General features: G+C 74.1%; 50 protein-coding genes. 25 read left to right on the forward strand and 25 right to left on the reverse strand.

Features of this window, described 5'->3' with window-relative positions; all coding sequences use genetic code 11:
- Together KME75_RS12630 and KME75_RS12635 are read right to left on the reverse strand one after the other, a co-directional pair.
- On the reverse strand, positions 1–938 hold a 938-nt coding region (locus KME75_RS12630; protein ID WP_308282728.1), incomplete at its 3' end, for a histidine kinase dimerization/phospho-acceptor domain-containing protein.
- The gene (locus tag KME75_RS12635; RefSeq protein ID WP_219414807.1) at positions 935–1,618 is read right to left on the reverse strand and encodes a response regulator transcription factor; all 684 of its coding nucleotides are present in this window, start codon (positions 1,616–1,618) and stop codon (positions 935–937) included. The genes KME75_RS12630 and KME75_RS12635, both read right to left, overlap by 4 nt.
- Positions 1,619–1,729: 111 nt before the next feature.
- Here KME75_RS12635 and KME75_RS12640 point away from each other — a divergent pair, with 111 nt between their 5' ends.
- The 4 genes from KME75_RS12640 to KME75_RS12655 all read left to right on the forward strand — a co-directional run bounded on the left by KME75_RS12640 (position 1,730) and on the right by KME75_RS12655 (position 5,164).
- Complete coding sequence (locus KME75_RS12640; protein WP_308282729.1) at positions 1,730–2,779, forward strand: LolA family protein; 1,050 nt, start codon at positions 1,730–1,732, stop codon at positions 2,777–2,779.
- Complete coding sequence (locus tag KME75_RS12645; RefSeq protein ID WP_219414809.1) at positions 2,776–3,765, forward strand: ABC transporter ATP-binding protein; 990 nt, start codon at positions 2,776–2,778, stop codon at positions 3,763–3,765. Before KME75_RS12640 ends, KME75_RS12645 begins: the two co-directional genes overlap by 4 nt.
- Positions 3,762–4,619: an ABC transporter permease subunit gene (locus KME75_RS12650; protein ID WP_219414810.1), complete on the forward strand. Its 858-nt coding sequence runs from the start codon at positions 3,762–3,764 to the stop codon at positions 4,617–4,619. The genes KME75_RS12645 and KME75_RS12650 overlap by 4 nt, the downstream gene beginning before the upstream one ends.
- Positions 4,620–4,873: 254 nt before the next feature.
- A complete protein-coding gene (locus tag KME75_RS12655; RefSeq protein WP_219414811.1) occupies positions 4,874–5,164 on the forward strand; it encodes a 4a-hydroxytetrahydrobiopterin dehydratase in 291 nt (96 codons plus the stop codon).
- A gap of 5 nt (positions 5,165–5,169) precedes the next feature.
- Here the strand turns inward: KME75_RS12655 and KME75_RS12660 are convergent, their stop codons facing one another.
- The gene (locus KME75_RS12660; RefSeq protein ID WP_219414812.1) at positions 5,170–5,958 is read right to left on the reverse strand and encodes a carbon-nitrogen hydrolase family protein; all 789 of its coding nucleotides are present in this window, start codon (positions 5,956–5,958) and stop codon (positions 5,170–5,172) included.
- Positions 5,959–6,185: 227 nt separating this feature from the next.
- Here KME75_RS12660 and KME75_RS12665 point away from each other — a divergent pair, with 227 nt between their 5' ends.
- Positions 6,186–7,244 carry a 3-deoxy-7-phosphoheptulonate synthase gene (locus tag KME75_RS12665; RefSeq protein ID WP_219414813.1) on the forward strand — a complete coding sequence of 353 codons (1,059 nt, stop codon included), beginning with the start codon at positions 6,186–6,188 and terminating at the stop codon, positions 7,242–7,244.
- 51 nt (positions 7,245–7,295) lie between these two features.
- Here KME75_RS12665 and KME75_RS12670 read toward each other — a convergent pair whose 3' ends face one another.
- The 5 genes from KME75_RS12670 to KME75_RS12690 form a co-directional block, all read right to left on the reverse strand.
- Complete coding sequence (locus KME75_RS12670) at positions 7,296–7,697, reverse strand: hypothetical protein (protein ID WP_219414814.1); 402 nt, start codon at positions 7,695–7,697, stop codon at positions 7,296–7,298.
- A 377-nt stretch (positions 7,698–8,074) separates the two neighbouring features.
- The gene (locus KME75_RS12675) at positions 8,075–9,187 is read right to left on the reverse strand and encodes an epoxide hydrolase family protein (protein ID WP_219414815.1); all 1,113 of its coding nucleotides are present in this window, start codon (positions 9,185–9,187) and stop codon (positions 8,075–8,077) included.
- Positions 9,184–10,434, reverse strand: coding sequence for an RNA polymerase sigma factor (locus KME75_RS12680; RefSeq protein WP_219414816.1), 1,251 nt, complete (start codon positions 10,432–10,434; stop codon positions 9,184–9,186). Before KME75_RS12680 ends, KME75_RS12675 begins: the two co-directional genes overlap by 4 nt.
- Positions 10,431–10,766, reverse strand: a complete 336-nt coding sequence (locus KME75_RS12685) for a YciI family protein (RefSeq protein WP_219414817.1) — start codon at positions 10,764–10,766, stop codon at positions 10,431–10,433. Before KME75_RS12685 ends, KME75_RS12680 begins: the two co-directional genes overlap by 4 nt.
- A 69-nt stretch (positions 10,767–10,835) precedes the next feature.
- Positions 10,836–11,330: an ATP-binding cassette domain-containing protein gene (locus tag KME75_RS12690; protein WP_372452591.1), complete on the reverse strand. Its 495-nt coding sequence runs from the start codon at positions 11,328–11,330 to the stop codon at positions 10,836–10,838.
- 74 nt (positions 11,331–11,404) lie between these two features.
- Between KME75_RS12690 and KME75_RS12695 the strand changes: the two genes are divergently transcribed.
- Positions 11,405–12,040 (forward strand): dihydrofolate reductase family protein, encoded by a 636-nt coding sequence (locus KME75_RS12695; protein ID WP_219414819.1) that lies wholly within the window; start codon positions 11,405–11,407, stop codon positions 12,038–12,040.
- Here the strand turns inward: KME75_RS12695 and KME75_RS12700 are convergent.
- From KME75_RS12700 to KME75_RS12715, 4 genes are all read right to left on the reverse strand, one after another.
- On the reverse strand, positions 12,016–12,516 hold the full coding sequence (locus KME75_RS12700) for a DUF1648 domain-containing protein (RefSeq protein ID WP_219414820.1): 501 nt from the start codon (positions 12,514–12,516) through the stop codon (positions 12,016–12,018). The two genes, KME75_RS12695 and KME75_RS12700, sit on opposite strands and share 25 nt — an antisense overlap.
- Positions 12,517–12,605: 89 nt before the next feature.
- Complete coding sequence (locus tag KME75_RS12705; protein ID WP_219414821.1) at positions 12,606–13,949, reverse strand: MFS transporter; 1,344 nt, start codon at positions 13,947–13,949, stop codon at positions 12,606–12,608.
- Positions 13,946–14,707 (reverse strand): BBE domain-containing protein, encoded by a 762-nt coding sequence (locus tag KME75_RS45815; protein WP_219414822.1) that lies wholly within the window; start codon positions 14,705–14,707, stop codon positions 13,946–13,948. Before KME75_RS45815 ends, KME75_RS12705 begins: the two co-directional genes overlap by 4 nt.
- A gap of 3 nt (positions 14,708–14,710) precedes the next feature.
- On the reverse strand, positions 14,711–15,046 hold the full coding sequence (locus tag KME75_RS12715; protein ID WP_219414823.1) for a hypothetical protein: 336 nt from the start codon (positions 15,044–15,046) through the stop codon (positions 14,711–14,713).
- An 85-nt stretch (positions 15,047–15,131) separates the two neighbouring features.
- Between KME75_RS12715 and KME75_RS12720 the strand changes: the two genes are divergently transcribed.
- Both KME75_RS12720 and KME75_RS12725 read left to right on the forward strand, forming a co-directional pair.
- Positions 15,132–16,034 carry a LysR family transcriptional regulator gene (locus KME75_RS12720; RefSeq protein ID WP_219414824.1) on the forward strand — a complete coding sequence of 301 codons (903 nt, stop codon included), beginning with the start codon at positions 15,132–15,134 and terminating at the stop codon, positions 16,032–16,034.
- 412 nt (positions 16,035–16,446) lie between these two features.
- Positions 16,447–16,632, forward strand: a complete 186-nt coding sequence (locus tag KME75_RS12725; protein ID WP_219414825.1) for a hypothetical protein — start codon at positions 16,447–16,449, stop codon at positions 16,630–16,632.
- Between the two features lie 133 nt (positions 16,633–16,765).
- Here KME75_RS12725 and KME75_RS12730 read toward each other — a convergent pair whose 3' ends face one another.
- Complete coding sequence (locus KME75_RS12730) at positions 16,766–17,029, reverse strand: hypothetical protein (protein WP_219414826.1); 264 nt, start codon at positions 17,027–17,029, stop codon at positions 16,766–16,768.
- A gap of 49 nt (positions 17,030–17,078) precedes the next feature.
- Between KME75_RS12730 and KME75_RS12735 the strand changes: the two genes are divergently transcribed.
- Positions 17,079–17,339 carry a hypothetical protein gene (locus tag KME75_RS12735; RefSeq protein WP_219414827.1) on the forward strand — a complete coding sequence of 87 codons (261 nt, stop codon included), beginning with the start codon at positions 17,079–17,081 and terminating at the stop codon, positions 17,337–17,339.
- 99 nt (positions 17,340–17,438) lie between these two features.
- Here the strand turns inward: KME75_RS12735 and ychF are convergent, their stop codons facing one another.
- Positions 17,439–18,512, reverse strand: a complete 1,074-nt coding sequence (ychF, locus tag KME75_RS12740; RefSeq protein ID WP_219414828.1) for a redox-regulated ATPase YchF — start codon at positions 18,510–18,512, stop codon at positions 17,439–17,441.
- A 1,179-nt stretch (positions 18,513–19,691) separates the two neighbouring features.
- On the opposite strand from ychF, the gene KME75_RS12745 reads away from it, so the two are divergent.
- A complete protein-coding gene (locus KME75_RS12745; RefSeq protein WP_219414829.1) occupies positions 19,692–20,006 on the forward strand; it encodes a hypothetical protein in 315 nt (104 codons plus the stop codon).
- Positions 20,007–20,230: 224 nt separating this feature from the next.
- On the opposite strand, the gene KME75_RS12750 is transcribed toward KME75_RS12745, so the two are convergent.
- From KME75_RS12750 to KME75_RS12765, 4 genes are all read right to left on the reverse strand, one after another.
- Positions 20,231–20,599 (reverse strand): hypothetical protein, encoded by a 369-nt coding sequence (locus KME75_RS12750; RefSeq protein WP_219414830.1) that lies wholly within the window; start codon positions 20,597–20,599, stop codon positions 20,231–20,233.
- A 671-nt stretch (positions 20,600–21,270) separates the two neighbouring features.
- Positions 21,271–21,936, reverse strand: a complete 666-nt coding sequence (locus KME75_RS12755; protein WP_219414832.1) for a response regulator transcription factor — start codon at positions 21,934–21,936, stop codon at positions 21,271–21,273.
- A 103-nt stretch (positions 21,937–22,039) separates the two neighbouring features.
- Complete coding sequence (locus tag KME75_RS12760; protein WP_219414833.1) at positions 22,040–23,512, reverse strand: sensor histidine kinase; 1,473 nt, start codon at positions 23,510–23,512, stop codon at positions 22,040–22,042.
- 99 nt (positions 23,513–23,611) lie between these two features.
- The gene (locus tag KME75_RS12765; RefSeq protein ID WP_219414834.1) at positions 23,612–23,992 is read right to left on the reverse strand and encodes a hypothetical protein; all 381 of its coding nucleotides are present in this window, start codon (positions 23,990–23,992) and stop codon (positions 23,612–23,614) included.
- Positions 23,993–24,112: 120 nt separating this feature from the next.
- Between KME75_RS12765 and KME75_RS12770 the strand changes: the two genes are divergently transcribed.
- The 4 genes from KME75_RS12770 to KME75_RS12785 all read left to right on the forward strand — a co-directional run bounded on the left by KME75_RS12770 (position 24,113) and on the right by KME75_RS12785 (position 28,859).
- Positions 24,113–25,600, forward strand: coding sequence for a DNA-3-methyladenine glycosylase 2 family protein (locus KME75_RS12770; protein ID WP_219414835.1), 1,488 nt, complete (start codon positions 24,113–24,115; stop codon positions 25,598–25,600).
- Positions 25,597–26,100, forward strand: coding sequence for a methylated-DNA--[protein]-cysteine S-methyltransferase (locus KME75_RS12775; RefSeq protein WP_219414836.1), 504 nt, complete (start codon positions 25,597–25,599; stop codon positions 26,098–26,100). The genes KME75_RS12770 and KME75_RS12775 overlap by 4 nt, the downstream gene beginning before the upstream one ends.
- 658 nt (positions 26,101–26,758) lie before the next feature.
- Positions 26,759–28,288, forward strand: coding sequence for a DNA recombination protein RmuC (locus tag KME75_RS12780; protein ID WP_219414837.1), 1,530 nt, complete (start codon positions 26,759–26,761; stop codon positions 28,286–28,288).
- Between the two features lie 16 nt (positions 28,289–28,304).
- A complete protein-coding gene (locus KME75_RS12785; RefSeq protein WP_219414838.1) occupies positions 28,305–28,859 on the forward strand; it encodes a DUF6542 domain-containing protein in 555 nt (184 codons plus the stop codon).
- Here KME75_RS12785 and KME75_RS12790 read toward each other — a convergent pair.
- Positions 28,771–29,748 (reverse strand): 4-hydroxy-3-methylbut-2-enyl diphosphate reductase, encoded by a 978-nt coding sequence (locus tag KME75_RS12790; protein ID WP_219414839.1) that lies wholly within the window; start codon positions 29,746–29,748, stop codon positions 28,771–28,773. The two genes, KME75_RS12785 and KME75_RS12790, sit on opposite strands and share 89 nt — an antisense overlap.
- A gap of 206 nt (positions 29,749–29,954) precedes the next feature.
- Here KME75_RS12790 and KME75_RS12795 point away from each other — a divergent pair, with 206 nt between their 5' ends.
- From KME75_RS12795 to KME75_RS12805, 3 genes are read left to right on the forward strand one after another with little or no spacing between them, the layout of a single operon-like run.
- Positions 29,955–30,620, forward strand: a complete 666-nt coding sequence (locus KME75_RS12795; RefSeq protein WP_219414840.1) for a lipid droplet-associated protein — start codon at positions 29,955–29,957, stop codon at positions 30,618–30,620.
- A complete protein-coding gene (xseA, locus tag KME75_RS12800; protein WP_219414842.1) occupies positions 30,617–31,903 on the forward strand; it encodes an exodeoxyribonuclease VII large subunit in 1,287 nt (428 codons plus the stop codon). The genes KME75_RS12795 and xseA overlap by 4 nt, the downstream gene beginning before the upstream one ends.
- Positions 31,900–32,118 (forward strand): exodeoxyribonuclease VII small subunit, encoded by a 219-nt coding sequence (locus tag KME75_RS12805; RefSeq protein WP_219414843.1) that lies wholly within the window; start codon positions 31,900–31,902, stop codon positions 32,116–32,118. The genes xseA and KME75_RS12805 overlap by 4 nt, the downstream gene beginning before the upstream one ends.
- A gap of 102 nt (positions 32,119–32,220) precedes the next feature.
- On the opposite strand, the gene KME75_RS12810 is transcribed toward KME75_RS12805, so the two are convergent.
- A complete protein-coding gene (locus KME75_RS12810; RefSeq protein ID WP_219414844.1) occupies positions 32,221–32,466 on the reverse strand; it encodes a hypothetical protein in 246 nt (81 codons plus the stop codon).
- A 165-nt stretch (positions 32,467–32,631) separates the two neighbouring features.
- Complete coding sequence (locus KME75_RS12815; RefSeq protein WP_219414845.1) at positions 32,632–33,240, reverse strand: DUF4245 domain-containing protein; 609 nt, start codon at positions 33,238–33,240, stop codon at positions 32,632–32,634.
- 114 nt (positions 33,241–33,354) lie between these two features.
- Here KME75_RS12815 and glpX point away from each other — a divergent pair, with 114 nt between their 5' ends.
- Positions 33,355–34,431 (forward strand): class II fructose-bisphosphatase, encoded by a 1,077-nt coding sequence (glpX, locus tag KME75_RS12820; RefSeq protein WP_219414846.1) that lies wholly within the window; start codon positions 33,355–33,357, stop codon positions 34,429–34,431.
- Between the two features lie 48 nt (positions 34,432–34,479).
- On the opposite strand, the gene KME75_RS12825 is transcribed toward glpX, so the two are convergent.
- Positions 34,480–35,280 (reverse strand): helix-turn-helix transcriptional regulator, encoded by an 801-nt coding sequence (locus KME75_RS12825; protein ID WP_219414847.1) that lies wholly within the window; start codon positions 35,278–35,280, stop codon positions 34,480–34,482.
- Between the two features lie 350 nt (positions 35,281–35,630).
- Here KME75_RS12825 and KME75_RS12830 point away from each other — a divergent pair, with 350 nt between their 5' ends.
- The 3 genes from KME75_RS12830 to KME75_RS12840 all read left to right on the forward strand — a co-directional run bounded on the left by KME75_RS12830 (position 35,631) and on the right by KME75_RS12840 (position 40,013).
- Positions 35,631–37,043: a class II fumarate hydratase gene (locus KME75_RS12830; protein ID WP_219414848.1), complete on the forward strand. Its 1,413-nt coding sequence runs from the start codon at positions 35,631–35,633 to the stop codon at positions 37,041–37,043.
- A 231-nt stretch (positions 37,044–37,274) separates the two neighbouring features.
- Complete coding sequence (locus KME75_RS12835; RefSeq protein ID WP_219414849.1) at positions 37,275–38,456, forward strand: EAL domain-containing protein; 1,182 nt, start codon at positions 37,275–37,277, stop codon at positions 38,454–38,456.
- A gap of 48 nt (positions 38,457–38,504) precedes the next feature.
- Positions 38,505–40,013 (forward strand): ATP-dependent DNA ligase, encoded by a 1,509-nt coding sequence (locus tag KME75_RS12840; protein ID WP_219414850.1) that lies wholly within the window; start codon positions 38,505–38,507, stop codon positions 40,011–40,013.
- 19 nt (positions 40,014–40,032) lie between these two features.
- Here the strand turns inward: KME75_RS12840 and KME75_RS12845 are convergent, their stop codons facing one another.
- Positions 40,033–40,680, reverse strand: coding sequence for a hypothetical protein (locus KME75_RS12845; protein WP_219414851.1), 648 nt, complete (start codon positions 40,678–40,680; stop codon positions 40,033–40,035).
- Between the two features lie 110 nt (positions 40,681–40,790).
- Here KME75_RS12845 and KME75_RS12850 point away from each other — a divergent pair, with 110 nt between their 5' ends.
- From KME75_RS12850 to KME75_RS12860, 3 genes are read left to right on the forward strand one after another with little or no spacing between them, the layout of a single operon-like run.
- Complete coding sequence (locus KME75_RS12850; protein WP_219414852.1) at positions 40,791–41,582, forward strand: hypothetical protein; 792 nt, start codon at positions 40,791–40,793, stop codon at positions 41,580–41,582.
- Positions 41,579–42,103 (forward strand): hypothetical protein, encoded by a 525-nt coding sequence (locus tag KME75_RS12855; RefSeq protein ID WP_219414853.1) that lies wholly within the window; start codon positions 41,579–41,581, stop codon positions 42,101–42,103. Before KME75_RS12850 ends, KME75_RS12855 begins: the two co-directional genes overlap by 4 nt.
- A gap of 32 nt (positions 42,104–42,135) precedes the next feature.
- Positions 42,136–43,575: a GuaB1 family IMP dehydrogenase-related protein gene (locus KME75_RS12860; RefSeq protein ID WP_219414854.1), complete on the forward strand. Its 1,440-nt coding sequence runs from the start codon at positions 42,136–42,138 to the stop codon at positions 43,573–43,575.
- 133 nt (positions 43,576–43,708) lie between these two features.
- On the opposite strand, the gene phoH2 is transcribed toward KME75_RS12860, so the two are convergent.
- Complete coding sequence (phoH2, locus tag KME75_RS12865; protein WP_219414855.1) at positions 43,709–45,046, reverse strand: RNA 5'-3' helicase PhoH2; 1,338 nt, start codon at positions 45,044–45,046, stop codon at positions 43,709–43,711.
- Between the two features lie 395 nt (positions 45,047–45,441).
- Positions 45,442–46,641, reverse strand: coding sequence for a DUF885 domain-containing protein (locus KME75_RS12870; protein WP_219414856.1), 1,200 nt, complete (start codon positions 46,639–46,641; stop codon positions 45,442–45,444).
- Between the two features lie 345 nt (positions 46,642–46,986).
- Here KME75_RS12870 and KME75_RS12875 point away from each other — a divergent pair, with 345 nt between their 5' ends.
- Positions 46,987–47,394, forward strand: a complete 408-nt coding sequence (locus tag KME75_RS12875) for a hypothetical protein (protein ID WP_219414857.1) — start codon at positions 46,987–46,989, stop codon at positions 47,392–47,394.
- The last annotated feature ends 227 nt before the right edge of the window (positions 47,395–47,621 follow it).

Genomic DNA, 47,621 nt, shown 5'->3' on the forward strand with positions numbered 1-47,621 from the left:
CCCCCCCCCCCCGGGGCGCCGCCCCCCGCCACCAGGTCGACCGGCTCGGCAGCGGGCCGCTTCCCGGCGTCGGCCCTGGCGAGCGCGAGCAGGTCCGACAGCAGCGTGGTGAGCCGGGCGGCCTCATCGGCCACCGCGCGCAACGTCTCCTCGGTCAGCTCGGGGTCGGGGTGCGCGACGGCGACCTCGGCCTGCGCCCGGATCGCGGCCACCGGCGAGCGGAGCTCGTGGGCGGCGTCGCCGGTGAAGCGCTCGAGCCGGGCGACGGCGTCGTCCCGTCGGGCCAGGAGCAGGTTGAACTCCTCGGCGAGCGCGCGCAGCTCGTCGCGCGGGACGGGCACCGGGAGCCGTTCGCCGGGCGGGAGCGCGGCCGCCGCGGTGCGCATCCGGTCGACGGGACGCAAGGCCGCCCGCGTGCCCACCCACGCCGCGGCGACGACGACGGCCGCCACCAGCAGCGCGCCCACGACGAACCCGACGGCGGCGCGGGCCAGCAGCGTCGCGCCGCCCACCACGTCGTCGCTGACGACGACCAGGCGCGTCGAACCGTCCGGCGCGACGACGGGCACGGCGAGCCAGCGCTGCGGCTCCTCGTGGCTGCCCGTGATGATCCCGTGCCCGGCCGCGAGCCGCTTGACCTCCCGCGGCCGCAGCGGCAGGTCGGCGCCGCCGTCGACGGGCTCGCCCGCGGTGTCGACGACGCGGATCCCGGGCCCGCGCACATCCGCGGGCGCCGTCCCACCCGCGATCCGGCCGGCCGCCGCGGTGGCCTCGTCGCGCAGTTCGGCGTCGACGGCGCCGACCATCGCCCCGTACAGCAGCTGGACCCCGAGCCTGCTCAGGGCGAGCAGCGCGGCAACGGCGACGACCCCCACGACGAGGGTGATCCGCAGCCGCAGCGGACGGCTGCCCCACCACCGGCGCAGGCGCGCGATCACGGCGATTCGACGATGTAGCCGTAGCCGCGCACGGTCTTCAGCACGTGCCCGGCACCGACGACGTCGAGCTTGCGCCGCACGTAGCCGACGTAGACCTCCACGACGTTGCGGCTCGCCGCCTGCTCGTCGCCCCACACCAGCCGCAGCAGCTCGTCCTTCGCGACGGCGGTGTCCGGCCGGCTCGCCAGCGCGTGCAGCAGCGCGAACTCCCGCGGCGAGAGCTCCACGGCGGCGCCCTCCCAGCTGACCGACCGCGCCACGGGGTCCACGACCAGCGAGCCGAGCCGGACGCGCTGCCCGGTGCGGCCCAGCGCGGCGTCCCGGCGGCGAAGCATCGCGCGCAGCTGCGCGACGAGCACGACGAACGCGAACGGTTTGACGAGGTAGCCGTCGGCCCCGAGGTCGAGCCCGTCGGCCTGGTCGAACTCGCCGTCCTTCGCCGACAGCAGCAGCACCGGCGTGTCCACCCCCGCCGCGCGGAGCTGCTCGAGCACCCGGTAGCCGGACAGGCCGGGCAGGATGATGTCGAGGACGACCGCGTCGAAGCTGCCGGTGAGCGCGGCGTCGAGCGCGGACGGGCCGTCGCCGAGGGCCACCACCTCCATGCCCTCGGCCGTGAGCCCGCGGGCCACCGCCGTGCGGATCCCGGGCTCGTCGTCGACCACCAGCACTCGTGCCATCGGGTGGGGACGCTACCGCTCGTTCCCCGCGCTGACCTCAGAACTCTCTCAGTACGGGTGGGTCATGCTGTGCTCATGGCTTCGGGGCGCAGGACGACGACAGGACGCACAGTGGCCGCGGGTGTCGCGGTGGCCGGTGCCGTGGGGCTGGGGCTGCTCGCGGTCCCGGCCGGGGCGGGCGCGCAGCCCACGCTGCCGCCGGTGACACCGGAGGAGCTGGTGGCCTCCGTCATCACCGCCGATCCCGGCGCGTTCGGGGGTGAGTTCGAGCTGGACAACGCACTCGGTCTGCCCGCGGTGCCAGGGATGCCGCAGGCGGCCGACGGCACGAGCACCGCACGGGTGTGGTCCGACGGCGAGGGGCGCGGCCGCGTCCAGCTGCCCACCGACTCCGGCGAGCGCACGATCGTCGCCGACGGCGACACCCTCTGGCTGTGGAACTCCGACGACAGCACGGTCACGCGGGCGCCCGAGCACCACGGCGATCACCCGGGCGGCCCGCCCGACGCCTCCACCGCCGACCCCGTTGCGGCGGCCACCGCAGCACTCGCCGCGCTGCAGCCCACGAGCGAGATCAGCGTGGACGGCACCGGTGAGGTCGCGGGCCGGCCGGCCTACGAGCTCGTGCTCGCCCCGGCGTCGTCCGAGCGCACGCTCCTGCGTGAGGTGCGCGTGGCGGTCGACGCCGAGCGCCGGGTCCCGCTCCAGCTGACCGTGCTCGCGAACGGCTCGTCGGAACCCGTGCTGGAGCTCGGGTTCACCGACATCGAGTTCGCCGAGCAGGACCCCTCGCTGTTCACGTTCACCCCGCCGCCCGGCGCCGAGGTCCAGGAGCCGGAGGAGTCGACGAGACCGGGCCACGACATGCGGCACGAGGGCGACGGCGCGGCGCCGACGATCGTGGGCGAGGGCTGGGACACCGTCGTGGTCGCGGACATGGGCGACCGGCCCGCGGAGGAGCCCGCCGACGCCGACGCGGAGCACGGCCGGTTCGGTGGCGAGGAGATGGACCTCTCCGCGCTCGGCACCCCGGTGAGCGGCCCGTGGGGCAGCGGCACGCTGATCACCACCGCGGTCGCCAGTGCGATCATCACCGACGACGGCCGGATCGCGGCCGGTGCCGTGCCCGAGCAGGTGCTCACCGAGGCCCTGTCCTCGTGACGAGCGGCATCAGCGTCGACGCGGCGCCGGCCCCGGCCGGCGCCGCGTCCGGCGTTCCGCTCGCGGCCCGCGCGATCGGGCTGCACAAGGTGTTCGGCCGCACGGTCGCCGTCGACGGGATCGACCTCGACGTCCCGGCCGGGTCGGTGCTCGGCATGCTCGGTCCGAACGGCTCGGGCAAGACCACCCTGATCCGCATGCTGCTCGGGCTCACCCGGCCCACCGCGGGCACGGCCGAGCTGCTCGGGCAGCCCGTGCCGGAGCGGGCCGCGGCGGCCCTCCCGCACGTCGGCGCGCTCGTCGAAGGCCCGGGGTTCCACCCGTTCCTGTCCGGCCGGGAGAACCTGCGGCGGGTCGCGGCCACGGAGCCGCTGCTCGCCACGCGGGAGATCCCGGGCGCCGTCGGCACCGCCCTGGAGCGGGTGGGCCTGGCGGGCGCCGCCGACCGCCGGTTCCGCGGCTACTCCCTGGGGATGAAGCAGCGCCTCGGCCTGGCCGCCGCGCTGCTGCTGCCGCGCAGGCTCGTGGTGCTCGACGAACCCACCAACGGCCTCGACCCCGCAGGCACCCGCGACGTCCGCCAGATCATCGCGGAGCTGCACGCCGGCGGCGCCACCGTGATCGTCTCCTCGCACCTGCTGGCCGAGGTGGAGGCCACCTGCACGCACGTGGCCGTCCTGCAGTCCGGCTCGCTCGTCGCGACGGGCGAGCTCGCCACGCTCCTGGAGGCGGGCGCGGGCGGCCTCGTCGTCGCGACGCCGGACGTCGACCTCGCCCTGCGGACGCTCCGGGACACCGGCGCCACCGCATACCGGGCCGAGCGGCGCGCCGGCGAGGAGCCTGCCGTGGTCGTCGGCGACGACGGCCCGCCCGCACCCGAGGTGATCGCGCTGCTGGTGCGCGCCGGGGTCGCGGTGCACGAGGCGCGCCGCAGTCGCACCAACCTCGAGGACCTGTTCGCCCGCCTGACCGAGGAGGCGTCGTGACGACCACGGTCGAGCCCGCCGACGCGCCCGTCGCCGCGCCCCGGCACGCCCCAATCCCCCGGTTGCTGGGCGCGGAGCTGCGGTGGGTGCTGCGGCGCCCCCGCACGCTCGTGATGCTCGGGGTGTTCGCGCTGGTGCCGGTGCTGATCTCGATCGGGGTCACGGTCGCCGACGACTCCGACGGCCCCGGCCTGATCGGCGCGGTCGCGGGCAACGGGCTCGTGCTGCCGGTCGCGGCGATCACCGTCGCGCTCGCCCTGCTGCTGCCGCTCGCGGTCGCGATGGCGGCCGCCGACGCCATCGCGGGCGAGACGGCCACCGGAACGCTGCGCGGGCTGATGCTCGCTCCGGTCGGGCGGCTGCGCCTGGTCGGGATGAAGGCCTTCGGCGTACTCGTGGTCGCCACGGCGGCCACGCTGGTGCTCGCGGTCGTCGGAGTGGTCGCCGGGCTGGTGGTCGTCGGCGGGGCCGACGGTCAGCTGGTCACGCTGTCGGGCACCACCGTCGGGCTCGGCGAGGCGATCGCCAGGGTCGCGCTCGTGGTCGTCTGGACGGTCGGGCAGCTCGCCGCGGTCGGCGCGGTCGCGCTGGCGATCTCGTCGGTCACCGAGCACCCGCTCGTCGTGCTGGCGTCGGTGCTCGGCGGGCTGATCGTGTTCGGCGTGCTCACCGCGATCCCGGCGTTGGACTGGCTGCAGCCCTACCTGCTCACCACGGGCTGGACCGCGGGCGCCGACGTCCTCCGCGACCCGCTGGCGTTCGACGGCATGATCGAGAGCTCCCTGCGGGCGCTCAGCTACGTGGCGATCGGGGGCGGCCTGACCGTGTACCGGATGCTGGTGCGCGACGCCTGACCCGCCCCACCCACACCCCGACTCGCACACACTCACACCCCGACTCGCGGGATGGCGTCTCGGACTCCCGCGAGTCGAGGCCTCCGTGCGCGCGAGTCGGGGCCTCCGTGCGCGCGAGTCGGGGCCTCCGTGCGCGCGAGTCGGGCGATTCGTGCGCGCGAGTCGGGCCTCCCTGCGCGCGAGTCGGGCGATTCGTGCCGTGCGGCTGCGGTGAATCCCGGCGCCGGCTCCGTGAACGCGGCAGGATGCGCGGCATGGCCCCACTGCTCGACGACGCCGCCATCGACACGGCTCTCGACGATCTGCCCGGCTGGGAACGTGACGGCGACACGCTGGTGCGCACCGCGAAGCTGTCGTCGTTCCCGGCGGCGATCGCTGTGGTGGACCGGGTGGCCGAGATCGCGGAGGACCGCGACCACCACCCGGACATCGACATCCGCTGGCGCACGCTGACGTTCCGCTGCTCCACGCACTCGGCGGGCGGCATCACGGAGAAGGACGTGGCGCTCGCGAGGTCGATCTCGGAGCAGATCGACGCGGGCTGACCGCCTCAGAACCGCCGGTTCGCCAGCACCGGCACGCTCTTGCGCGCGGACGTCACGTCGTCGAGGTCCAGGTCGACGACCAGCAGTCCGGGTTCGGCCCCGAGCTGGTCCACCACGGCGCCGAGCGGGCCGGCGACCAGGCTCGCCCCGATCCCGGTGGGCGCCTTGCCCGCCTCCCGGCCGACGGCGGTCGGGTCGGCCTGGTCGCAGGCGGCAACGAACGCGGTGCTGTCCAGCGCCCGCGCCCGGACCAGCAGGTCCCACTGCTCGCGTTTGCCCGGCCCGGCGCCCCACGACGCCGGCACCACCACGAGCTCGGCACCCTGCACGGCGAGCTCCTGGAACAGTCCGGGGAACCGCAGGTCGTAGCAGGTGGCGAGGCCGACGGACACGCCGTCGACCGCGATCCGCACCGGCGCCGTGCCCGGCGCGACCGTGCGCGACTCGGCGAACCCGAACGCGTCGAACAGGTGGATCTTGTCGTAGGACGCCTCGACGCCGCCGCCGGTGGCGATCAGCGTGTTGTGCACCCGGCCGTCGTCGGCGGGGGTGAACATGCCGGCCACGACTGTGACGCCCGCGGCGGCGGCGATCCCGCGCACCCGCTCTGCCCACGGCCCGTCGAGCGGCTCGGCCACGGGTCCGAGTGGGCGCCCGAAGCAGCACATGGTCGCTTCGGGGAAGACGACCAGGCGCGCGCCCTCCTCGGCAGCCCGGCGCACGGCGTCCTCGACGAGCCCGAGGTTCTCGCTCGCGTCGGGCGTCGACACGATCTGGGCGAGGGCGATCCGCACGAGGTACCTCCACAAGACGTCGGCCGTGACGCGGAGCGTACGTCGCGGCGCCCGGGCGGGCCCATGGGCTAGAGTCGTGGGCGTGCAGCGTCTGTACTGGTTTACGCGACCGGCCCGGGAGGGGTCGGCCGGCGGACCGTTGCGCTGACCACACCCCCGAGAGCCGGACGACGAGCCGGCTCGGCGGGAATCGACGGGCGGCTCGCCGGAGAGGAAGAGCCGCAGTCATGTCAGTCATCGCCGTCCCCGCGCTGGACGAGCATCGCACCACCCGGATCAGCCCGCTGCTGTCGCCCGCGCTGTTGCGGCACGAGCTCCCGATCGACGGTGCGGTCGCCGAGACCGTCACGCGGGCACGCGCCGAGGTCGTCGACATCCTCGACGGCCGCGACGACCGCCTGGTGGTCGTCGTCGGACCGTGCTCGATCCACGACCCGGAGGCCGCGCTCGACTACGCGCACCGGCTCGCCGCACACGCCGAGCAGGTCTCCGGCGAGCTGCGGATCGTCATGCGGACCTACTTCGAGAAGCCGCGTTCCACGGTCGGCTGGAAGGGCCTGATCAACGACCCCGGCCTCGACGGCACGTTCGACGTCAACACGGGCCTGCGTACGGCGCGCAAGCTGCTGCTGGACGTCTCCGTGCTGGGGCTCCCGGTCGGCTGCGAGTTCCTCGACCCGATCACCCCGCAGTTCCTCGCCGACGTCGTCACCTGGGGCGCGATCGGCGCCCGGACGGCGGCGAGCCAGGTGCACCGACAGCTGTGCAGCGCGCTGTCCATGCCGGTGGGCATCAAGAACCCGACCGACGGCGACGTCCAGGTCGCGGTCGACGGGGTCCGGGCGGCCGGGACGAGCCACGTCTTCATGGGCATCAACCCCGACGGACTCGCCGCGCTCATCACCACCTCGGGCAACCCCGACTGCCACGTGATCCTCCGCGGCGGCTCGACCGGCCCCAACCACGACGCCGGGTCCGTCGCGGCCACCCTGGACCGCCTGCACGCAACCGGGCTGCCCCAGCGCGTGATCATCGACGCGAGCCACGGCAACAGCGGCAAGGACCACGTGCGTCAGGCCGAGGTCACGCGGGAGATCGCGAAGCGGATCGCGGCGGGTGAGCGCGGCATCAGCGGCGTGATGCTGGAGAGCTTCCTCGTGGCGGGTCGGCAGGACCTCGGCCCGGACATGACCCGCGGGCAGAGCGTCACCGACGCCTGCATGGACTGGGACGCCACCGCTGACCTGCTGGACGAGCTCGCGGATGGGGTGGCGGCGCGGCGCTGACGGGCTGCGGGGGTGCGGACCGCGGCGTCACGGGGCGGGTGACGTCCGCGGTCAGCCCACGACCTCGGCCACGATCTCGGCCAGGTCGACCACTCCGGCCGTCCTGCCCACCGGCTGGGCCTGCGCGTTCACCAACGTGGTCCCGTCCCGCCGGGATGCGTACTGCTCCCCCGTGAACCGGACTCGGCGGTACGGGCCGCGCTCCCGGGAGAGCTCGGTGACGTTGCCCGTGCCGTGGGTGTCGACCAGCCGGTGGTACTCGCGGGCCGACGCGGCATCGGGCATCTCCACCCACGCCACGGCGACGAGCACGACGTTGCGCCGCGCGTCGCGCACCGTGAACAGCGCGCGGAACAGGGTGGCGCACGGTTGGGCCCGGAAGAACTCCTGCACCTGCCCGTAGGAGTGGGCGGCACAGTCGTCGTCCGCCTCGAACCGCGAGTCGACGCGCAACCCTCGGCGCTCCAGACGCCGCACCGTGCTGGTGACGTCCCGGGCCCGGGCCTGACTGCTGCCACCGCGCGCGCTTGCCGAGGTCGACGCGCTGGTCCCACCGGTTCCGGCCGCCGAGGAACCCACCACCCCCCGTACCACCGGTACCAATCACGACCGTCGCCGCGACGACCAGCGCCGCACCGCGGCCCTTCCCGCCCTTGATCGGATAGCGCGTACCGTCCGGCCTCGTCCTGATCGGGTCCCCCACCGCGCCGACCCTAGGAGTGCCGTCACCGATCGTGGGCAGAACCGGGCAGCAGTCACTCGGGCGGCCCACACCGGGCAGGGGCCGTCGACGGATAGTGCGCGCGAAACGAGATGTGGGGGCACCGCGGTCACGACAGCAGGGACGCGAAGAAGGCGCGGATGTCGGCGGTCAGCAGATCCGGTGCCTGGTGAGCAACGTAGTGGCCGCCGCGGTCGTACACGTTCCAGGACACGATGGTGGAGTGGGCGCACTCGGCGCACGCGCGGATCGCCGGCAGGTCGTTCGGGAACTGCGCGAGCCCCAGCGGCACGGTGGTGGGCCCGTCGGGTGCCGACTGCCGATCCTCCTCGGCGTAGATCCGCAGCGCCGAGCCGGCTGTGCCGGACAGCCAGTGGATCGAGACGTGCGTGAGCAGGACCTCGACGTCCAGCCCATCCATGACCTGGCTGTTCCACCCCAGCAGCCCGGCCGGTGAGTCGGACAGCGCGTGCGCGAGCGTCTGCGGCTGCTGGGCCTGCACGTGAGAGTAGGAGGACATGTTGTCCTCGACCCACCGCCACCCGTCCAGCGCGGCCCGGTCGGCGGGCGACAGCTGAGCGGGCTCGAGGCCCGCGTCCGGTGCCGAGAAGATCTGGGTCACGTGGACGCCCACCACTGCGTCCGGCGCCACCCGCCCCAGCTCCGGGGAGATGAAGGAGCCCCAGTCGTTGCCGACGGCGCCGTAGCGGGCGTAGCCGAGGCGGTGCATCAGCGTCGCCCACGCCCGCGCGATCCGGCGCGGCCCCCACCTGGTGTCGGGGGTCGGACCGGAGAAGCCGAAGTTGGGAAGCGAGGGGATCACCACGTCGAACGCGAGATCATCGCTGAGGCCGTGCCGACGGGGATCGGTCAGCGGGCCGATCACGTCGAGGAACTCCACCACGGAGCCCGGCCAGCCGTGGCTCAGTACCAGCGGGAACGCGTCGGGCTCGGGGGACCGGACGTGCAGGAAATGTACGTTCGTCCCGTCGATCGTGGTGGTGAACTGTGGGTGGCTGTTGATGCGCGCCTCCCAGGTCCGCCAGTCGTAGCGATCCCGCCAGTGCTCGACGAGCTCGCGGACGCGAGCGGTGGGCACGCCGTAGCCGGCGCCGTCCGGTTCAGGCGCCCAGCGCACCCGGGCCAGCCGGTCCCGCAGGGCCACCAGCTCGTCGTCCGGGACGTCGATCCGGAACGGCCGGACCTCGTCGTCTCTGCTCATCCGCGTCCTCCGTCTGATCGGTGCCCCGCGCTGACCGCGGCCAGCCTGTCGGCGAGGAAGCGCCGCTCGGCCTCCGTGCCCGCGAGCCGCAACGCCTCCCGGTACGCCGCCGCGGCGGCCGCATCCTGCCCGAGCCTGCGGAACAGATCGGCCCGGGTCGCCGCGAGCGGGGCGTAGCCCGGCAGCTGCCCGTCGAGCTGCTCGACCAGCTCCAGGCCGGCCGCTGGTCCGTCCGCCATCGCGACGGCCACGGCCCGGTTGAGCCGCACCACGGGCGAGGGCAGCAGCTCGACGAGCCGTCCGTACAGCGCCGCGATCTGTGTCCAGTCGGTCTCGGCGGCACATGCGGCCCGCGCATGGCAGGCCGCGATGGCCGCCTGCACCTGGTAGGGCCCGGCCGCACCCCGCCGCAGGGCCCGGTCCACCATGGCGAGCCCGTCGTCGATCCCGAAGCGGTCCCACTTCGCACGGTCCTGCTCGTCCAGCGGCACGACTCGACCGGCCGGGTCGAGCCGAGCGTCCCGCCGGGAGTGCTGCAGCAGCAGGAGCGCGAGCAGGCCGAGCACCTCGGGCTCGTCGGGCATCAGCTCGGCGAGAACGCGGGCCAGGCGGATCGCCTCGGCGCACAGCTCGTGGCGGATGAGGTCCTGCCCGGCCGATGCCGCGTACCCCTCGTTGAACAGCAGGTAGAGCACGCCGAGGACGCCCGTGATCCGGTCCGGCAGCAGGTGGTCCGGAGGCACCCGGTACGGGATGCCGGCGTTGCGGATCTTGCGCTTCGCCCGCACCAGGCGCTGGGCCATCGTCGCCTCGGCCACCAGGAACGCCTTGGCGATCTCCGCCGTGGTGAGCCCAGCAAGCGTGCGCAGGGTGAGCGCCACCCTGCCCTCGAGTGGCAGGGCGGGGTGGCAGCAGGTGAAGACCAGCCGCAGCCGGTCGTCCTGGAGGACGCTCTCGTCGTCGGAATCGTCTGGGACGGGCATGGCCGCGATCTCCCGCAGCTTCCTGGTCTCGAGGGCGCCGCGCTTGAGACGGTTGAGGGCCCCGTTGCGTGCCGCGGTGGTGAGCCATGCCCCGGGGTTGCGCGGGACCCCGTCGCGCGCCCAGCGGGCCAGCGCCTGCGCGACGGCGTCCTGCGCACACTCCTCGGCGAGGTCCCAGTCACCGGTGGTCCGGATGAGCGAGGCGACGATCCGGCCCCACTCCTCCCGGAACACCCGGGTGACGGCGGCTTCGACGGTCGTCATTCCTGCCAGACCGGCCGCACCTCGATCAGCCCGTACCGGGCCATCGGGTGCTTGGACGCCACCTCGATCGCCTCGTCGAGGTCCTTGCAGTCGATCAGGTCGTAGCCGCCCATCTGTTCCTTGGTCTCGGCGAACGGTCCGTCGGAGATCAGCACCTCACCGTCGCGGACGCGAACGGTCGTCGCGGCGGACGTGGGCTGCAGCCGGTCGCCCTGCAGCCGGACGCCCCTGCCGTCCATCTCCTCCACCCACGCCTCGGTGTCCTGGCCGATGGTGCCGGGGACCGCGGGTCCACCGGACTCCCTGCCGCAGATCAACAGCATGTACTGCATCGCGTACCTCCTCGGTCGGTCGGTTCGTCGGTACGACAATCGGCGCCGCCCGGATTCGACACCCACCGGTCAGGCCGTGGTGCCGGCCGCCGTCAGGTCCGCTTGCTCGGCCTCCGCCGCGATCCGCAGGGCCTCGACGAGGTCACGGTAGAGCGCGTCGGAGGCGACGAGCTCCTCGTGCGTGCCGATGGCCCGGACCCGCCCGTGCTCCATGACGACGATCGTGTCCGCGTCGAGCACGGTGGAGAGCCGATGGGCCACCGTGACGACGCTGCCGGCACTCGCCCGGGCACGGATGCAGCCGTGGATCGCGGCCTCGGTGAGCGCGTCGACCTGGGCGGTGGCCTCGTCGAGCAGCAGCACGTCAGGCGTGCGCAGCAGGGCCCGCGCGAGCGCGATGCGCTGCCGCTGGCCGCCCGACACCGACGACGAGGACAGCGGCGTGTCCAGCCCGTCCGGCAGGGAGTCGATCTCCTCGGCCAACCGCCCGCCGGGCTCGGCCTGGCAGCAGATCCGCACGGAGCAGGCGTCCCGGCACGAGACGATGGCGCACTGCCTGCACACGCTGCACCACCACAAGGCGCCGGCGCCGACGCGCTGACCCGGAACTGTCGGTGGTGCGCCGTACCGTCCCGGGCATGTCGACGAGGACACGCCCCCACGTGGTCGCGCACGTCGCGGTCACGCTCGACGGGGCCACCACCGGTTTCACCCCGCACGTCGGCCGGTTCTACGAGCTGGCGGGCACCTGGCGCGAGGACGTCACGCTGGCCGGCGCCGACACGATCCTCGCGCAGGAGCCTGCGTTGCGGGCCGCGCCGCGTGCGGGGCCACGGCCCGACGGCCCACTGCTGGCCGTCGTCGACGGCAGGGGCCGGGTCCGGGAGTGGGCGGCCCTGCGCGAGGCGGGGCACTGGTCCGACGTGGTCGCGCTGCGCGCGGGCGGCACCCCGCCGCGGCCCCCGCCCGACGTCGCCGAGATCGTCGTGGGGCCCGAGCGCGTCGACCTGACGGCCGCGCTGGCCGCGCTCGGCGAGCGCCGCGGCGCCGAGGTCGTCCGCGTCGACAGCGGGGGCACACTCATCGGGGCGCTGCTCGACGCGCACCTGCTCGACGAGGTGAGCCTCCTCGTGCACCCCTGCACGGCCGAGGGCCCGCAGCGTCGGTGGCACGGGAAGGCGCGCGTCCGGGACGGCACGTTGCGTCTCACCGGGTGCGACGCGCTGGACGACGGGCTGGTGTGGCTGCGCTACGAGGTGTCCGATGGTCGGTAGCGACGCCGGGCAAGCCAAGTACTCCAGCCGAGCACGACCACGAGGTAGAGCCCGAACACCGCCAAGAAGGCCGGAGGCAGCCGCGCCTGCCCGCCCGTGGCACTCACGGTCGCCACGATCACAGCGCCCAGCAGCGCCATCGTGGCGCTGCCGAGCACCGCCAGGTCGGTGGTGGCGACCATCCGGCGCAGCTGCGGCCGGCGTTCCTCCGCCGTCCAGTAGTCCTTGTGGGGCACGTTCACGAACCCGAGCGAGCCGCGCCGGACGGCGACCAGCAGCCCGGTGAACAGGGCGAACATCCCCAGCCCGAGCAGTCCGAACCCCCACAGCGCCGCGGCCCGCGATCCGAACCGGTCGGCTTCTCCGTCGATTCCGAAGTGCAGCGGAACCCCGTCCGACGGCAGAGCCACGGCGGCCCAGCCCAGCACCGCGGCATACAGCAGCCCGGTGATCACCAGTGGGATCCACGCCCGCATCCGGCCCCCTCCGCACGCTCACGTCAGATTGTGTCGACCCCGCGGCGCTCGGACCAGCTCGAGACCCCTCAATGGCGAGCACCTGCCGGTCATCCACGTGGAGGGTCGGTCCCTGCCGACCCGTTGGTCACGGCGACGACCGCGGCGGCCAGCGGCAACACGGCGGCCACGGCGAGTGCCGGCCCGACCCCGAACGCCCCGGTGAACCCACCGGCGGTCGCCGAACCCACCGCGCCGCCCACCATGAACGTCAGCGTCAGCAGGCCCATCCCGGCTCCGCGCTGTGGCGGCGCGACGGCGGCGGCCGCCTGGGCGGTCAGCACCACCTGCGCCGTCGAGAACGCGACGAACGCCAGTGACGCCGCGCCGACAACCAGTCCGGGTGCCGCGGTCAGCCCGGCCGCGACGAGAGCCAATGCGGTGGCTGCGGCGGCCGTCGCGAGCAGCAGGCGGCCTCCGCTCGGGGTGAGGCGCCCGGCGAGCCGGGACGCCACGGCGCTCAGCGCCGCACCGGGCAGCAGCGCGGCCCCGACGGCCAGGACGGACCACCCGCGGCCCGTCACGAGGAGCGCAGGCGCGGCGTACATCGCCGCGAACAGGCCGCCGAACACCCCGGCGCCCGCGGCCGCGGCGCGCAGGTATGGGCCGCTCCCCAGCAGCGCGCGGGGTACGAAGCCCTCCGGCGTGCGGCGCACCCACCGGGCCAGCGCCGCGGCGGCGGCGACCACGAGCACCGCGAGCGCGGCCACGGCCGGCACCGCCAAGCGCAAGGCCGGGGCCTGCAGCAACACCAACCCCGCGGCGGCCGTCAGCGTGAGCAACACGGCGCCGACGACGTCCACCCGGCCCCCGCCCCGCTGGGTCGGCGCCACCCGGAGCGACAGCGCCACCCCGACCAGCGACAGCACCGGGAGCACCAGAGCCACGCGCCACGTCACCGCCGCGGTCACCATGCCCCCGACCAGCGTCGCGCTGCCGGCGAACACGGCGACGACGGCTCCGAACCAGGCGAGCACGGCGCCCCGGCGCTGCGGGTCACCCGCTGCCGTCATCGTCACCGCGCCCGACGTCATCGCCCCGGAGCCCGCCGCGAGCAGGAAGCGCCCGGCCAGCAGCGTCCCGAGGTCCGGGGCGAGCAGGCAGACCACCGCACCCGCGGTCAGGACGACCGAGCCGGTCAGCAGCGCGCGGCGGGCGCCCCAGGTGTCGACGAGCCTGCCGAACAGCGCGGTGCCCACGCCGAGGGCGAGCGCGTGGACGGTCAGGATCCAGGCGGCCGTCGACGGGGTGATCCCCAGTGTGGACGCGGCAGCCGGCAGAGCGACGCCCGCCGCGCTCACCCCGAAGATCGACGGCCCGAACAGCAGGCCCAGCCGCAGGCCGGCCGACCGCGGCGTCGGCGCCGGCCGCTCGATGGGAACGACCGTGCTCATGACGCCTCCGCCGGGGAGATGTTGTGGTTGATGCGGAACAGGTTCTGCGGGTCGTGGACGGCCTTGATCGCGCGCAGCCGCCCCCAGGCGTCGGCCGGATAGGCGCGTGCCACGTCGCCCGCGGTATCCGCGCCGCTGAGGAAGTTGAGGTAGACGCCACCGGTGCCCCACGGCGCCATGGCCGCGAACAGCCGCGCCCGGGCGGCGATCGCGGCGGGCCCGGACGCGAGGAACATCAGGCTGAAGGCTGCGTCCCGGTTGCCGACCGCGCTGCGCACCGCGGGCGGCCGGGCGAGCGCCCCACCGAGGTGCCGCACCTCCACGACGGCCCCGTGCTCGGCGACGGCCGGAACCGCCTGGTCGAGCAGTGCGCCGACCGCGGCCACGTCCAGCTCGCGCAACATCATCGAGTGCTCGTGGTAGGCGAGCGGGCCCGGCGGATCGCGGTGGATCGTGGCGACCGCCGAGTACGGCATCTCCGTGACGTCGTCGACGAGCGGGGTCGCGAGCGACCGCAGCGGCCGGAGCAGTCGTTCCCCCGACTCCGTCCCGCCGACGTGCGCGATCCGGACGTGCACCACGAACCGACCGCGCAGCGGATCCGGAAGGCCGGGCTCGTCCGGTAGCCGGAGCAGCGCCAGCGAGGACGTCGTCTCCTCCGGCACCGATGCGAGCCACTCGCGCCAGCCGCACACGACCCGCGCGGCCGTCTCGCCCGGGAAGAACAGCGCGCCGCCGTAGAGACGAGCGAGCGGCACGAGTCACCTGCTGCCAGCGCACGCCGCCGCCGACGGTGGCGGTGCCCGCGGCCGGGTCGGATCGCCACGGCGGAGAGCCGCCGGGTGCTGAGCACGAGGGCGTCGTCGGCCGGGAGCACGGGCCCGTGGCCGGTGGTGTGCACCGCGACCGGCACTCCCGTGCGCCGCCGCGAACCCGACTGCGGTGCGCACGACCTCGGTGCCCGCCGGGATGACGACCATCGCAGGGTGGTGCTCCACCACGCGGTTGAACCCGGCGGTCTCGGCGGCGAAGCCGCGCTGGCCGGGAAGCAGGAGCCGGGCGGTCGGCCCGGCCGGGCTGTACAGGAGATCGGTCACGTCCCGAGCAGACCGCGGGAAGAGGATCGGACCAACGGGCAGTTCGCTCTGTCAGTCATGCACGATCATGATGAATCGGGGACGTGTGGAGATCCGGCAGCTGCAGTACTTCGTCGCCGTGGCGGAGGCGGGCACGTTCGTGCGCGCGGCCGAGCGGCTCCACGTCGGGCAGCCCGCGGTGAGCCAGCAGATCGGCAGGCTCGAACGCGAGCTCGGGGTGCGGCTGTTCGAGCGGACCACCCGGACCGTGCGGCTCACGGCCGCCGGGGAGCGGCTGCTGCCGGAGGCGCGCGCGGTGCTCGCCGCGGTGGACCGCGTGCGGGAGGTGGCCGCCGACGCCGGGACCGGCACGGAGCTGCGGATCGGCAGCAGCCACGGTCTCGGCGACCGGCTCTACCGGGTGCTCGACGAGCTGGCGGGCGCCGCGCCGGGCCTGGCCGTGCGCCTCACCCGGGCCCGGCAGGAGGACCGGCTGGCCGCGGTGCGGGCCGGCCGGCTGGACGCGGCGTTCGTCCGGGTGCTGAAGTCGGCGCCCGGGCTGGAACTGGTGCCTGTCTGGCGGGATCCGCTGGTGGTCGCCCTGCCCGAGCGGCACCCGCTCGCCGAGCGCGACCCGTTGCGCCTCAACCATCTCGGTGAGCTGCCGGTGGGGCTGGCCCCCGCGCTGAACAACCCGCCGTTCCACGCGATGGTCACCGATGCGCTGCGGGCGGCAGGCGTCGCACCCCCACCCGGCCCACCGTTCACGACCTTGCAGGACACCCTCGCCGAGATCGGCACCGGACCGCCGTCCTGGACGCTCTTCTACTACCGCGACCAGCTGCCCGTCGTACCCCGGGTGGCCTTCCGGAAGCTGGCCGACCTCACGGTGCTGACCTCGCTCGCCGCGCCGCCCGGCGTCCCGTCACCGCAGCTGCGACTGCTGCTCGCCGCCTGCGCCCGGGTGGCGGAGGCCGGCCGAGCGGAGACGTCCGAGCGGACGGGGTAGTCGGTGCGGGTGTCAGGCGCCGGGATGGTCCCACCCCGACGAGCGGTCGCACGCCGAGTTCGGTCCCCCAGCACGGACCCCCTCGCCGACCCGGCGGTACCGCGGGCACGATGGGCGCCGTGGGCAGCGCGCTACGGGTGTTCCGGCTGATCCGGTTCGACGGTGCGGGCTGTGCGCACCACCTGTTGGTACAGGCGGGCCGTCCGTCCTACCCGAATGCCAGTCAGACCGCGGACGACGCGGCGGAGGACCTCGCGCGGTCCACAGCAGACAATCTCACCCGGTGGTGGACCCGCTGGTGGCTGGCCGTCCGTTGCCCACGGGAACACCGACCGACCGTGGTCGGCACGACCACCTCCCTCGACCTGCCCACTCGAACGTCGCCGATCTCGACTCCGACTCAGAACTGGGTATGCGGCTGATCGAGGTCTGGGTGGCCGTCGACGGGAGAGGTGGCATGGCGTTGGGCGCCGCCCGCGATGCCGACGAGTTCTGGGCGGGCGTCGACGACACGTCCGAGCTCCAACGCCCCGACGAGCCGCTCGAGGTCGTCCTCCTGACCGAGCGAAGCGGCGACGGTGACCTGCGGGACGTCTGAACGAAGAGTTCCCCCGACCGCGCTGGTCTCCTTCCTGCTGCAGGGGCGAGGGAGGCAGACGTGGGAACCGTGGCTGGAGCAGGACCAGTCGCAGGCGGAGCGCCGCTGACCGGGGCGAACGGTTCGGCCGCGGCTACTGGCAACCGTCGGTCGGGTAGAGCCGCCCGGGCCGGGCCTTGCGGTGCGGCTGCTCGGCGCCGTCCACGAACCAGGCGACCGGGTGCCGCGTGCCGAGCTCCCCGATCACGAACCGCGTGACCGACACGGCGAGCACGTGCCAGTCGGTCGACCGGTCCTTGGCGTACGCGCGCGCCTCACGTTCCGATCGGAAGATGACCTCCACGGCGCCGACGTCGTCCGGCCGGGTGGTGTGGATCGAGTAGACGGCATCCCTCACACGGCCAGTCTTTCGGATTTCCGAAAGGGAGGCAACCTAGCGTCGCTCCGTGTCCGACGATCTCGACGACCTGGCGCGAATGCTCGCCGTACCGGTCGACGGGCTGACCGACCACGAACTGATCGACGCCGTCCGGCAGGCCGAGCAGATCCGCACCGCCAGCAGGGAGCGCACCGGGCGGCTGCTCGCCGAGCTGCACTCCCGCGGCAAATCGTGGCCGCAGATCGCTCGGGACACCGGCATCCGCCAGACCACGGCGTACGACTGGGCGCGCCCGTACCTCACGGCGGAGGAACCGGAGGGCGCGTAGCCCGGGTCGGCTCCGACCATGCACATCGAGGCGCGGCCGTGCACAGGTCGGGAGGTGTGCACGGCCGGCGTCAGGTGTGCACCGTCGAGGCGGAACCCGTTAGACGTTGAAGCGGAACTCCACCACGTCCCCGTCGGCCATGACGTAGTCCTTGCCCTCCATCCGGACCTTGCCCGCCGCCTTCGCCGCCGCCATCGACCCGGCCTCCATCAGGTCGGCGTAGGACACCACCTCGGCCTTGATGAACCCGCGCTCGAAGTCGGTGTGGATCACGCCGGCGGCCTGGGGGGCGGTGGCGCCCTGCGGGATCGTCCAGGCACGGGCCTCCTTCGGCCCGGCCGTGAGGTAGGTCTGCAGCCCGAGGGTGTGGAAGCCGGCGCGGGCGAGGCTGTACAGGCCGGGCTCGGGCTGGCCGATCGACTCCAGCAGCTCGCGGGCCGACTCCTCGTCGAGCTCCAGGAGCTCGGCCTCCACCTTCGCGTCGAGGAACACCGCGTCCGCCGGGGCCACCAGGTCGGTGAGCTCCTTGCGGCGGGCCTCGTCGGAGAGCACGCCCTCGTCGGCATTGAACACGTAGAGGAACGGCTTGGTGGTGAGCAGCGACAGCTCACGCAGCGGCGCGCGGTCGACTCCCGCGGCGAACAGCGTCTTGCCCGAGTTGAGGATCTCGGCGGCGGACTCGGCCGCTTCGAGGGCGGGGCGCCGGTCCTTCTGGGTCCGCGCCTCCTTCTGGAGGCGCGGGACGGCCTTCTCGAGGGTCTGCAGGTCGGCGAGGATCAGCTCGGTGGCGATCGTCTCGATGTCGGACGCCGGGTCGATGCGGCCCTCGACGTGCACCACGTCGGGGTCGTCGAACACGCGCACGACCTGGCAGATCGCGTCGGACTCGCGGATGTTGGCGAGGAACTTGTTGCCCAGCCCCGCCCCCTCGGAGGCGCCCTTGACGATGCCCGCGATGTCGACGAACGACACCGTGGCGGGCACGGTCCGCGCCGAGGCGAACAGCTTCGCCAGCTCGTCGAGACGCGGGTCGGGCAGCGGCACCACCCCGACGTTCGGCTCGATCGTGGCGAACGGGTAGTTCGCGGCGAGCACGTCGTTGCGGGTCAGTGCGTTGAACAGGGTCGACTTGCCGACGTTGGGCAGCCCGACGATCCCGAGGGTGAGCGACACGGGGAACCAGGGTAGTCGCGATACCCGGGGCCCTCCGCGCCCGCCGGGGTTCGCGGCAGCCGTGGCCGGGCCGAGCCGCAGCAAAGCCACTTTCCTGCAACGTCGTTGCGTGAAAGTGGCTTTGCTGCAATGCCCGTCGCTACCGCGCCATCGCGCGATCCGGCCGAGCACGGGTCCAGTGCGGCCGATCGACGACCCCACGGCGGTAGGCCTGGGCCCACCCCGTCAGGGGTCCGGCCCCCGGGAAAACCGGGGGATCATCCCGATCGTGCCCGCACCCGCGAGCGGGCAACGTCGACACCGTGACGATCACCGGCCTCCTCCGCAGGCGCCTCGCGTGCTGAACACCCTCTTGCAGGTGGCCGCGGGCTGGCCGGTTCCGGTCGTGCTCGCCGTCGCGGCCGCGATGCTGGTGGTCGAGAGTGGCACGCTCGTCGGCATGGCCGTGCCCGGCACGACGCTGCTCGTCGCGCTCGGGCTGTGGTCGCACACCGCGCCCCACGCCCTGCTGCCCGTGCTGGTGGTGACCGCGGCCGCCACGGTCGCCGGGGCCCACCTGGGGTGGTGGCGCGGGCGGTCCGGCAGGGCCTTCCCCCGGGCCCCGGGGACGGCGGCTGCACCTCGTCCACGCCCGCGCCCGGCAGGCCGCGGGCTGGCTGGCCGACCGCGGACCGGCCGCCACGGCCGCCCTGCTCGTCGGCGGGCACTGGGCGGCGGCCGCCCGGCCGCTGATGCCCAGGGTCGCCGGTGGGGCGGGCGTGCCGTACCGGATCGCCGGGCCGGCGGTGGCGGTCTCGGGCAGCGCGTGGACGGTCACGCTCGTACTGCTCGGCAACCGCGTCGGCCCGCACGTGCTGACCCATGCCGGGTGGGCCCCCGTCGTCCTCGTGGTGCTGCTGATCGGCGGTCTGGTGCTGCGGGCGCGCCGGCGCGGTCAGGAGGATGAGAGGCCTCTCATCCCACTCTCATCGACGGGCCACGCCGGGCCCGGACCGTGGGACGGTGACCCGCGCCCCGACCGGCACCGGCCGGCCTGCGTCCCTCGCCCTGCTGGCACTGGCCGAGCAGTGGCTCGCCCATCGATGAGAACGGCCTCATCCAGCTCTCCCGAACGCCTCACGGCGGCCCGGCACCGTAGTGGATGACAGCGAGAACGCCCTCCCCCGAAGGAGAACCGACATGGCCCGCACCACCTGGAAGGTCCTCACCCTCGGCGCAGCCCTCACCGGGCTCGGCGTCGCCGGTGCCGGATACGCCCTCGCCGACGACGACACCGCGCACCGCGACGACCTGCGGCCGGTCACCGTGAGCTCCGCCGCCGGCTCCGTCGACCCCGCCCCGCTGGCCCCGGCTCCGGTTGACGCCTCCCCCGAGTCCGCCGACTCCCCCTTCGAGAGCCCGGTCGACTCCGCCGAGTCGCCGTTCGACAGCCCTGACGACCAGGACCTCACCCCGGACGGGGACACCCCGGACGACGACGGCGACGACGACTGAGGCACTCGTCGCTCAGGCGACGACGGCGCCGATCGCCCGCGGACTCCCCCGCCGCCACCAGCGGTCACCGGATCCCGGCGGTGGTCGGCGCCGCCCGCCACGAGCACCGGTACGCGACGGGAGCGGTCCTCGCTCAGCCGTCGGCGAGCACGAGGCCGGCGGAGCCGTCTCCGTCGATGAGGGAGGAGGAGCAGGAGCGGCGGGAGGAGGTCTCGTCAGCGGCGTCAGGCGCCCGGCTCCGTCCCCACCGCCGCGCGCTCCTGCACGAGCGCCGACACCCGCTGTCGCGTGACGCCGAACAGCCTGCTGATCCGGCTGATGCTCATGTCCTCGCGCTGCAGCGCCAGCGCCTCTTCGCGGCGGAAGCGACCGCCGACGGTGCCGAGGTCGTCAAGGGCCCGGGACACCGTCTCCACCACGAGCGGCCGCTCCTCGCACTCGACGATCTCGCACCAGCTCAGCCCGGACACGCGCAGGCGCGCCAGCTGTGTGACGCGCACCCGCGCCATCGCGAGCTCGGCGATGGTGCGGTCGAGCTGCTCGCCGAGCTCGTCGAGTGCCGCGACCGCCGGATCGTCATCGTGCTCGGCCACCGGCCCTCCTTCGGCGTCCCTGACGGACGGGCACAGCAAAGCACGATCATCGCGCGGTCGGCGGGGCGGAAGCACCCCCACACCCCTCGCCATGCATCCGAGGCGCCCCGTAATGAGCGGCTCGTGATGCCGTGTCGGCGCCTGTCGATCACCCGATCGCATGAGCTGGGCTAACGCGACCGGACCTGCGTCGATGGTCGAGATGGACCATGTTGTTCTCGGGGGGAAGTGGTGGTTCTCGTGCGGGTGCCGTCCAGGTTGCTCGTCGCAGGGTCCGTGCTCGCGGCGCTGGCGGCCAGCAGCAGCACGGCGCTGACGATGCCGGACCGACGTCCCGGACGTCGCTGCGGGGGTCGGTCGGGACGCGAGCGCGCCGATCGACACGCCGATCACGACGGGTCCGCCGGTCACCGGCGCCCAGATCGCGCAGCTCGCGCTGGCTCCGGCCAGGGACCGGGCGGCCGGCCTGATCGCCGAGCAGCGGGCGGAAGCGGAGGCCGCGGCAGCGGCGGCCGAGGCGGCGGCGCGCGCCGAGGCGGAGCGGGAGGCGGCCCGGGGGCGGGCCTCGCGCCCGACCGTCTCCCCCGACTACCGGCGCATGCGCGCCGAGCTCCGCCAGGCCTGCGAGCGCGGCTGGATCCAGGGCGTGATCTGCCGGGGCGCGTGAGCGGTCACGGGTGGTCGTCGAGCCGGTACCCCATCCCGCGCACCGTGACGATCCGCTCGGCGCCGAGCTTGCGCCGCAGGTAGCGCACGTAGACGTCGACGACGTTGGAGCCGGGGTCGAAGTCGTAGCCCCACACGTGGCTCAACAGCTGCTCGCGTGAGAGCACCTGCCCCGGGTGCCGCAGGAACGTCTCGGCGAGCGCGAACTCGCGCGCCGACAGGTCCACGGTCCGGCCCCCGACCTGGGCCCGGCGGGTGCGCAGGTCCAGCTGCAGGCCGCCGTGGGACAGCACGGTCAGCTCCGGCGACCGGTCGGTCGCGAGCCGCAGCCGCACCCGCGCCAGCAGCTCCTCGAAGCGGAACGGCTTGGGCATGTAGTCGTCGGCGCCGCCCTCGAGCCCGGCGACCGTGTCCTGCACGCTGTCGCGGGCGGTCAGCACGATCACCGGGATCGGGCAGCGCTCGGCGCGCAGCTTGCGGAGGACCGCGAACCCGTCGATGCCGGGCAGCCCGATGTCGAGCACCATCAGGTCGAAGCCGCCGGTCGTCGCGTAGTCGTAGGCCGACGGCCCGTCGCCGACGACGGTGACCGCGAACCCGTTGGCGGACAGGCCCTTCTCGACGAAGGCGGCGATCCGCGGCTCGTCCTCTGCGATCAGGATCCGACTCATCGCATCCCCTCGCTGTGCTTACCCACCCCGCCGGCTGCCGTCCCCCGGTACTCGGGCGGCGCTTCGCGCAGACGCTGTTCCGACGATTCGCTCGCAAGCTGACTCATGCGCAAGACCCCCCGGTCACGACGGCGGGAACGACGACGGTGAACGTGGCGCCGCGGCCGGGCACGCTGTCGAGCAGCACCTGGCCGCCGTGGGCCACGGCGATCGCGCGCACGATGGACAGCCCGAGGCCGGCGCCGTCGGAGCGGGGGCGTGCGCCCGTCCCCCTGGCGAAGCGCTCGAAGATCCGGGCCCGGTCGGCCTCGCTGACGCCCGGCCCGGTGTCGGACACCCAGAACCGCAGGCTGCCGCCCGCGAGCTGCGAGCCGAGCGCGATCCGCGCGCCGGGGCCGGTGTAGCGGCACGCGTTGTCGGCGAGCGCCACGATCGCCTGGGTGATCCGCTGCGGGTCGAGCACGGCGTCGACGCGGGCCGAGGTCTCGAGCACCCACTCCCGGTCCCCGAGCCGCTCGATCTTGTCGAACGCCTCTTCCGTGAGCGCGGCGACGTCGACCGGCCCGGGCTGCAGGAACGTCGGCTGCTCGGAGCGGGCGAGCAGCAGCAGGTCCGACACCATCCGGTTCATCCGGCCCAGCTCGTCGTCGACCAGCGCGACGGTGGAGCGGACGTCGTCGGCGTCGGCCGGGTCGAGCACCTCCAGGTGCCCGCGGACGATCGTGATCGGCGTGCGCAGCTCGTGCCCGGCGTCGTCGACGAACCGGCGCTGCGCCGCCACCCCAGTCTCGACGCGGTCGAGCATCGCGTTCACGGTGCGGACGAGGTCACCCAGCTCGTCGCGCTCGCCGCCGTCGGAGATCCGGTCGGAGAGGTCGGTGTCGGTGATCGTGCGTGCGGTGGCCGCCACGTCGCGAAGCGGCGCCAGGATGCGGCCGGCCACGAGCCACGCCGCGGCCGCCGCACCCAGCACGGTGACGCCGCCGACGAGCAGCATGAGCTGGGCGGCCTCGTTCGCCGGTGCCCGCTCGGCGTCGGCCAGGAAGGCCGCGACGATCACGCCTCGGGACGGGTCGCCCGCGAGCGTCACCGGGAGGGCGAGGTAGCGCACCTCGCCCAGCTGCTCGTTCTCGTAGATCCCCCGCTGCGGCTCGGTGATGCCGCTGACGAGCGCGGTGAACGCGGGATCGTTGGCGAGCACGATCGGCGTGCCGGGCTGCTGCCTGCTCTGGCTCACGAACACGCCGTCGACGTAGCCCAGGAACTTCTCGTTCGGCCGCGCCACGTTGTAGGCGATGGCCTCCTCTATGACGTTCTCGATGCCGGCGAAGGGCTGCCCGGTGCGCGGGTCGATGCCCGATTCCGTGAGCGAGACGAACTCGTCGACCTCGAGCCGCAGTCCGGCCTCGATCCGCTCGTCGGTGGCCTGGATGAGCAGCCGCCACGTCACGAACGTGACCACGGCCATTGCAGCGAGGACGAGCAGCAGGACCCACGCGATGATGCGGGTGCGCGCCGTCGACGGCAGCAGGCGCCGCCGCGGGGACGGCGCCTGCGCGTCGGGCGGCGGAGGCATGGGCGACCTCCCGGTGGCCGTCGTGGCGTCCGCCGGACCGGCGGGCGCCGGTCGCCATCCTCGCCGAGGGCGGGCGCCCGGCCCAACCCGGCGAACCGGTCAGTCGTCGTCATCGGGGCCGTCATCCAGGTCGTCGTCCGGGCCGTCGTCGTCCGGGCCGTCGTCGTCATCGTCGTCCGTCACCGGCGGCGGTGGTTGCACGAAGCCGTTCGGGTCGGGCGCGGGCTGCTCGGGAACGGGAGCAGGAGCGGGCGCGGGTGCCGCCGGGTCGGCGGGCGGCTGCTCGGCGGGCGCGCCGGGGGCCGCGGGGTCGGCGGGCTGCTGTTCGACGGCGGGCGGCGCGGGGACCGCGGGCACCTCGACGGTGATGGGCTCGAGCGGCGGCGCGCCGGCGTCCGCAGCGGACCCGAGCGACGCGACGGCGACCACGACACCGACGACGAGCACCACGGCGGTCGCGATCACCAACGGCATGCGCATGGGATCATCGTCGGGCGCGCCGGTGACCATCGGATGAGAGCCGGATGAGAGGACTCTCATCGAGCGCTCGCGTCCGATTTCCGCCAGCCGCCCCTCCCGTCCGGTGGCAGAGTCTGCACCGTGCTCCTCGACCACGAACGCTGCTACCGCGCCGTCGCCTCGCGGGACGCCCGCTTCGACGGGCACTTCATCACGGCCGTCCGCACGACGGGGATCTACTGCAGGCCGTCGTGCCCGGCCATGACGCCCAAGCGCACGAACGTCGAGTTCCTGCCGACGGCCGGCGCCGCCCAGCAGCGCGGGTACCGCGCCTGCCGTCGCTGCCTCCCCGACGCCGTTCCCGGATCGCCCGACTGGAACCTCCGGGCCGACCTGGCGGCCCGCGCGATGCGCCTGATCTCCGACGGCATCGTGGAACGGGAGGGCGTGCCCGGGCTCGCTACGCGGCTGGGCTACTCCGAGCGCCACCTCAACCGGGTGCTCACCGCCGAGCTCGGCGCCGGGCCGCTCGCGCTCGCGAGGGCACACCGCGCCCACACGGCGCGGCTGCTCATCGAGACCACGCCCCTGGGCATGGCGGACGTCGCGTTCGCGGCGGGCTTCGCCAGCGTCCGGCAGTTCAACGACACGATCCGCGAGGTGTACGGGGTGCCGCCCACGACGCTGCGCGGCGAGGCCGGCCGCCGCCGCCGCGGCGACGTACCGGCGCTGGCCGGCACGCTGGTGCTGCGCATGCCCTACCGGTCGCCGTTCGACGCCGACGGGCTGCTCGCGTTCTTCGCCGCCCGCGCGCTGGACGGCGTCGAGTCGGTCGGGGACGGTACGTACTCGCGCACCCTGCGGCTGCCGCACTGCGCCGCCACCGTGACGCTCCAGCCCGCAGCAGGCCACGTCCTGGCGACGCTGCGCCTGGGCAACCCGCGCGACCTCGGCCCCGCCGTGGCCCGGCTGCGCCGGCTGCTCGACCTCGACGCCGACCCGGTGGCCGTCGACGCGGTGCTGGGTGCGGACCCCGCGCTGGCGCCGTCGGTGGCGGCGGCGCCCGGGCTGCGACTGCCGGGCACGGTCGACGGTGTGGAGACCGCGCTGCGCGCCGTGCTGGGACAGCAGGTGTCCGTGGCCGCCGCCCGCACGGCGGCGGCCCGGCTCGCGGCGGCGCTGGGCGACCGGCTGCCCCCGGAGCTGACCGGACCCACCGAGGGCGGCCCCGACCTGCTGTTCCCCACGGCGGAGGTCATCGCCGAACGCGGAGCCGAAGTGCTCACCGGGCCGGCCCGGCGCATCGCGACCGTGCTCGCGGTCGCCGGGGCCGTGGCCGCCGGCGGGCTCGTACTCGACGCCGGACGCGATCCCGCCGACCTGCGCGCAGAACTCACCGCGCTGCCCGGCGTGGGCCCGTGGACGGCCGGCTACCTCGCGATGCGCCTCCTTAGCGAACCCGACGAGCTGCTCGCCACCGACCTCGCGGTGCGCCGCGGCGCCGAGGCGCTGGGGCTGCCCTCCGACATGGCCGGGCTCGCCGCCCGCGCCGAGAACTGGAAGCCATGGCGGTCCTACGCCGCCACCCACCTGTGGCGGGCCGCCGCGCTCGCCGGAAGGACGTCATGATGACCGCGACCTGGTCCACCCTCGACACCCCGATCGGCCCGTTCACCGCGGTCGTCGACGCCGACGGTGCCGTCCTCGCCTCCGGCTGGACGGCCGACCTCGACGAACTGCTTCCGCAGGTGCACCCGTCCCTGCGCCCCACCGAGCTGACGAACGGCGACCTCGGCCCCGTCGCCGACGCGATCGAGCGCTACCACGCAGGTGACCTGTCCGCCATCGACGGGGTGCCGGTCCGGCAGCGGTCGGGAGAGTTCCTCGAGCACGCGTGGGACGTCCTGCGCGCGGTGCCCGCAGGCGCCCCCGTCACCTACACCGAGTACGCGGCCAAGGCCGGACGGCCGGCGGCCGTGCGTGCTGCCGCGTCGGCGTGCGCGCGGAACGCGGCCGCGCTGTTCGTGCCGTGCCACCGGGTGCTCCGCACCGACGGCACGCTCGGCGGCTTCCGCTGGGGCGTGCCGGCCAAGCGGTGGCTGCTGGACCACGAGGCGGCGCGGGGCTGAGACCCGGGCCGCGACCCGATGATCGCCGTGAGATGACCGTTCCGGCATCTTGGACGACGGGGACGCGCATCTCGCGGCGACCATGGGCGGGCTGATCAGCGCGAGAGGACCGTTTCCGCAGCTCCGACCACACAGACGCACATCTCGCGGCGACCATGAGGCAGTGATCGCCGCGAGATGGCGGTTTCCGCACTTCCGACCACGCAGGCGCACCTCTCGCGACGATCACCGGGCACAGTGATCGCCGCGAGATCACAGTTCCTGCACGTCGGACCGCACAGATCCGCAGTTCGCGGCGATCTTGCCGCTATCGCTCAGGCCCTCGACGCGCAGTACCCCGACCGGCGCCCCACTGATCACCACGAGATGACCGTTCCCGCAGTTCCGCCCGCGCAGACGCGCATCTCAGCGCGATCAGAGGCGAGCTGATCACCACGAGATGGCGGTTCCTGCACTTTCGACCGCGCGGATGCGTATCTCGGGGCGATCATCGGACGGAACCCGACCACCAGCGAGCGTCCGCGTTCCTCCCGGGCCGGCAGTCCTCGACCATCCGTTCGACCGCTCGCCGATTCGCGCCGCCCGCTGGCCGTCAGGTCCCGCATGCCCCGGCGCGCCTGGCCCGATTTCGTCGGCCCCCCGTTGCACCCTGATCGTCATGGACACCGCGACCGTCTCCGTCCTGCTCATCGGCGTGATCGTGGGCGCGGCGCTCGGCGCGGGCGCCGTGTGGTTCCTGCTCGCGTCCCGGTCGCGGGTGGCGGCGGCGGAGGCCGCCCGCGCCGCGGCCGACGCCTCCGCGATGCTCCGGGCCGACGCCGCCGGGCTGCGCGCCGAGCGGGCGGGCCTGCTCGAACGCATCGACGAGCTCGGCGAGCAGCACGACCGGGCGGTCGAGCGGCTGCGGCGGGCGGAGTCCGAGGCGGCGGCCGCGACGGCCGCGCTGCAGAGCGAGCGGGAGGCGGGCGCGCACCGCGAGCAGCTGCTCGTCCGGCGCGACGCCGAGCTGAAGCAGGCGTTCCAGGCGCTGTCGGCCGACGCGCTGGCCCGCAACAACGAGCAGTTCGTAGCGCTCGCCGAGGGCCGCATCAAGGAGGCCACGGCCGCGCTCGCGGCGCGGGCCGACGGCGACGCGGTCGCCCGAGCCGAGGCGGTCGGCAAGCTGCTCGACCCGATGGCGTCGGCGCTGCAGCGGGTCGAGGGCCAGCTGCGCACGGTCGAGAAGGAGCGGGAGTCGGCCTACGCGGGGCTGCGCGAGCAGGTCAGCGCGATGCGGTTCAGCTCCGAACAGCTGCAGCACGAGACGAAGCAGCTGGTCAATGCGCTGCGGGCGCCGCAGGTCCGGGGCCGCTGGGGCGAGCTGCAGCTCGAGCGCATCGTGCAGCTGGCCGGCATGGTGGAGCACTGCGACTTCTCCACCCAGGTCACGGCGCAAGGCGACGACGGCGGCATCCGCCCCGACATGGTGGTGCGCCTGGCGGGCGGCAAGCAGATCGTCGTCGACGCGAAGGTGCCGTTCGCAGCCTACCTGGAGGCCGTGGAGAGCCGCGACCCCGACGTGCACCGCGAGCGGCTGTCCGCCCACGCCCGGCAGCTGCGCCAGCACGTCGACGCGCTGTCGGCCAAGAACTACTGGGCCGCGTTCGAGCCGTCGCCGGAGTTCGTGGTGCTGTTCGTGCCGGGCGACCCGTTCCTCGAGGCCGCCCTGCAGTCCGACCCCGCGCTGCTCGAGCACGCGTTCTCGAGCAACGTCGTGATCGCCACCCCCACCACGCTCATCGCCCTGCTGCGCACCGTCGCCTACAGCTGGCGGCAGGAGGCGCTGGCCCGCAACGCCGCGCAGGTCCACCAGCTCGGCAAGGAGCTGCACAGCAGGCTCGCCACGATGGGCACGCACGTCGCCAAGCTCGGCCGCAGCCTCGACACGGCCGTGGCGAGCTACAACCAGACGGTGTCGTCGCTGGAGTCGCGCGTGCTCGTCACCGCGCGCAAGCTCACCGACCTGGAAGTCACCGACGACGAGCTCGCCGCGCTCGGGCAGGTCGAGCGCGCGCCGCGCACGGTGGCCGCGCCGGAGCTGGTCGCCTCGGCGGCCGATTCACTGGTCGCCCTCCACGAGCTGCAGCGCGCCGACCGCGCGGGCGGTGGGGAGGGCGAGCCGGGACCGAGAGCTACCGTGAACGGATGACCGAGCGGGACGGAGCATGAGCACGCGCGGCGCGGGCGGCCGCTGGCCGATGGCGGAGCGGTCGGTACTGACCACCGTGCTCGGAGTGCCGCCGCTGGCGGCGATCGGGCTCGCGGCCGCCCTCACCGCGCTGGGCGTCTTCGTCGACCTGGCACGTGTCGGCACCCTCGGCGCGGTGTTCACGATCTGCCACATCACCGGGTGCGTCCTGGCGGTCGCCTGGGTGCGCCGCGACGGCCTGTTCGGGCCGATGGTGCAGCCGCCGCTGCTGGTGGCCGTGGCGGTGCCCGTCGTGGTGCTGCTCATGGGCACGCCGAAGCCGGGCGCGGGCGTGGCCGAGAGGCTGCTCGTGATCGGCGCGCCGCTCGTCAACGCCTTCCCGATCATGGCGTGGACCACGGGCCTCGCCCTCGCCCTCGGGGTGTTCCGGCTGGTCGTCCAGCGTCCCGTGGATGCCCCCGCCGAGCCGAAACGGCCGGCGGTCAGCTCCCGGCGCGGCTCTCCTGCCGGTTCCGGGCGGGGCGCAGCTCGCGGGGCAGCGAGAAGGTCAGTGTCTCCTCGGCGGTCGTGACCTCCTCGACGTCGGCCCAGCCGCGCTCGGAGAGGAATTCCAGCACCCCGCGCACCAGCACCTCGGGCACCGACGCGCCGCTCGTCAGGCCGATCGTCTCGACGCCGTCGAGCCAGCTCTCGTCGATGTCGCGCGCGTAGTCGATGAGGTGGGCGGCGCCGGCACCGGCCGACAGCGCCACCTCCACCAGCCGTACCGAGTTGGACGAGTTCTTCGACCCGACCACGAGCACGAGGTCGCAGTGCCCGGCCATCGCCTTCACCGCGACCTGCCGGTTCTGGGTGGCGTAGCAGATGTCGTCGCTCGGCGGGTTCTGCAGCGACGGGAAGCGCTCGCGCAGCGCCCGCACCGTCTCCATCGTCTCGTCGACGCTCAGCGTGGTCTGCGACAGCCACACGACCTTCTCCGGGTCGCGGACCTCCACAGCCGCGACGTCGGCGGCGGTCTCGACGAGCTGGATGTGCTCCGGGGCCTCGCCAGCGGTGCCCTCCACCTCCTCGTGGCCGTGGTGGCCGACGAGCAGGATGTCGTAGTCCTCGCGGGCGAACCGTTTGGCCTCGTGGTGCACCTTCGTGACGAGCGGGCAGGTCGCGTCGATCGTGCGCAGCTCGCGCTGCTTGGCCTGGTCGCGGACCGTCGGGGACACCCCGTGCGCCGAGAACACCACCAGCGCGCCCTCGGGCACCTCGTCGGCGTCGTCCACGAAGACCGCGCCGCGCTCGGTGAGCGTCTCCACCACGTGGACGTTGTGCACGATCTGCTTGCGGACGTAGACCGGCGGACCGTGCTGCTCGAGCGCCTGCTCGACGGCCTCGACCGCCCGGTCGACACCGGCGCAGTAGCCACGTGGCTTGGCCAGCAGGACACGCTTGCTGCTCGCTGCGGTCATACGACCAGCCTACGTGCGGCGGCGGGAGGAACTCGGCGAGACGTGCCCCACGCGCGGAACGGCGCCCGATGTGCCAGCAAGGTGGCGATACTGCCACTGGACGGCAGCATTGCCACCTTGCTGCGACTCGGGCCCCGGAGGGACGCCGCCCGCCACCGCGCCGCCCCCGGGCTGCCTCCCGTTGCCGCACAGGGGAGACTGTGGGCATGAGCCCGCTGCCGCTGCCGGTCCGCGTCGCCGCCGGCCTCGTCGCCACCGCCGTCGAACAGGCCAGGGACCTCCCCCGGCACGTCGTCGAGTTCCCCGTCACCGCGGTGAGCCAGGCGCTGCAGGCGTCGATGCGCGTGCAGCAGAAGGTCACGGACCTCGCGATCAAGGGCGACCGGGCCCTGGGGGCGCTGCGCCCGGTCGAGGACGAGCCGAGCTGGGCCACGTTCGACGACGAGGTGGCGGAGCCGAGCGGCAACGGCTCCAACACGGTCACAAAGCTGCGGCCGCAGGCGGCGCGGCGGGCCGCCGAGGAGCCGCCCGCGGCCCCGGAGCCCGTCGTCGTCGACGAGGAGCCGCCCGCCGTCGAGCGGCCCGAAGCGGAGCCCCTCGAGGACCGGGCCGTGGAGGTGGCGGCCGAGGTCACGGCCGTCGCGGCCGAGGGCGTGGAGCCCGAGCGCACCGGCGCCGAGGACGCTGCCGCGACCGGCCCAAACGTGCTCCCGGGATACCGCGAATTGACGATCCCGCAGCTGCGCGGCCGGCTGCGCCACCTCGACGTGGAGGATCTGCGCGCGCTGCTGGAGTGGGAGACCACCCACGACAACCGCGCGCCGTTCGTCACGATGCTCTCCAACCGGATCACCACGGTCACGGAGGGGTGAGTCAGCCGAACTCGCCGGAGCAGCCCTGGCCGGTCCGCACGGTCGCGCGGAAGATCGCGGAGTGGGTCGACCGGCTCGGCCCGGTGTGGGTGGAGGGCCAGCTCGCGCAGGTGACGGCCCGTCCCGGCACGGGCACGGCGTTCCTCGTGCTGCGCGACCCCGCCGCCGACGTCTCGCTGCAGCTCACCGCGCCGGTCGGGCTCGTGCGCGAGGGCGGCCCGGCCGTCGTCGAGGGCAACCGGGTCGTGGTGCACGGCAAGCCCTCGTTCTTCCTGGGGCGCGGCACGCTGAGCCTGCGCGTCGACCAGATCCGGGCGGTCGGGATCGGCGAGCTGCTGGCCCGCATCGAGCGGCTGCGCAGGCTGCTGGCGGCCGAGGGCCTGTTCGACCACGCGCGCAAGCGGCGCCCGCCGTTCCTGCCCGGTTGCATCGGGCTGGTCACCGGGCGGGCCTCCGCGGCCGAGCACGACGTCGTGTCGAACGCGACGGCGCGGTGGCCGTCGGTCCGCTTCCGCATCGAGCACACCGCGACGCAGGGCGCACTGGCCGTCCCGCAGCTCGTGGAGGCGCTCGGGGTGCTCGACCGCGACCCGCAGGTCGACGTGATCGTGCTGGCCCGGGGCGGCGGCAGCGTCGAGGACCTGCTGCCGTTCTCCGACGAGACGCTGTGCCGCGCCGTCGCCGCCTGCCGCACGCCGGTCGTGTCGGCGATCGGCCACGAGCCCGACACCCCGCTCGTCGACCACGTGGCCGACGTGCGCTGCTCGACGCCCACCGAGGCGGGGCGCAGGCTCGTTCCCGACCTGGCCGAGGAGACCGCGCGGATCGCGGGCCTGCGCGACCGGGCCCGGCGGGCGCTCGGCGGCTGGGTGGACCGCGAGCAACGACTGCTGGCGGCCCTGCGCGCGCGGCCGGTGCTGGCGGATCCGCTGCGCGCGATCGACGCCCGCAGGGACGAGGTGGAGCGGCTGCGCGAGGCGACCCGCGCCTGCGTGCTGCGCGGCCTGGAGCGGCGCGACACCGATCTGGAGCACGTCACCGCCCGGCTGACGGCCCTCGGGCCGGCCGCGACGCTCGCCCGTGGCTACGCGGTGGTGCAGCGCGTGCCGGCCGAGCACGATCCGGGTACGCCGCTGCCGGTGCTGCGGTCGGTCACCGAGGTCGAGCCCGGGGCCAGGCTGCGGATCCGGGTGGCGGACGGGGCGGTGCACGCCGACGTGGCCCCGCAGCCCGGCGAGCCGCCGGCACCGAAGAAGAGGAAGACGAAAGTGAGCACGACATGACCGAGCGGCCCGCCGTCGACGGCCTCGGCTACGAGCAGGCCCGCGACGAGCTCGCCGAGGTGGTCCGCGCCCTGGAGGCCGGCGGGCTCGGCCTCGACGAGTCGGTGGCGCTGTGGGAGCGCGGCGAGGCGCTGGCCCGCCGCTGCGAGGAGCAGCTGGCCGGTGCACGCGAGCGTGTGGAGAAGGCGCTCGACGCCGCAGAGCACGCCGACTGACGGGTCACGCGACCGGTTCGGCCGCGTTGTCGTAGTCGGGCAAGGTGATCGACCCGGCCTTGCCGAACTGGGCGGCGAAGAGCGCCCGCAGCGGCCACCGGGTCATCCACCGGACCGAGAGGGTGCGCATCGCGATCGCGGCGCGGGTCTTCGGCAGGAAACCGCGTTCACACCGCCCGGACGCAGTTGCCGGGCCTGGCGGACGTAGGGCCGCAGCACCGTCTCGTAGGCCGCGAACGCCGCCACGCCGCGCAGCCCGAGCATCGTGCCGGGCTCGCTGTACATCTGGAACCAGCCGTCGAGGTCGTAGCGGTTGGGCACGGTGACGTACGTCGAGACGCAGCCCAACGGCCCACGTCGACACGATCACCTCGCCGGCCGCGGCCGGGAGCTTCCCGAACGTCACGCGGCTGACGGCGCTCGACGACTTCGACCTCGATCTGGACGCCCTGTTCGAGCTGGGCCTGCGGTGTCTGCTCGACGGGCTGCGCGGGGTCCTGGGTCCTGACGGCGCTAGCCGAGGACCTCACCCGTCACCGCGGCGACGGCCAGCGTGCGGAAGTCCGCCTCGCTGCCGCTGCCGGTGATCAGCAGCCGGACGTCGCCGAGGTCGGCGATCCAGGTGGGTTCCTGGCCGTCGCGGCCGTAGGCGCCCCACTGCTGCCCGTCGACGTCCACGACGCCTCGGCCGGGCACCGGATCGGTCCCGGCCTCTACGGCGAGGAGCGCCGCCTCGGGCGCGTCGCTCTGCAGCAGCCGCAGGTAGCGACCCTCGGGGGTGACGAAGCCGGTGCGGACCGCGGTGACCTCACCGACGGTGTCCCGGTCGAGGGAGTTGGCGCGCCACTGCGCCGGCACCGCCGGGATCCGCACCGGGAACTCGACGTGCGGCGCGAGCTCCCGCAGCTCGGCGGGCGCGTCGACGACCGGAAGACTCCCCGCGTCCACGGTTGGGCCGCCGGGCGAGAAGGTGCACCCGCGCGACACCCGGGCCACCACGAGGACGACCACGGCCAGCACGGCCAGCGCCCCCACCATGTCCCGCACGCTCAGGGCCGACCGCGGCGGCTTGGCGGGAGGACGTGGCTGCGCCGGCGGGCGGGGTTCGGGCTCGGAACTCACGTTTCCATCGTCGCAGGGCGTGCTTGTCGTCTCAGCCCAGCCTGCGGAGCGGGCCGGTCTGCCAGGATCATGGCCTTCCCGCGTGCCACGCCCCACGGGAGAAGGAGGCCGGAGATGACCGATCCTGGGACCCCGAACGCCCCGCGCGAGCGGCGGCGGGAGGCCCCCGACCGCAACCTCGCCATGGAGCTCGTCCGCGTCACCGAGGCCGGTGCGATGGCCGCGGGCCGCTGGGTGGGCCGCGGCGACAAGAACGGTGGCGACGGCGCGGCCGTCGACGCGATGCGGCACCTCATCGCCACCGTCTCGATGCGCGGCGTCGTCGTGATCGGCGAGGGCGAGAAGGACGAGGCGCCCATGCTCTACAACGGCGAGGAAGTGGGCAACGGCGAGGGCCCGTGGTGCGACGTCGCCGTGGACCCCGTCGACGGCACCACCCTGATGTCCAAGGGCATGCCGAACGCCGTGGCGGTGCTCGCCGTGGCCGAGCGGGGCGCGATGTTCGACCCGTCGGCGGTCTTCTACATGGAGAAGCTCGCCGTCGGGCCGGAGGCGGCCGACGTCATCGACGTCACCGCGCCCGTGCGCGACAACATCCGCCGCGTCGCCGCGGCGAAGCACATCGGCGTCGGCGACGTCACCGTCGCGGTGCTCGACCGGCCCCGGCACGAGCAGCTCGTGCGCGAGATCCGCCGCACCGGGGCGCGCATCAACTTCCTCGCCGACGGTGACGTGGCGGGCGCCATCTCCGCCGCCCGGCCCGGCACCGGCGTCGACCTGCTCTACGGCATCGGCGGCACCCCGGAGGGCATCATCACCGCGGCCGCCATGAAGTGCATGGGCGGCGCGATGCAGGGCAGGCTGTGGCCCCGCGACGACGAGGAGCGCGCCAAGGCACAGGCCGCGGGCCACGACCTCGACCGCGTCCTCACCACCGACGACCTCGTCCGCGGCGACAACGTGTTCTTCTGCGCCACCGGTGTCACCGACGGCGACCTGCTCCGCGGCGTGCGCTACCACCCCGGTGGGTGCATGACGCAGTCGATCGTGATGCGGTCGAAGTCCGGCACCGTCCGGATGATCGACGGCTACCACCGGCTGACGAAGCTGCGCGAGTACTCGGCGGTGCCGTTCGACCTGACCGCCGACGACGTGGACGCCGACGAGCACCTGGCGCCGCCGCTCCCCTGACGCGGTGCCGTGCCGACGGCACACACCGCAGCACGTGCCGGCGGGCGGTCAGCCGCCCCGGGCGACGTACAACTGCGCTTCCTCCGGCCTCGGGAGGAGGCCGAGGTGCTGGGCGCGCAGCACCGCGGAGAGCCGGTCGGCGACACCGAGCTTGGCGTAGGTGTGCTCCAGGTGCTTGTGCACCGTGCGCTCCCGGATCGCGAGGCGGTGGCCGATCGCGGCCGCGGTGAGGCCGTCGGCGAGCAGCCCCAGCACGGCCAGCTCGCGCGGGGTGAGCCGGAGGTCCGCGGCGGCTTCCGGTTCCGGGGACGTCGTGTTGTTGGCCTCCACCTGCCGGTCCAGCCCGGTGAGCAGCCGCCACAGCAGCGAGGCGAGGCGCGCCTCGTCCGGGCGGAACGCCTCGCTCCGCCCCATCACGAAGGCCCGGTGCGTCCCCGGACCCAACCGCAGCGGCAGCGACAGCTGGTGGGTGCTCGCCGCCGGCTTCGCCAGTTCGGACCATTCGCCGTCCGGGTCCGCGATCCACCGCGGGACGTCGACGGTCTGCACGGGGACCCGGGATCCGGTGTGCAGATAGAACAGCAACAGCGGATGCGCGAGGTGTGCCCGCTGCTCCGTCCACTCGAGCAGCTCGCCGCGGTGGCCGCCGAACTTCTCGTCGAACGGCCAGAGCCGTAGCACGGCCGGGTCCGGGCTGCCGGCCGGGAGGTCGTTGTAGGAGCACCCGGTCAGGTCGAAGGTCTCGCACAGCTGCAGCGCGATCCGCTCGTCGGGCAGCCGCGTCAGCGGCGTCGCGAGCAGGTCCGCGACGAGCTCGAGCCAGTCGCGCTCCGCTTTCCCGACCTCCATGGACGTCCCGTCGCTCGCCTGGGCGTCGCGGTTATCCCCCCGTTGCCGACGTCACCCGGAAAGAGGAACGGGCACCAGCACCGCGGCGCGGCCCGGCCGCAGCAGAACGGCGCCGGGCCGGACGACCCCATCCCCTCCTCGCTCCCCTCCGGGGACAGGTCGTCCGGCCCGGCCGCGCCGCGGGTGACGCGTCCCCGGCCGCGAACGAGGGCCGTGCCCGTGAGCCCCGCGCCGTTCATCCACCGATCCTGGCGCGCCCGTGCGTCGGGGCGGGATACGCACAACTGCGTACCGGGTGGTCGCCGCCACTCTCCGCTGCGCGGCCGGTCCCGCGCGAGAACACTGGGCCCATGGCTACCGACGACGAGGCCGGATTCCGGATCGAGCACGACACCATGGGTGAGGTCAAGGTCCCCGCCGACGCGCTGTGGCGGGCCCAGACCCAGCGGGCCGTGGAGAACTTCCCCATCTCCGGCCGGGGCCTGGAGCGCGCGCAGATCCGCGCGCTGGGCCTGGTCAAGGGCGCGGCCGCCCGCGTCAACGGCCGGATCGGCGTGCTCGCCCCCGAGCTCGCCGACGCGATCGCCGCCGCCGCCGACGAGGTCGCCGCCGGCCGGCACGACGCGCATTTCCCCGTCGACGTGTTCCAGACCGGCTCGGGCACCAGCTCGAACATGAACGCCAACGAGGTGATCGCCTCGGTCGCCGCGCGCGCCGGCGTGGAGGTGCACCCCAACGACCACGTCAACGCGTCCCAGTCGTCCAACGACGTCTTCCCGACGACGATCCACCTCGCCGCCACCGAGGCGCTCGCCACCGACGTGGTCCCGGCGCTGGAACACCTCGCGGGCGTGCTGCGGCAGCGGGCCGCCGACTGGGCCGAGATCGTCAAGGCCGGGCGCACGCACCTGATGGACGCGGTGCCGATCACGCTGGGCCAGGAGGCGGGCGGCTGGGCCACGCAGGCCGAGTACGGCGCCGCCCGGCTGCGCGACGTGCTGCCCCGGCTCGGGCAGCTGCCGATCGGCGGCACGGCGGTCGGCACCGGCCTGAACGCGCCCGACGGCTTCGGCGGCGCCGTGGTCGAGGAGCTGCGGTCCGCGACCGGGCTGGACGCGCTGTCGGAGGCGGCCGACCACATCGAGGCGCAGGGCGCGCGGGACGGGCTCGTCGAGGCGTCCGGGGCACTTCGCACGGTCGCGGTGTCGCTGTTCAAGATCGCCAACGACATCCGCTGGCTCGGTTCCGGCCCGCGCACCGGCCTCGCCGAGCTGCACCTGCCCGACCTCCAGCCGGGCAGCTCGATCATGCCCGGCAAGGTCAACCCGGTGATCTGCGAGGCCACGATGATGGTGGCCGCCCAGGTCATCGGCAACGACGCCACGGTCGCGTTCTCCGGCAGCCAGGGCAACCTCGAGCTCAACGTGATGATGCCGGTCATGGCTCGCAACGTGCTCGAGTCGGCGCGCCTGCTCGCCGCGGCGTCGCGGCTGCTCGCCGACAAGGTGGTGGCGGGCACCGAGGCCGACGCGGAGCGCACGCGCGAGCTCGCGGAGTCGTCGCCGTCGATCGTCACGCCGCTCAACCGGTACCTCGGCTACGAGGAGGCGGCTTCGATCGCGAAGCAGTCGCTGAAGGAGCGCAAGACCATCCGCGAGGTGGTGGTCGAACGCGGTCACGTGGCGGATGGGAAGCTCACCGAGGAGCAGCTCGACAGTGCCCTCGACGTGCTCGCCATGGCCCGCGGGGGCAAGCGCGCCTGACGGGTGGCGCGTCGGGGGCCGACACCACTCGCACCCGGCCTCCGCACCGCGGGCCGACCACGCGCCGCACCGGCCCGACGCCGCTGTGCGACCTCCTGTTGACGCTGGTCACAGCCCTGATGACCCGATCGGCGCAACGCTCCGTTGCTGTCGGTCACGGTTCATCCGGTGTTCACCTTTTCCGCCGCCGCTCGTGGTTGCATGCCCGAGCGGGGCGGAAAGGAGCGCACGATGAGTGACCAGGGGCGTTTCGGCTTCGAGCCGCTGCTGAACCTCGTGAACGGTCGCCCGGTCGGCATGGAGGTGCTGCGGTGGCAGGCGCGCGACCAGGTGGCCGTGGTCGCGCGCAACGCCGTGTGGGGCACGCGGCAGCTGGCCGAGTTCGACTCCGGGATCGCGATCGCGTCGGTCGTGCACGGCACCGGGTACGACGTGAGCGTCCCCCTGCACATCGACGTCCTCGCCGACACCGTCGTGGCGGCCCGCAGGCGGATCGGCCAGCTGCGCACGTCGCTGCGCAGCCGGGAGCACGCGCTGCCCCCGCCGCCGATGCTGCTGGAGATCAACCCTGCGCTGTCGGCGGCACCCCCGGACGCGCTCGCCGACGGCGTGGCCGAGCTGCGGGCCGAGGGCTTCGGCATCGGCTTCGACGCCGTCGGCCGCGGCTTCGGCCTGGACCTCATCGCCGAGCTCGAGCCCGACCTGGTCAAGATCGACCCCGAGCTGGTGGCGCGGCTGCCGCACGTGCCGCGGGCCCACACCGTGGTGCAGGCCCTGCTCGACGTCTGCCGCGCCGTCGGGGTGCGCGTCGCGGCGGTCGGGGTGAGCACGCCCGACCAGCTCGCGGCCGTCCGCGACCACGGCATCCCGTGGGCGCAGGGCCCCCTGCTCGCCGCCCCACGCCGCCGGCCGTCGACGGCCGGGATCCTGCTCCCGGTCGAGCTCATGCCGCACCGGCCGCGGCCGGCGCAGCACCCCCAGGCTTCTCCGGTGGAGCTCCCGCGCGCCTCCGTCGCCGACCTCGCCCAGGCCGCGGTGAGCCTGCCCGAGGAAGCCACCGCCGAGAGCGTGCGCCAGGCTTTGGCCGACCACCCGCAGGCGGGCAGCGTCGTGCTCCTCGACCGCTCCGGCCGCCCGACCGGTTTCCTCGACCGGAACCGCTTCCTGCTCGCGATCTCGGGCCCGTTCGGCCGGGCGCTCTACGCGAACCGGCCGGCCAGGGCGCTCGCCGAGCCGCCACGCACGCTGCTCGCCACCGCCGACCCGCGCAGCGCGCTGGACCACTGCCTCTCCGGCGACCGCACCCGCAGCTACGACGATCTCGTCCTGCTCGACGCCGACCACACCTGCTGCGGGATCGTGCGGGTCACCGACCTGCTCCAGGACGTCAGCGGCAGCCCGTCGGCGGCCTGACCGCCGCGGGACACGGAAACCGTCGGTGGTCGCTGCCACCATGGGGCCGTGCTGCTCACCGACGTCGTCACCACCTCGGCCGCGGTTGGGGCCACCCGGTCCCGCACGGCGAAGACGGCTGCGCTCTCGGCGCTGCTGCGCGAGGCTTCGCCCGACGAGGTGGAGCCCGCCACGGCCTGGCTCGCTGGCGAGCCGCGGCAGGGCCGCATCGGCGCCGGGTGGCGCACGCTGGCCGCGCTCGACGTCCCGCCGGCGGCCGAGCCGTCCCTGGAGGTCGCGGACGTCGACGCCGCACTCGACGCGCTGGCGGCCACCTCCGGTGCCGGGTCCACCGCTCGACGGTCCGCCCTGCTCGGCGAGCTGTTCGGCGCCGCCACAGCCGAAGAGCAGGCGTTCCTGCGCAGGCTGCTCACCGGGGAGCTGCGCCAGGGCGCGCTGGAAGGGGTGATGCTCGAGGCCGTCGCGGCGGCGGCGGAGGTGCCCGCGGCCGCAGTGCGGCGCGCGTTCATGCTGTCCGGGCGGCTCCCCGGCACGGCGCGGCTCGCCCTCATCGCGGGAGTCGACGGGCTCGCGGCCGTGGCGTTGCAGGTGGGCACGCCGGTACGGCCGATGCTGGCCTCCCCCGCCGAGACGCTCGACGCCGCGCTCGCCGAGCTGGGCCCGGAGGTCAGCGTCGAGCACAAGCTCGACGGCGCCCGCATCCAGGTGCACCGGAACGACTCGGAGGTACGGGTCTGGACGCGCACCCTGCGCGAGATCACGGCGGGCGTCCCGGAGCTGGTCGAGCTGGTGCGGGCCCTGCCGTGCCGTTCGGTGGTGCTCGACGGCGAGACGCTCGCGCTCCGCGACGACGGAAGGCCCCGCCCCTTCCAGGAGACGATGAGCAGGTTCGGGGCCGTGCAGGGCTCGGAACTGCTGCAGCCGTTCTTCTTCGACTGCCTCCACCTCGACGGCACCGTCCTGCTCGACGAGCCGCTGGCCGTTCGGCTCGAGGCGCTCAGCAGGGTCGCCGGGCCGCACCGCATGCCGGGCGTCCTGCGGCCGTCCGCGGAGGAGGCGGCCGGTCTGCTGGAAAGCGCACTCGACGCGGGCCACGAGGGCGTGATGGTCAAGTCGCTCGCTGCTCCGTACGCCGCCGGGCGGCGCGGGCGGGCCTGGCAGAAGGTCAAGCCGGTACACACGCTCGATCTCGTGGTGATCGGTGCCGAATGGGGGTACGGGCGGCGCACCGGCACGCTGTCCAACATCCATCTGGGCGCCCGCGATCCCGACGGCGGTGAGCCGATCATGGTGGGTAAGACGTTCAAGGGCATGACCGACGAGCTGCTCGCCTGGCAGACCACCACGTTCCCGGCGCTCGTCCACACCCGCCGCGGCCACGAGGTCCTGCTGCGGCCCGAACTGGTCGTCGAGATCGAGCTCGACGGTGCGCAGCGCAGCACCCGCTATCCCGGCGGCGTGGCACTGCGGTTCGCCCGCGTGCTGCGCTACCGGCCCGACAAGACCCCCGAGGAGGCCGACACGATCCACGCCGTGCGCGCGCTGCTGCGCGACTGAGCGGGCCCGTGCGGCGCCGTCAGCCCGCCGGCCCCGAGAACCCCGGTGCGAATTCGTCCTCGTCGCGGCAGGCTTCCCCCATCGGCGGGGCCGGTGCGCGGCACCGTCGGAAGCCCGGGGGGAGAACGTGCTGACGGTGGTCGGGAGCGACCGGCGTGCCGAGGTCACCGCGGCCGCCCGAGCGGGCTTCGGTCCGTTCGCGCGGTTCGCCCGCGCCGAGGTCCGGCTGCTCGCCGCGCTGCTCGACGAGGACGAGACGATCGAGGCGTTCCTCGGCGCCACGCTCCACAGACGCGCTCGCCCCGGGCGGGGATGCGTCGTCGTCGCCACCTCGCGCCGGCTGCTCGTCGTCGGCGCCACGCCGTGGCGCCGGCGCGTGCTGGCCGACATAGCGTGGTCCGATGTGCGCGCTGCCGTGCCCGCGCCCCGAGGTGGGGCCGTGATCAGTACGTCGGGCGCGCAGCTGCGGTTCAGGCAGGTCGTTCCCGCAGTCGAGCTCGCCGTCGTCGCCGAGATCGCCGCCGGCGGCGCGACCAGGGCGCTCGGGCAGGCGCGGGCGGTGTGCCGGCGGGTGTTCGGCCGGAAGTCGTGGCTGTACGACGACGCGCTCCCCCGCCTCGCGCGGGAGCTCCGCGTCGGCGAGGAGCTCCTCGACCTCGCGTGGCACGTGGGGTGGGGCGGACAGCCGAGCGGGCTCGTCACGCTCACGTCGGACCGGGTGGGCCTGTTCCCGAGCTCGGCCCGCCGTGCTCTACCTGGATCGAGCGCAGCGCGGTCGTGCGGGTCGGGTGCGACGACGAGGATCTCGCGGTCACCGCCGCGGGTGGCATCCACGTCCGCTGGTCCGGACTCGGCCCGCACGGGCAGGCCGAGCGGATGGCCACCGCGCTCGCTGCGGCACGCGGTATCCGGGTCGACCGCACCGAGCGCGCGGTCCCCCTCCCCGACGCCCTGCCGAACACCGTTCCCTCGACGAGGACGCCCGGGCGGACAACCACTGGGAGGACTGGGAGGACTGGGAGGACTGGGAGGACTGGGAGGACTGGGAGGACTGGGAGGACTGGGAGGACGACGGGGACGCAGCGGGGCGGCTGGCCGCACCCACCGGACGACGCGATCACCGCCCGGCTCGCCGCCTTCGCCGAGGAGATCGCCGGATCGTGGGGGGCCGCGGTTGCGGTCGAGCGGGAGTTCCCGGGGTGGGTCACCCTGCGTCCGGCGCGCTCGGATGCCGTCGTGCTCTCGTGGGCCGACTCCGGCGACGAGCTGCGCCTGGAGATCCGGTGGGGCGCGGACGGCGTCCTGTTCCTGCCTCGCACCTCGCCGGGCGTCGACCGCCTGATGGGGTCGGTGCGCGCCGTGCTGGCCGGTGACGTCGACGTGGTGCACGCGCTGGGGCGCTCGCGCACGATCGTGGGGCGCGCCCCTGGTCGCGCCGTCCTGCCCACGGTGCGGAGCGGGGTGCTCGGCCGCGTCCCGCTGCCGTTCTGGCCGCGCTGGGGCAGGCGAGCCGGCTACGCGCCCTACCGCGCCGCCGAAACGCCTTGCCCACCGACGCCCGGCCGATGACGATCGTGCCGGTGGGTTCGGTGCTCCTGTGGTCGTTCCAACCGCTCGCCCGGGTCGCCGATCTGGAGTCGCACGGCGAGCTGGTCGGCTCGTGGGAGCGCCTGCCGCGCGACCTCGTCACCGCCGGCTACCGCGAGATGGTGGCCGCGATGGGCCGGGCCGGCATCGACACGCACGGCCGGCCGCCGGTGTGGGCGTGGGGCGGACGCTGCGACGTCACGCTCTCCGATGCCCACAGCCTGCTGCCCGACCAGCTGCGCGACGGGTACGCCACCGTCGAGTTCGACGCGCCCGCCGAGCTGGTCCTCGCCACGCGCTACGGGCCCTGGAACGACTACCTCTACGAGGTGTTCCAAGCGGGTTCGACCGCGGGCGTGCCCAGGGCGTGGGACGTGCCCACCCCCGTCGAGGGCGAGCTCGTGCAGGTATGTCTGCCGATCCTGCGTGCCGAGTGGGTGCGGGAGATCCGCCCACTGCCGCGATCGGAGGCCGACGACATCGACTGGTCCGCCCTGGCCTGATCCGCGCGAAAGTCGCGTAGACTCATCGTCTCGTGCGCTTCCTCGAGGGACAGCAGCCGTCCCACGACCTGACCTACGACGACGTCTTCCTCGTCCCCGGACGATCGACCGTCGCCTCCCGCTTCGACGTGGACCTCGGCACCGCCGACGGATCCGGTGCCACGGTCCCGGTCATCGCCGCGAACATGACCGCCGTCGCGGGCCGCCGGATGGCCGAGACGCTCGCCCGCCGCGGCGCGTTGACGGTGCTCCCGCAGGACGTCGCCCCGGAGGCGGTCACGGAGATCGTCGGGTGGATCAAGTCCCGGCATCCGGTATGGGACACCCCGCTCGTGCTCACGCCCGCCGACGCCGTGGCCGACGCGCTGAACCTGCTCGCGAAGCGGGCACACGGCGCGATCGTGGTCGTCGACGACGGGGGCAGGCCGGTCGGCACCGTCGACGAGGCCGCCTGCACGGGGGTGGACCGCTTCACGCGGCTCGGCGACGTGCTCGACCCGTCGCCGCTGACGCTGCCGATCGACACGCCGCCCCGCGAGGTGTTCGAGTCGCTCGGCACGCGCCGGGTCGCCCTCGGCCTCGACGCGGACGGACGCCTGGCCGGGCTGCTCACCGGGCTCGGGGCGCTGCGCGCCGAGATCTACTCCCCCACGCTCGACGCGGAGGGCAGGCTCCGCACCGCGGCGGCCGTCGGGATCAACGGCGACGTCGGCGTCAAGGCGAAGGCGCTGCTCGACGCGGGCGTGGACGTGCTCGTCGTCGACACCGCCCACGGCCACCAGGACAAGATGCTCGACGCGCTGCGCGCGGTCCGGGCCGCGGTCGACGAGGCCGGCGCCGCCGTCCCCGTGGCCGCGGGCAACGTCGTCACCGCCGAGGGCGTGCGCGACCTCGCCGGGGCGGGCGCCGACATCGTCAAGGTCGGCGTCGGGCCGGGCGCGATGTGCACCACCCGGATGATGACCGGCGTCGGACGGCCGCAGTTCTCGGCGGTCCTCGAGTGCGCGGCCGCCGGCCGGGACCTCGGCGTCCGGATCTGGGCCGACGGCGGCGTGCGCCACCCCCGTGACGTCGCGCTCGCGCTCGCGGCGGGCGCGTCGGCCGTCATGATCGGGTCGTGGCTCGCCGGCACCTACGAGTCGCCCGGTGACCTGCTGCGCGACGAGGCGGGCCGCCCGTACAAGGAGTCGTTCGGGATGGCGTCGAAGCGCGCCGTCAGCGCGCGCACCCGCGGTGACGGCAGCTTCGACCGGGCCAAGAAGGGCCTGTTCGAGGAGGGCATCTCCAGCTCTCGGCAGCTGCTGGACCCGCAGCGCCCCGGTGTCGAGGACGTGCTCGACCAGATCTGCTCGGGCGTCCGCTCGGCGTGCACCTATGCGGGTGCGCGGACGTTGGACGAGCTGCACGACCGCGCGCAGGTGGGCGTGCAGACGACGGCGGGCTTCACCGAGGGAACTCCGCACGGCCTGTGAGCGGAAACGGGTGCTATGGCACTGGTTTCCACTCACAACGAACTGCACCTGTGAGTGGAAACCAGTGCCACGCCTTCGGCGCCGCGGAGCGGTAGCACGCGTTTCCGCTCACAGGTGCCGTGCCGAAGGCGCGCTACGCCATCGGGCCCTCCAGCATCTCCGTCACCAGCGCCGCGATCGGGCTGCGCTCGCTGCGGGTGAGCGTGACGTGCGCGAAGAGCGGGTGGCCCTTCAGCTTCTCGATGACCGCCGCGACGCCGTCGTGCCGCCCGACCCGCAGGTTGTCGCGCTGCGCGACGTCGTGGGTCAGGACCACGCGGCTCGCCGTGCCGAGCCGCGACAGCACGGTGAGCAGCACGTTGCGCTCGAGCGACTGCGCCTCGTCGACGATCACGAAGGAGTCGTGCAGCGACCGGCCCCGGATGTGGGTGAGCGGCAGCACCTCCAGCATGCCTCCGGCCATGACCTCCTCGAGCACGTTCTGGCTGACCAGCGCCCCGAGCGTGTCGAAGACGGCCTGCGCCCACGGCGCCATCTTCTCGCTCTCGCTGCCCGGCAGGTAGCCCAGCTCCTGCCCGCCGACCGCGTACAGCGGGCGGAACACCACCACCTTGCGGTGCTGCTGGCGCTCCATCACCGCCTCCAGGCCTGCGCACAGCGCGAGCGCCGACTTCCCGGTGCCGGCCCGGCCGCCGAGGGAGACGATGCCGACCTCCGGGTCGAGGAGCAGGTCCAGCGCCACACGCTGCTCGGCGGAGCGCCCGTGCAGCCCGAACGCCTCCCGGTCGCCGCGGATCAGCCGCACCCGCTTGTCCGCGGTGACCCGCCCCAGCGCGGCCGATCCCCCGCCCAACAGCCGCAGCCCGGTGTTGCACGGGAGGTCCCGCGCGGCGTCGTGGTCGATGGCGCCGTCGGAGAACAGCGCGTCGACGTCGGCGGACGTCACCTCCAGGTCCGCCATGCCCGTCCAGCCCGACGGCACCACGTCGAGGGCGTGGTACTCGTCGGCGGCGAGGCCGACCGCGGCCGCCTTGACCCGCAGCGGCATGTCCTTCGTGACGAGCACGACGTCGCCGCGGCCGTCGGCCTTCCGTTCCGCCGCGAGGTTGAGCGCGCAGGCGAGGATCCGGCTGTCGTTGGAGTCCGTGCGGAAACCGGCGGGCAGCACCTCCGGGTCGGTGTGGTTGAGCTCGACGTGCAGCGTTCCGCCTGCGTCCCCGATCGGGACAGGTGCGTCCAGACGGCCGTGCTGGATGCGCAGCTCGTCGAGCGTGCGCAACGCCGTGCGCGCGAACCACCCCAGCTCCGGGTGGTGTCGCTTGCCCTCGAGCTCGGAGATGACCACGAGCGGCAGGACGACCTCGTGCTCGTCGAACCGGGTCAGCGACCACGGGTCGGACAGGAGGACGGAGGTGTCGAGCACGTAGCAGCGCGTGGATTCCGAAGCGGGGGCGGAACGACGGTCGGTCACGGATGCTCCTCGCTGGCGCGCGTCGCGCGGGCTCCGAGGTGGTGCACAGGCCTCGGAAGCCGGTCGACGAACGCTCCCTCGCGGGCGCGGCACCGCGCCACACTCTGGTGGGCCGGCCTGCCCTGGTCCGAACGCGTCCGACGACCTGGAGCTCGCCGCCGACCACGCCCGCGAGGGCCGGGTGCCGGCCCCCTCGGGTGCGAGAACCACCACGACCAGGGCCTCCCGGGCGGTCCGCATCGGGTACGGGCCGCCGACATGAACGCTACCGGCGGTCACCCCGGTGCGGTCAACAGCGACGCGTGGTCTCATCGGGGTAACGAACCGAGAATTAACAGAACGGCCTACCGTTCGTCGCTCAGCGCACACCGCCCGTCGTGCCTTTCCGGCCTGCCTCAGCCCGTTCGGCCGCCGCCCATCCGGGTCACCGGAGCGGCTTCGGCCCGCAGCACCGCAGGCGTGAGCGGCTCGTCCAGCAGCCGGCGGAACCGCGCAGCCCCCGGCGCCGCGTCGAACCACGCCCGCACGAGCGGGCGGCCCTCGGCGTACGCCGTGGTGTAGATCCGCCAGAGCGGATGCCGCAGGAAGCGGACCAGCTGCACCGCGCGCGACTCGTCGACCAGCAGCCACCGCCGCAGGTAGGCGATCACCTCGGCGACCGACGCCCGGTCCTGGTGCAGGAGAAGGGCGGCATCCTGGCGGACGCCGGCGAGCGGGGCCGTCGCGGCATCGAGCCGCTCGGCGACCTCACCGTCGAACGCCAGGCCCACCTCGCCCAGCACGTCTGCGGCGAACGGGCCCCAGCCCGGCCCGACGGCCGCGTGGAGCCCGAGCTCGGCGGCGCCTTCGGCGATGAGGGCCTGCGGACTGTTGGCGAGCACCATGCGGTGCTCGTGCCACCCCGCAGCGACGAGCCCGGCCTCCTTGCGGCAGCGCTCCACGTGATGGCCGGGATAGGCCTCGTGGGCGAGGAGCTGGACGAGCTGCGCGCCACGGTGCCGCGCGCCCGCGTTGACCGTGATCCGGGACCGGAACTGCCCGAGGTACTGGTGCAGCGCGCCCCACGGGGCGTCGTCGACGATGCGGTACTCGACCGACTCCTGGTCCGGGAGCGGGACGCGGAGCGCCGACCGCCCGCGCAGCGCGGCGGACACCGCGTCTAGGGCCGCCGGGAGCAGGTCGCGGGGGATCACGTCGCGAGCGCGGTGGGCGGCGAGCCGCTCGGCCGTGGTGCCCGGGCCCGCGAGCAGCGCGTCGATGTCCCGGTGGGCCTGCCGGTAGATGTCCTCGCACCCGTACCGGATCCGCATGCCGAACGCCGCCAGCACCTCGTCGACGTAGGGCACGTCCTGACCGGCCAGCCGCCGGGCCGCCCACTCGATCGCCGTCAGCTGGCCGCGGAGGAAGTCCCGGCGGTCCGACCCGAGCGCGTCGGGCAAGGAAGCGGCGAGGCGACCGGCGGCGCGCACGACCGCCGCCGGGGACCATGCCTCGACCCGGCGGCCCACGACGGGGAGCTCGACGGCCCCGGGCAGCAGTCGGTCGAGCCGCAGCGCGATGTCCACGTAGTCACACACCACGTCCTCGGGCGACATCCGGGCACCTTACTCAACGGTAACCACAAGCGAGTCCTGAGCGGCCGGAACGGGCCTCGTCACGCTCCGTCCTCAGGCAAAAAGGATACGCGCGCAACCGGGTGATTTGCGATCACAGTACGTGCTGTTACCTCGCCGTACCCGGCTTTGCACCCGGTGCAGGACGCCCCGAAAGGATGCGTAACTAAACGTAGAGTACTTGCCTCACACGATAGTGGTAGGTGATTTGTTCCCGCGGTCCGGAGGGCGCTAACTTTCTCCCAGTCAGCGCGGGCTCCCCGGTCATACGCTGACTTTGAATGGATCGGCTCCGGTCGACCCGGATCACTCAACAGGAGATGAACTGTGCTGAAGAAGGCTGGAATTGTCGTGGCCGCGGCCGCTGCCGGTCTGCTCGCGGTGAGCCCGCTCGCCTTCGCCGGTGACAAGGATGGGCACCACGAGTGGGACCGTGGCAACGGCCACGAGCAGAGCCAGAACCACGGCGACTTCGAAGACAACACCATCAACAACGCTGAGGGCGACGAGTCCAAGGGCATCATCAACGTTGCTGACAACAACGTGAACGTCCCGATCCAGGTCTGCAACACCGACGTCCCGATCCTCGCCGTCGACGTCGAGGACATCGCGGGCGCCCTGGGCCTCCTGGGCGACGCAGCCGCCAGCAGCGGCGACGAGGGCGGCCAGCGCACCTGCGAGGCCGACGCCGAGGTGGGCGACGAGGAGCCGGTCCTGCAGAGCATCGAGGACTGATCTTCGGATCCCTGTGGAGCGGCGCTGCACCTTCGGGTGCGGCGCCGTTTCCGCTTTTCCCCGCCCACATCACCACGCCGCTACGACGCGGGCCCGCACCCAGGGCCCCGGCGTTGTTCGTTTTCGTCCGGTTTGGTCGGATTCGGTTAGATGTTGAAGACGGCGAAGGCGTCGTCGTGGTTGCGGAGGTCGCGTCGGGCGTGGGCGATGTTGGCGCGCCCCGCGAG

Source organism: Pseudonocardia nigra (assembly GCF_019396355.1).
GTDB classification, from domain to species: domain Bacteria; phylum Actinomycetota; class Actinomycetes; order Mycobacteriales; family Pseudonocardiaceae; genus Pseudonocardia; species Pseudonocardia nigra.

What these genes read in the sequence shown, in the direction of transcription:
- KME75_RS12635 (WP_219414807.1), bottom strand. Translation starts at nt 1,618, where the DNA reads ATGGCACGAGTGCTGGTGGTCGACGACGAGCCCGGGATCCGCACGGCG.
- KME75_RS12655 (WP_219414811.1), top strand. Translation starts at nt 4,874, where the DNA reads ATGGCCCCACTGCTCGACGACGCCGCCATCGACACGGCTCTCGACGAT.
- KME75_RS12665 (WP_219414813.1), top strand. Translation starts at nt 6,186, where the DNA reads ATGTCAGTCATCGCCGTCCCCGCGCTGGACGAGCATCGCACCACCCGG.
- KME75_RS12675 (WP_219414815.1), bottom strand. Translation starts at nt 9,187, where the DNA reads ATGAGCAGAGACGACGAGGTCCGGCCGTTCCGGATCGACGTCCCGGAC.
- KME75_RS12680 (WP_219414816.1), bottom strand. Translation starts at nt 10,434, where the DNA reads ATGACGACCGTCGAAGCCGCCGTCACCCGGGTGTTCCGGGAGGAGTGG.
- KME75_RS12685 (WP_219414817.1), bottom strand. Translation starts at nt 10,766, where the DNA reads ATGCAGTACATGCTGTTGATCTGCGGCAGGGAGTCCGGTGGACCCGCG.
- KME75_RS12695 (WP_219414819.1), top strand. Translation starts at nt 11,405, where the DNA reads ATGTCGACGAGGACACGCCCCCACGTGGTCGCGCACGTCGCGGTCACG.
- KME75_RS12700 (WP_219414820.1), bottom strand. Translation starts at nt 12,516, where the DNA reads ATGCGGGCGTGGATCCCACTGGTGATCACCGGGCTGCTGTATGCCGCG.
- KME75_RS12705 (WP_219414821.1), bottom strand. Translation starts at nt 13,949, where the DNA reads ATGAGCACGGTCGTTCCCATCGAGCGGCCGGCGCCGACGCCGCGGTCG.
- KME75_RS12725 (WP_219414825.1), top strand. Translation starts at nt 16,447, where the DNA reads ATGCGGCTGATCGAGGTCTGGGTGGCCGTCGACGGGAGAGGTGGCATG.
- KME75_RS12745 (WP_219414829.1), top strand. Translation starts at nt 19,692, where the DNA reads ATGGCCCGCACCACCTGGAAGGTCCTCACCCTCGGCGCAGCCCTCACC.
- KME75_RS12755 (WP_219414832.1), bottom strand. Translation starts at nt 21,936, where the DNA reads ATGAGTCGGATCCTGATCGCAGAGGACGAGCCGCGGATCGCCGCCTTC.
- KME75_RS12760 (WP_219414833.1), bottom strand. Translation starts at nt 23,512, where the DNA reads ATGCCTCCGCCGCCCGACGCGCAGGCGCCGTCCCCGCGGCGGCGCCTG.
- KME75_RS12765 (WP_219414834.1), bottom strand. Translation starts at nt 23,992, where the DNA reads ATGCGCATGCCGTTGGTGATCGCGACCGCCGTGGTGCTCGTCGTCGGT.
- KME75_RS12775 (WP_219414836.1), top strand. Translation starts at nt 25,597, where the DNA reads ATGATGACCGCGACCTGGTCCACCCTCGACACCCCGATCGGCCCGTTC.
- KME75_RS12780 (WP_219414837.1), top strand. Translation starts at nt 26,759, where the DNA reads ATGGACACCGCGACCGTCTCCGTCCTGCTCATCGGCGTGATCGTGGGC.
- KME75_RS12785 (WP_219414838.1), top strand. Translation starts at nt 28,305, where the DNA reads ATGAGCACGCGCGGCGCGGGCGGCCGCTGGCCGATGGCGGAGCGGTCG.
- KME75_RS12790 (WP_219414839.1), bottom strand. Translation starts at nt 29,748, where the DNA reads ATGACCGCAGCGAGCAGCAAGCGTGTCCTGCTGGCCAAGCCACGTGGC.
- KME75_RS12795 (WP_219414840.1), top strand. Translation starts at nt 29,955, where the DNA reads ATGAGCCCGCTGCCGCTGCCGGTCCGCGTCGCCGCCGGCCTCGTCGCC.
- KME75_RS12805 (WP_219414843.1), top strand. Translation starts at nt 31,900, where the DNA reads ATGACCGAGCGGCCCGCCGTCGACGGCCTCGGCTACGAGCAGGCCCGC.
- glpX (WP_219414846.1), top strand. Translation starts at nt 33,355, where the DNA reads ATGACCGATCCTGGGACCCCGAACGCCCCGCGCGAGCGGCGGCGGGAG.
- KME75_RS12825 (WP_219414847.1), bottom strand. Translation starts at nt 35,280, where the DNA reads ATGGAGGTCGGGAAAGCGGAGCGCGACTGGCTCGAGCTCGTCGCGGAC.
- KME75_RS12830 (WP_219414848.1), top strand. Translation starts at nt 35,631, where the DNA reads ATGGCTACCGACGACGAGGCCGGATTCCGGATCGAGCACGACACCATG.
- KME75_RS12835 (WP_219414849.1), top strand. Translation starts at nt 37,275, where the DNA reads ATGAGTGACCAGGGGCGTTTCGGCTTCGAGCCGCTGCTGAACCTCGTG.
- KME75_RS12855 (WP_219414853.1), top strand. Translation starts at nt 41,579, where the DNA reads ATGACGATCGTGCCGGTGGGTTCGGTGCTCCTGTGGTCGTTCCAACCG.
- KME75_RS12870 (WP_219414856.1), bottom strand. Translation starts at nt 46,641, where the DNA reads ATGTCGCCCGAGGACGTGGTGTGTGACTACGTGGACATCGCGCTGCGG.